58 protein-coding genes and 1 tRNA gene (2 of these 59 cut by a window edge) are annotated in these 57,236 nt (G+C 42.1%); 22 read left to right on the top strand and 37 right to left on the bottom strand.

Annotated elements, in window-relative coordinates:
* From MD536_RS13325 to MD536_RS13295, 7 genes are all read right to left on the bottom strand, one after another.
* Positions 1-150, bottom strand: the 5' portion of a protein-coding gene (locus MD536_RS13325) for a hypothetical protein (protein ID WP_239600841.1). 42 nt of this gene lie to the left of the window's left edge; the window shows 150 of its 192 coding nt (coding positions 1-150); the start codon lies at positions 148-150; its stop codon lies beyond the left edge, outside the window.
* 20 nt (positions 151-170) lie between these two features.
* Complete coding sequence (locus tag MD536_RS13320; RefSeq protein ID WP_239600839.1) at positions 171-1,157, bottom strand: sterol desaturase family protein; 987 nt, start codon at positions 1,155-1,157, stop codon at positions 171-173.
* Positions 1,158-1,217: 60 nt separating this feature from the next.
* Positions 1,218-1,433, bottom strand: coding sequence for a hypothetical protein (locus MD536_RS13315; RefSeq protein WP_239600831.1), 216 nt, complete (start codon positions 1,431-1,433; stop codon positions 1,218-1,220).
* Positions 1,434-1,606: 173 nt separating this feature from the next.
* Complete coding sequence (locus MD536_RS13310) at positions 1,607-2,371, bottom strand: glycerophosphodiester phosphodiesterase (RefSeq protein ID WP_239600824.1); 765 nt, start codon at positions 2,369-2,371, stop codon at positions 1,607-1,609.
* Between the two features lie 29 nt (positions 2,372-2,400).
* A complete protein-coding gene (locus MD536_RS13305) occupies positions 2,401-4,554 on the bottom strand; it encodes a cation:proton antiporter (protein WP_239600823.1) in 2,154 nt (717 codons plus the stop codon).
* A gap of 12 nt (positions 4,555-4,566) precedes the next feature.
* The gene (locus MD536_RS13300) at positions 4,567-5,259 is read right to left on the bottom strand and encodes a response regulator transcription factor (RefSeq protein WP_239600821.1); all 693 of its coding nucleotides are present in this window, start codon (positions 5,257-5,259) and stop codon (positions 4,567-4,569) included.
* Positions 5,252-6,334: a sensor histidine kinase gene (locus MD536_RS13295; protein WP_239600819.1), complete on the bottom strand. Its 1,083-nt coding sequence runs from the start codon at positions 6,332-6,334 to the stop codon at positions 5,252-5,254. Before MD536_RS13295 ends, MD536_RS13300 begins: the two co-directional genes overlap by 8 nt.
* 109 nt (positions 6,335-6,443) lie before the next feature.
* Here MD536_RS13295 and MD536_RS13290 point away from each other — a divergent pair, with 109 nt between their 5' ends.
* On the top strand, positions 6,444-8,408 hold the full coding sequence (locus MD536_RS13290) for a KUP/HAK/KT family potassium transporter (RefSeq protein ID WP_239600817.1): 1,965 nt from the start codon (positions 6,444-6,446) through the stop codon (positions 8,406-8,408).
* 18 nt (positions 8,409-8,426) lie between these two features.
* Positions 8,427-9,503, top strand: a complete 1,077-nt coding sequence (locus MD536_RS13285) for a porin (RefSeq protein ID WP_239600808.1) — start codon at positions 8,427-8,429, stop codon at positions 9,501-9,503.
* A 4-nt stretch (positions 9,504-9,507) separates the two neighbouring features.
* Here the strand turns inward: MD536_RS13285 and MD536_RS13280 are convergent, their stop codons facing one another.
* The 7 genes from MD536_RS13280 to MD536_RS13250 all read right to left on the bottom strand — a co-directional run bounded on the left by MD536_RS13280 (position 9,508) and on the right by MD536_RS13250 (position 18,776).
* Positions 9,508-10,398, bottom strand: coding sequence for an NAD(P)/FAD-dependent oxidoreductase (locus tag MD536_RS13280; protein ID WP_239600799.1), 891 nt, complete (start codon positions 10,396-10,398; stop codon positions 9,508-9,510).
* 38 nt (positions 10,399-10,436) lie between these two features.
* A complete protein-coding gene (locus MD536_RS13275) occupies positions 10,437-11,630 on the bottom strand; it encodes a GTP-binding protein (RefSeq protein WP_239600795.1) in 1,194 nt (397 codons plus the stop codon).
* A 16-nt stretch (positions 11,631-11,646) separates the two neighbouring features.
* On the bottom strand, positions 11,647-12,990 hold the full coding sequence (locus MD536_RS13270; RefSeq protein WP_239600787.1) for a DUF3526 domain-containing protein: 1,344 nt from the start codon (positions 12,988-12,990) through the stop codon (positions 11,647-11,649).
* Between the two features lie 3 nt (positions 12,991-12,993).
* Positions 12,994-14,445 (bottom strand): ABC transporter permease, encoded by a 1,452-nt coding sequence (locus MD536_RS13265; protein WP_239600785.1) that lies wholly within the window; start codon positions 14,443-14,445, stop codon positions 12,994-12,996.
* 11 nt (positions 14,446-14,456) lie between these two features.
* Positions 14,457-16,937: a TonB-dependent receptor gene (locus MD536_RS13260; RefSeq protein WP_239600784.1), complete on the bottom strand. Its 2,481-nt coding sequence runs from the start codon at positions 16,935-16,937 to the stop codon at positions 14,457-14,459.
* Between the two features lie 11 nt (positions 16,938-16,948).
* Complete coding sequence (locus MD536_RS13255; protein ID WP_239600781.1) at positions 16,949-17,650, bottom strand: ABC transporter ATP-binding protein; 702 nt, start codon at positions 17,648-17,650, stop codon at positions 16,949-16,951.
* A gap of 418 nt (positions 17,651-18,068) precedes the next feature.
* Complete coding sequence (locus MD536_RS13250; RefSeq protein WP_239600773.1) at positions 18,069-18,776, bottom strand: M15 family metallopeptidase; 708 nt, start codon at positions 18,774-18,776, stop codon at positions 18,069-18,071.
* 235 nt (positions 18,777-19,011) lie between these two features.
* Here MD536_RS13250 and MD536_RS13245 point away from each other — a divergent pair, with 235 nt between their 5' ends.
* The gene (locus tag MD536_RS13245) at positions 19,012-20,193 is read left to right on the top strand and encodes an MFS transporter (protein ID WP_239600761.1); all 1,182 of its coding nucleotides are present in this window, start codon (positions 19,012-19,014) and stop codon (positions 20,191-20,193) included.
* Between the two features lie 5 nt (positions 20,194-20,198).
* Here MD536_RS13245 and MD536_RS13240 read toward each other — a convergent pair whose 3' ends face one another.
* Positions 20,199-21,215, bottom strand: coding sequence for a LacI family DNA-binding transcriptional regulator (locus MD536_RS13240; RefSeq protein WP_239600755.1), 1,017 nt, complete (start codon positions 21,213-21,215; stop codon positions 20,199-20,201).
* Between the two features lie 89 nt (positions 21,216-21,304).
* Here MD536_RS13240 and MD536_RS13235 point away from each other — a divergent pair, with 89 nt between their 5' ends.
* On the top strand, positions 21,305-21,715 hold the full coding sequence (locus MD536_RS13235; protein WP_239600753.1) for a hypothetical protein: 411 nt from the start codon (positions 21,305-21,307) through the stop codon (positions 21,713-21,715).
* Here MD536_RS13235 and MD536_RS13230 read toward each other — a convergent pair whose 3' ends face one another.
* Complete coding sequence (locus tag MD536_RS13230; protein ID WP_239600750.1) at positions 21,716-22,807, bottom strand: MBL fold metallo-hydrolase; 1,092 nt, start codon at positions 22,805-22,807, stop codon at positions 21,716-21,718.
* Positions 22,808-22,898: 91 nt separating this feature from the next.
* Between MD536_RS13230 and MD536_RS13225 the strand changes: the two genes are divergently transcribed.
* The 3 genes from MD536_RS13225 to MD536_RS13215 are packed head-to-tail and all read left to right on the top strand — an operon-like array spanning position 22,899 to position 24,890.
* Positions 22,899-24,335, top strand: coding sequence for an NADP-dependent isocitrate dehydrogenase (locus MD536_RS13225; RefSeq protein ID WP_239600741.1), 1,437 nt, complete (start codon positions 22,899-22,901; stop codon positions 24,333-24,335).
* A gap of 19 nt (positions 24,336-24,354) precedes the next feature.
* The gene (locus tag MD536_RS13220; RefSeq protein WP_234866775.1) at positions 24,355-24,600 is read left to right on the top strand and encodes a hypothetical protein; all 246 of its coding nucleotides are present in this window, start codon (positions 24,355-24,357) and stop codon (positions 24,598-24,600) included.
* Positions 24,601-24,602: 2 nt separating this feature from the next.
* On the top strand, positions 24,603-24,890 hold the full coding sequence (locus MD536_RS13215; protein ID WP_234866774.1) for a hypothetical protein: 288 nt from the start codon (positions 24,603-24,605) through the stop codon (positions 24,888-24,890).
* Here the strand turns inward: MD536_RS13215 and MD536_RS13210 are convergent.
* Together MD536_RS13210 and MD536_RS13205 are read right to left on the bottom strand one after the other, a co-directional pair.
* Positions 24,887-25,363 carry a hypothetical protein gene (locus tag MD536_RS13210; protein ID WP_239600738.1) on the bottom strand — a complete coding sequence of 159 codons (477 nt, stop codon included), beginning with the start codon at positions 25,361-25,363 and terminating at the stop codon, positions 24,887-24,889. The two genes, MD536_RS13215 and MD536_RS13210, sit on opposite strands and share 4 nt — an antisense overlap.
* A gap of 114 nt (positions 25,364-25,477) precedes the next feature.
* Positions 25,478-26,632, bottom strand: a complete 1,155-nt coding sequence (locus MD536_RS13205) for a glycoside hydrolase family 130 protein (RefSeq protein ID WP_239600726.1) — start codon at positions 26,630-26,632, stop codon at positions 25,478-25,480.
* A 110-nt stretch (positions 26,633-26,742) separates the two neighbouring features.
* On the opposite strand from MD536_RS13205, the gene MD536_RS13200 reads away from it, so the two are divergent.
* A complete protein-coding gene (locus MD536_RS13200) occupies positions 26,743-27,144 on the top strand; it encodes a DoxX family protein (protein ID WP_239600717.1) in 402 nt (133 codons plus the stop codon).
* On the opposite strand, the gene MD536_RS13195 is transcribed toward MD536_RS13200, so the two are convergent.
* Genes MD536_RS13195 through MD536_RS13180 form a run of 4 tightly spaced genes read right to left on the bottom strand, consistent with a single transcriptional unit; the run spans position 27,131 to position 29,439 of the window.
* Positions 27,131-27,589 (bottom strand): hypothetical protein, encoded by a 459-nt coding sequence (locus MD536_RS13195; protein WP_239600715.1) that lies wholly within the window; start codon positions 27,587-27,589, stop codon positions 27,131-27,133. The two genes, MD536_RS13200 and MD536_RS13195, sit on opposite strands and share 14 nt — an antisense overlap.
* Positions 27,582-28,004, bottom strand: coding sequence for a hypothetical protein (locus MD536_RS13190; protein ID WP_239600712.1), 423 nt, complete (start codon positions 28,002-28,004; stop codon positions 27,582-27,584). Before MD536_RS13190 ends, MD536_RS13195 begins: the two co-directional genes overlap by 8 nt.
* Positions 28,005-28,011: 7 nt before the next feature.
* Complete coding sequence (locus tag MD536_RS13185; protein WP_239600710.1) at positions 28,012-28,743, bottom strand: hypothetical protein; 732 nt, start codon at positions 28,741-28,743, stop codon at positions 28,012-28,014.
* Positions 28,744-28,761: 18 nt separating this feature from the next.
* On the bottom strand, positions 28,762-29,439 hold the full coding sequence (locus tag MD536_RS13180; RefSeq protein WP_239600707.1) for a cupin domain-containing protein: 678 nt from the start codon (positions 29,437-29,439) through the stop codon (positions 28,762-28,764).
* A 195-nt stretch (positions 29,440-29,634) separates the two neighbouring features.
* On the opposite strand from MD536_RS13180, the gene MD536_RS13175 reads away from it, so the two are divergent.
* The 3 genes from MD536_RS13175 to MD536_RS13165 all read left to right on the top strand — a co-directional run bounded on the left by MD536_RS13175 (position 29,635) and on the right by MD536_RS13165 (position 32,312).
* Positions 29,635-30,399 carry a carboxypeptidase-like regulatory domain-containing protein gene (locus MD536_RS13175; RefSeq protein WP_239600704.1) on the top strand — a complete coding sequence of 255 codons (765 nt, stop codon included), beginning with the start codon at positions 29,635-29,637 and terminating at the stop codon, positions 30,397-30,399.
* A gap of 107 nt (positions 30,400-30,506) precedes the next feature.
* Entirely contained in the window at positions 30,507-31,535 is a 1,029-nt protein-coding gene (locus MD536_RS13170) for a sensor histidine kinase (RefSeq protein WP_239600701.1), read from the top strand.
* Between the two features lie 12 nt (positions 31,536-31,547).
* A complete protein-coding gene (locus MD536_RS13165; protein ID WP_239600700.1) occupies positions 31,548-32,312 on the top strand; it encodes a LytR/AlgR family response regulator transcription factor in 765 nt (254 codons plus the stop codon).
* Here the strand turns inward: MD536_RS13165 and MD536_RS13160 are convergent.
* From MD536_RS13160 to MD536_RS13115, 10 genes are all read right to left on the bottom strand, one after another.
* Complete coding sequence (locus MD536_RS13160; RefSeq protein WP_239600697.1) at positions 32,290-33,201, bottom strand: AraC family transcriptional regulator; 912 nt, start codon at positions 33,199-33,201, stop codon at positions 32,290-32,292. The genes MD536_RS13165 and MD536_RS13160 overlap by 23 nt on opposite strands.
* Before the next feature lie 19 nt (positions 33,202-33,220).
* On the bottom strand, positions 33,221-33,934 hold the full coding sequence (locus tag MD536_RS13155; protein WP_239600694.1) for a pirin family protein: 714 nt from the start codon (positions 33,932-33,934) through the stop codon (positions 33,221-33,223).
* Entirely contained in the window at positions 33,921-34,556 is a 636-nt protein-coding gene (locus tag MD536_RS13150) for an alpha/beta hydrolase (RefSeq protein WP_239600682.1), read from the bottom strand. Before MD536_RS13150 ends, MD536_RS13155 begins: the two co-directional genes overlap by 14 nt.
* A gap of 2 nt (positions 34,557-34,558) precedes the next feature.
* Positions 34,559-35,509 (bottom strand): ring-cleaving dioxygenase, encoded by a 951-nt coding sequence (locus tag MD536_RS13145; protein WP_239600679.1) that lies wholly within the window; start codon positions 35,507-35,509, stop codon positions 34,559-34,561.
* A 116-nt stretch (positions 35,510-35,625) separates the two neighbouring features.
* Positions 35,626-37,599: a DUF3857 domain-containing protein gene (locus MD536_RS13140; RefSeq protein WP_239600677.1), complete on the bottom strand. Its 1,974-nt coding sequence runs from the start codon at positions 37,597-37,599 to the stop codon at positions 35,626-35,628.
* Between the two features lie 6 nt (positions 37,600-37,605).
* Positions 37,606-39,528 (bottom strand): transglutaminase-like domain-containing protein, encoded by a 1,923-nt coding sequence (locus MD536_RS13135; protein WP_239600673.1) that lies wholly within the window; start codon positions 39,526-39,528, stop codon positions 37,606-37,608.
* Positions 39,525-42,812: a toxin-antitoxin system YwqK family antitoxin gene (locus MD536_RS13130; protein ID WP_239600666.1), complete on the bottom strand. Its 3,288-nt coding sequence runs from the start codon at positions 42,810-42,812 to the stop codon at positions 39,525-39,527. The genes MD536_RS13135 and MD536_RS13130 overlap by 4 nt, the downstream gene beginning before the upstream one ends.
* A gap of 563 nt (positions 42,813-43,375) precedes the next feature.
* Positions 43,376-43,936, bottom strand: a complete 561-nt coding sequence (locus tag MD536_RS13125; protein ID WP_239600665.1) for a hypothetical protein — start codon at positions 43,934-43,936, stop codon at positions 43,376-43,378.
* Between the two features lie 46 nt (positions 43,937-43,982).
* Positions 43,983-44,357, bottom strand: a complete 375-nt coding sequence (locus MD536_RS13120) for a DMP12 family DNA mimic protein (protein WP_239600658.1) — start codon at positions 44,355-44,357, stop codon at positions 43,983-43,985.
* Positions 44,358-44,489: 132 nt separating this feature from the next.
* A tRNA-Arg gene (locus MD536_RS13115) sits at positions 44,490-44,564 on the bottom strand.
* A 94-nt stretch (positions 44,565-44,658) separates the two neighbouring features.
* Between MD536_RS13115 and MD536_RS13110 the strand changes: the two genes are divergently transcribed.
* Entirely contained in the window at positions 44,659-45,180 is a 522-nt protein-coding gene (locus MD536_RS13110; RefSeq protein WP_239600655.1) for a VOC family protein, read from the top strand.
* 78 nt (positions 45,181-45,258) lie between these two features.
* Positions 45,259-45,909: a tetratricopeptide repeat protein gene (locus MD536_RS13105; protein ID WP_239600636.1), complete on the top strand. Its 651-nt coding sequence runs from the start codon at positions 45,259-45,261 to the stop codon at positions 45,907-45,909.
* A 13-nt stretch (positions 45,910-45,922) separates the two neighbouring features.
* On the opposite strand, the gene MD536_RS13100 is transcribed toward MD536_RS13105, so the two are convergent.
* On the bottom strand, positions 45,923-46,390 hold the full coding sequence (locus tag MD536_RS13100) for an SRPBCC family protein (RefSeq protein WP_239600632.1): 468 nt from the start codon (positions 46,388-46,390) through the stop codon (positions 45,923-45,925).
* A gap of 81 nt (positions 46,391-46,471) precedes the next feature.
* Between MD536_RS13100 and MD536_RS13095 the strand changes: the two genes are divergently transcribed.
* The 5 genes from MD536_RS13095 to MD536_RS13075 all read left to right on the top strand — a co-directional run bounded on the left by MD536_RS13095 (position 46,472) and on the right by MD536_RS13075 (position 52,852).
* A complete protein-coding gene (locus MD536_RS13095) occupies positions 46,472-47,920 on the top strand; it encodes an Ig-like domain-containing domain (protein ID WP_239600624.1) in 1,449 nt (482 codons plus the stop codon).
* Positions 47,921-47,937: 17 nt separating this feature from the next.
* On the top strand, positions 47,938-48,552 hold the full coding sequence (gene recR, locus MD536_RS13090) for a recombination mediator RecR (protein WP_239600622.1): 615 nt from the start codon (positions 47,938-47,940) through the stop codon (positions 48,550-48,552).
* Positions 48,553-48,797: 245 nt separating this feature from the next.
* Positions 48,798-49,820: a homocysteine S-methyltransferase family protein gene (locus tag MD536_RS22270; RefSeq protein ID WP_239600620.1), complete on the top strand. Its 1,023-nt coding sequence runs from the start codon at positions 48,798-48,800 to the stop codon at positions 49,818-49,820.
* Positions 49,817-52,501, top strand: coding sequence for a methionine synthase (metH, locus tag MD536_RS13080; protein ID WP_239600617.1), 2,685 nt, complete (start codon positions 49,817-49,819; stop codon positions 52,499-52,501). Before MD536_RS22270 ends, metH begins: the two co-directional genes overlap by 4 nt.
* Before the next feature lie 21 nt (positions 52,502-52,522).
* The gene (locus tag MD536_RS13075; protein ID WP_239600594.1) at positions 52,523-52,852 is read left to right on the top strand and encodes a DMT family transporter; all 330 of its coding nucleotides are present in this window, start codon (positions 52,523-52,525) and stop codon (positions 52,850-52,852) included.
* Here MD536_RS13075 and MD536_RS13070 read toward each other — a convergent pair.
* Together MD536_RS13070 and MD536_RS13065 are read right to left on the bottom strand one after the other, a co-directional pair.
* Positions 52,844-53,608, bottom strand: coding sequence for a CPBP family intramembrane glutamic endopeptidase (locus tag MD536_RS13070; protein WP_239600592.1), 765 nt, complete (start codon positions 53,606-53,608; stop codon positions 52,844-52,846). The two genes, MD536_RS13075 and MD536_RS13070, sit on opposite strands and share 9 nt — an antisense overlap.
* A 4-nt stretch (positions 53,609-53,612) precedes the next feature.
* Positions 53,613-54,344 (bottom strand): LOG family protein, encoded by a 732-nt coding sequence (locus MD536_RS13065; RefSeq protein ID WP_239600590.1) that lies wholly within the window; start codon positions 54,342-54,344, stop codon positions 53,613-53,615.
* A 49-nt stretch (positions 54,345-54,393) separates the two neighbouring features.
* Between MD536_RS13065 and MD536_RS13060 the strand changes: the two genes are divergently transcribed.
* The 4 genes from MD536_RS13060 (at position 54,394) to MD536_RS13045 (ending at position 56,106) form a co-directional block, all read left to right on the top strand.
* Positions 54,394-55,161, top strand: a complete 768-nt coding sequence (locus tag MD536_RS13060; RefSeq protein ID WP_239600582.1) for an exodeoxyribonuclease III — start codon at positions 54,394-54,396, stop codon at positions 55,159-55,161.
* Positions 55,162-55,163: 2 nt separating this feature from the next.
* Positions 55,164-55,481: a DUF4286 family protein gene (locus MD536_RS13055; protein WP_239600571.1), complete on the top strand. Its 318-nt coding sequence runs from the start codon at positions 55,164-55,166 to the stop codon at positions 55,479-55,481.
* 94 nt (positions 55,482-55,575) lie between these two features.
* On the top strand, positions 55,576-55,881 hold the full coding sequence (locus MD536_RS13050) for an HU family DNA-binding protein (RefSeq protein WP_434801963.1): 306 nt from the start codon (positions 55,576-55,578) through the stop codon (positions 55,879-55,881).
* Between the two features lie 102 nt (positions 55,882-55,983).
* Positions 55,984-56,106, top strand: a complete 123-nt coding sequence (locus tag MD536_RS13045; RefSeq protein WP_239600569.1) for a 30S ribosomal protein THX — start codon at positions 55,984-55,986, stop codon at positions 56,104-56,106.
* Between the two features lie 21 nt (positions 56,107-56,127).
* On the opposite strand, the gene pdxH is transcribed toward MD536_RS13045, so the two are convergent.
* The gene (pdxH, locus tag MD536_RS13040; RefSeq protein WP_239600567.1) at positions 56,128-56,775 is read right to left on the bottom strand and encodes a pyridoxamine 5'-phosphate oxidase; all 648 of its coding nucleotides are present in this window, start codon (positions 56,773-56,775) and stop codon (positions 56,128-56,130) included.
* 64 nt (positions 56,776-56,839) lie between these two features.
* Positions 56,840-57,236 carry the 3' portion of a coiled-coil domain-containing protein gene (locus MD536_RS13035; RefSeq protein WP_239600565.1) on the bottom strand. Its footprint extends 668 nt past the window's final position, so only the last 397 of its 1,065 coding nucleotides appear in the window; the start codon falls outside the window, past its right edge — the gene reads right to left on this strand; the stop codon is at positions 56,840-56,842.

The raw sequence follows: 57,236 nt of genomic DNA, 5'->3' as shown, positions 1-57,236 counted from the left end.
TGCAATAGAAGTAAGGCCATACAAAAAGATACCATAGAATTCAGGAATGGGGTTGATCAGGCTCAATACACAACTGATGAAACCGGTGAATGCTCCAATGACCATAAGGAGAATTCCATTGAATTGGCGTTTGGCAAGATTGGCAGGCATAGCAATGGTATTTAGGTTGTTCACTTATTTTCCTGAAGTTGTTGTTTCATAACATGTGCAGTTTTATGTTCTCCGGTATGACTCCAGCCTGGTGGCATAACCAGGTATAAAAATTTATTCTTAATGCCTGGGGCATGATACACATCTTTTGCGAGTGCTATGATTTCACCAAAATAGGCATCCAGAAAATTATTGGGTTTGATATCACGTGTGATGCCATATTGAATAGCTATATTTTCTTTCTGTGGTTGATAGGTTTTAAATACCCTATCCCAGATATTAAGCAGGTTACAAAAATTGGTATCCATGTATTCAACATTTTTTGCATGGTGAACCCTGTGATGGGAAGGAGTTAGAATCCATTGACCTAGTTTTCCCATATCCCCTTTTTTCATTACTGACTCACCCACATGTATAAACGCACCCCAGGTGCCATCAATAAACATGATGACAAATAACATAGGAGGAGGAACACCTAATAAAATACAGATCGTTGTTCGAATCAGATCAGCATAGGGAGCTTCAAGGAAAAAATGCGCATGCGTTACTCCGAGATGCATGGTCTCAGGAGCATGGTGTGTGGAATGCAGGCACCAGAGCAGCCGTACTTTATGTCCCAGATAGTGATAGACAAAGTGCGCCAGTTCCCAGATAATATATCCATAAATAAACCAATACCATGTAAATGGAAGGGTGAACAGTGCTTTATCTTCCAGCCATCCGATCACCAGGAAGGTCATCCCTATGGCAATAAATCTTCCCAGGAAGGCATTCAATACATAAGAAAAGAAAGGAATTTTGTAAGATATGACACTGAACTTTTTGTAAAAAATTCCTCTTACTAATTCCAGGATCAGGATAATAGGAATGACAGGAGAGATAAAAGCAGCAATGCCTTCAAAGGTTCTGAGTTTGCTATAATCTCCCTCAGTAATCAGTTGAATCAGTGCATCAAAACCAAAAAAGGAACGAAATTGTTCCCAAACAGCAAGCAGGAAGTCCATCATGGAGTAAACAGGTTATTCCCCTAATTTACTCCAAGTTTTTGAACCTTCCTAGATCCGGGATTATTTAAAAAGTCGCGGATCAAAGAGGCAATGCGGGCCAGCGAAATAATTGCCTACAAAGGCTTTACGCTGAAATTCCGGAATGGAAACCGGTTCGTTTTCAACTGCTTCCGTTTCCTGAACAGCAGGATTAACAACTTCGGTTGTTTTTTTGGCAGCCGGATAGGCTACATACATTTTCTTCCAAGAGGGCATAGGTAATGACTGGTTCTTCATACACTTCATTTTCGTTACTAAATCGACCAGCGGGCACAAAAAATGCCTGCTAGATGCAGGCAATCGTATTATTTAATGAATACAAAGATACACAAGTAATTGAATCTTGCCAATTAGTACTACTAATTTAACAATTTGGCAAAATTCAAGATCTGAAAATCAATGAATTGCTTTTAGTTTACGAATTCCTTAAATGCCGAATCAAGCTGAAAGGTTTTAACGCCGGAGCTGAGCAGTGTTGCTGCCTGGACTTTCATTTTATCCTTTGCTTCGGCTGAATTGGGATTCCGATGATTTAATACACCCACCACCAGGATTCCCTGCTTTTCGGCCCATGTTACATCCGCTTTGGATATTTGAGAGGAGAACAGGTAATAATGTGCGGGATTGAAATCCGGTCGCTGTTGATACTCCTCCAGTTGTTTGCGTGTGCAACTCAGTTTGACCTTACCACGGAAAAATTCTGTTGATTCATCCGTGCCAATCATAAGAGCTGATTCCCGAAGCTTGTATTTGTCGAGCAGGGTTAATACCTGCTGAAAAACTGCTTCGTCAAATCCCTGGATTTTATTATCAATCATTACCTTCACCTTATCCTTACAATGCTGAAGTACTTCTTCGAATTGCAGCACACGGGTACCGGCGCTTGAACGAAGTTTTTGTATTGATGACCAATTCATGGAAGTCACCTGGCTGTCAACATCAAAATAACGTTTAAAATTCCTGTCGTGCTGTGTAATCAGGACACTGTCTGCAGTAATGCGCAGGTCAATTTCTACCATCCAATAGCCCTGGTCAATTGCTTTTTGTAAAGCCGGCAGGCTATTTTCAGGGGAGCTACCCTCGACTACCCCTCCCCTATGGGCAATCAGTCGATAGGATTGCGAATAAAGGTTGCTGCCCACAAAAAGGCTAATAGCTAATAACCAGAGTTTCATTTGAAGTTGCTTTACCTGAAGATATTACTTTAATCCCCCTTTCCGCCTTTAAAGATATTTCCAATTTCGCGACCGATTTTCTGGATCTTTTCAATCCCTTTATTGAGTGTTTCCGGATTAATGTCTTCGTATTCCTCAAATTTATGGTCGGTATCATACTGGCTTGGATATACCATCAGTTTAGAGTTGGCGCTAAAATATTTATCCAGTTTTATAAGTAAACTATCAAAAACAGGATCATACGATATAGATCCTTTTCTTCCTGAGAAAAAGACAATCATGTCCTCCGCCTGGATTGATCTGGATAAAACCAGAAAGTCTTCCCAGTCGTTAAACTGATTAAAATTCATCGTTCCTGTTTTGGATTTTTGCAGGTAGAGGTTGATATCCCGCTGAGACCGGGCATTGGAGTAACATAATACAGGAATAGATAATTCCTTGGACAGGCGCATAATGATATCAAGGCAGGTATAGAACCCTTTTTCCATTTCCACCAGCGGGGGACAAAATATCAAAACCCTTTTATGTGTGATCAGTACTTTTTGAATATTTGAAATCAGGATATTCCTATCCAGTCCTGATAGAATATTCTCTGTAGTCTCCCCAAAGAATTTTTCCAGCAGTGTATTTTTTTCCGGCCAGTTCAGGACTACAACACTTGCCATAATCTCTTTAGAAGTACGGATGATACCACTGTTTACATTGTGATCAATAGAGGCAATCACATTCAGATTCGTATCCGTAGCTGCAGCAATCTGGTAGGATTTTCCCAATTTTTTGCGTGCAATTGCCAGGTTGTTCTCTGCCTCTTCGTTGTTAGGCACAACAGACAAAACAGTTATGGGATGGGGTGATTTTTTATCCTTGAACAGAATTGCCAGTTCCAGCATGGATTCAATCTTATCAGGCTCTTCAATCGGAAGCAGGATATGTTCAGTATCAGCCAGGCTGTTCTTATCCATTCCCATTACCGCATCTTCGTCCATCACCAGTTTTTTGGCAGCATTTTCCGTTGCAAAGGAGGCAACCAAACAGGTAATAAGAATAAGGATAATAGTGCCGTTCAAAATATTTTCATCGAGAATTCCTTCTCTGAATCCAATGAGAATAATAGCGAGGGTGGCTGCAGCATGTGCAGAACTTAATCCAAAAATAAGCTGGCGCTCTGCAGTTTTGTACTTAAATAATACTTGTGAAATATAGGCTGCCAGCCATTTACCCAGCAATGCAGTAATCGTCAGAACCGCAGCAACAAAGAGTGCTGTATAGCCATTAAATACAACCCGTACATCCACCAGCATACCTACACTGATCAGGAAGAAGGGAATAAAGATGGCATTGCCGATGAATTCAATCCGGTTCATCAGTGCGGAAGAATGAGGTATCAGTTTGTTCAGTGCCAATCCGGCAACGAAGGCGCCAATAATGGGCTCCACTCCTGCTACTTCTGCCAGGAAAGCGGCAAAGAACACCACTGATAAAACAAAAATATAGTGGGATGTCTTTTCACTTTCCAGTTTGCGAAAAAACCAACGGGCGATTCTTGGAATCAGGAAGAACATGATGGCTGAGAAGATCGCCAGTGAAGTGCCAAGCCGGATCCAGAATTCCTGGTTAAGGTTTCCTTTGTTAGCACCCAAAATTACAGCCAGGATAATCAGCACTGCCGTATCCGTTAAGATTGTGCCACCAACAGCAATCGCAACTGCAGATTGTTTGGAAATTCCAAAACGTGTAACAATCGGATAGGCAACCAGGGTATGGGTTGCAAACATACTGGCAGTCAGAAAACTGGCATTGGCATCATACCCAAGTATATACAGACAAACAGGGTAACCGATTGAAAGAGGAATAAAAAACGTTAAGGCTCCAAAAATAAAACTCCGGTTTTTATGCTTTTTAAATTCGTTCAGATCAAGTTCCAGCCCGGCTATAAACATGATATACAATAACCCGATGGTAGAAAACAGATCGATGGCTGAATTTTTTTCGAGGATGTTTAACCCATACGGACCAATCACCACACCTGAAATAATCAATCCTATAATACCAGGTATATTGAGTTTACGAAGCAGAATGGGTGAAAGCAGGATGATAAGGAGAAGCAGTGAAAATATTAAAACAGGATTAGATAGTGGCCGATGAAATTCCGCCAACAACTCCCTCCAGAAAGCTTCCTGCATAGATAAGCACAATTATTCTTCAAACATACCTAAAAAACGGTAGCCAACACCCGACTCAGTATGGATGTAAACCGGTTCGTTTGGATTGGGTTCCAGTTTCTTTCTTAACTGGGCGATGAAAACCCTGAGGTATTGGGCCTGGTTGATAAAGCCGGGTCCCCATACGGTTCTAAGTAAAAAAGCATGCGTTAATACCTTTCCTTCATTTTTTGCCAGTAATAATAAAAGATTGTACTCCGTGGTGGTTAGTTTCACCAGTTCCCCGTCGCGTTTAACTGTTCGTTCATCCAGGTTGATTTCGATCCCGGAAAATCTCAGGATTGGCTGATAGTCTTCTGTTATAACTGAACGAAGCGCAGCCCTGATTCTTGCCAGCAATTCGCCGGTTCTGAAAGGCTTGGAAAGATAATCATTCGCCCCTGCATCCAATGCCCGGATGATTTCATCTTCGGCTTTTAACACACTAATGATAATAATTGGATTGGTGTACCAGGATCGTAATGCTGCAAGTACTTCCTGTCCAGCCATATCCGGTAAGCCAAGATCCAGCAGGATCAGATCCGGTGGATGATTTTCTGCCATTACCAATCCTTCTTTCCCCTTTTTAGCCAGCTGAACCAGGTAATTATTCGACTGTAAGGTAATTTCCAGCATCGTTCTCAATGCAGGCTCATCCTCTATAATAAGTATGCGAACCTTATTCATTTGACGACATTTTCGCTGCAGCAACAGCAGGTAACTTAATAATAAAAAGGGCACCCCCAAGGGTACTGTCTGTAAGTAAAACTTCACCCCCCATTGCCTCTGTAAATCCTTTTACTATTGAAAGTCCTAAGCCGGTTCCGGTTCCTTTGGTTCCGGTTATCTGGTAAAACCGGTCAAATACTTTTTGCTGCTCTTCCATCGGAAAGCCAGCACCACTATCTTCCACCCTGCATTCGAGCCAACCACTGTTATAGGTACACGATACAATCACGTTGGTTCGTTCTGGTGTGTGCACCAATGCATTGGACAGCAGGTTAAATAAAATCTGCTCCAGCATGCCCTTATCCAACTGAACAAAGGGTAAATCTTTTGCCAACCTCAATTCAATTCGTTTATTCGTTCCTGTTTCCTGCACTTTTTTAACCAAACCATAAAATAGCTCAAACAAATCGACCCAGTCCGGTTTTGGTTTTAATTGTCCGGATTGAATCCTCGACATATTCAACAGGTTTTCTACCTGTAGATTGAGTCGTTCCGCAGCATGACTGATCTCCTGCAACAGAGTTGATTTGTTTTCCGGACTCAGGGTATCCTTATTGTCCAAAAGGTTATCTGTAGCACCTATAATAGTAGCGATTGGTGTTCTTAATTCATGTGAAAGTGAGTTGAGGATAGTGTTATAGAGATGAATCTCTCTTGCTTTTTCAGCTCTTTGTCGTGCAAGTAATTCCACCTGCCGGATTCTGTACGTAAGTACGGCATTAATGAGAACGATGATGAAATACATCAGCAGCAACACCATGTCTTCCGGGTTGGTAACAGCATAGGTGAAGCGGGGAGGAATAAACAGCACATCCCATAATAAGGCAGAAAGTAATGCTGCCAGTAAAACAGGCTTGATATCAAAACTAACAGCAGCCAGTGAAACAGTTACCAACAGGAGAAATGCAACGATGTGATAATCGATCAGGCTGGAAAAAATAAAGCAGCTCCCTGCAACCATCAAAACAGCTCCAACACTATAGAGGTATTGATAGGTTCGATTAATCCGGTATAACTGGAACAGGGAGATCATGAGCAAAAGTACAGGCCTCGTATAAAGATTTTATAAAGATTTTTAAGAAGGTCTCTTTGAATCTTTGAAACCTTTTACTGCTAATTACTTTTACACCTTATTCTTAAATATGGGATCACACCAGAAACTCAGCGCAGCGGGTATTTTAATCGCCCTGGGTATTATTTACGGCGACATCGGAACATCTCCCTTATATGTATTAAACGCCATTACAAGCGGGAAGCAAATTACAGAAGAGTTGGTAGTAGGTGCGCTCTCGCTTATCATCTGGACCCTAACATTGCAAACCACTTTTAAATATGTAGTATTAACACTGCAGGCAGATAACCGGGGTGAAGGTGGTGTATTCTCCCTGTTTGCACTGGTAAGACGCAGACGAAAATGGTTGGTCATTCCGGCTATGATCGGAGGTGCTGCTCTGCTGGCAGATGGAATGATTACGCCTCCGATATCTGTAACTTCTGCTATAGAAGGATTAAAGCAGGTGCCTGCTTTCTCCAGTATTTCCCAAACCACCATCATTTATATTGTAATTGGCATTCTTACCGTCTTATTTTTTCTTCAGCAATTCGGAACTGCCTTTATTGGAAAATTCTTTGGACCTGTGATGTCTGTATGGTTTGTCATGCTCGCCATTTTAGGGATTCTTCATTTTACGGATGAGTGGGTAGTATTTAAAGCCTTCAATCCCTATTATGGTATTCATCTGTTGATGACCTATCCAAAAGGCTTTTATATTCTTGGAGGTGTATTTCTCTGTACAACCGGGGCAGAAGCTTTGTACTCAGATCTCGGGCATTGCGGCAAATGGAATATCCGGTATTCCTGGATCCTGGTGAAATCCTGCCTGATCCTTAATTACCTCGGCCAGGGCGCCTGGCTTTTATCCAATCATAAAGGATCGGTAATAACTACTGGCATGCTGGAAACTGGCTTTAATCCCTTTTATGGTGTTATGCCAGGATGGTTTCTCTATTTCGGAATTACCATTGCAACGGCGGCAGCCATCATTGCGAGCCAGGCCCTTATATCGGGATCATTTACCCTGATCAGTGAATCCATGCGATTGAATTTATGGCCAAAATTTAAAATTGTATATCCAACGGAAGCAAGGGGACAACTCTTTATCCCTGCCATCAATCTTTTACTGTTCGCCGGCTGTATCGGAATTGTGCTTTACTTTAAAAAAGCTTCCAATATGGAAGCTGCATATGGCCTGGCAATTACACTTTGTATGATTGCCACTTCCATTCTGTTTGCCAACTATCTTGTTCAGAAAAGGGTAAAGCCGGTGCTTATTTATTTATATCTCATAGTATACCTGAGCATTGAAGTTTCCTTTTTATGGGCCAATATGGAGAAGTTTACACATGGCGGATATGTAACACTTATTGTAGGGGGTGGCTTATTCTTCATCATGTACGACTGGTTTCGAGCTCGCAAGATTAAAAACAGGTATGTGGAATTTGTTCGCCTGGATCTATACGTACCACAAATTCAGGAGTTGAGCAATGATAAAACGGTTCCCAGGTATGCTACGCATCTCGTTTATATGACCAGCGCAGATAATGAAAAGGAAATCGAACATAAAATCATTTATTCCATCCTGTTTAAGAAACCCAAGCGGGCCGATATCTATTGGTTTGTACATGTGGATACGTTGGATGATCCTTATACATCCGAGTATAAGGTAACCCATATCATTCCAAATGATATAATTCGTATCGATTTTCGATTAGGCTTTCGCGTTGAACCCAGAATTGATCTATTCTTCCGGAAGGTTGTAGAAGACCTGGTCATAAATCATGAAGTAAATGTAACCAGTCGCTATGAAAGCCTGGGCAAAAACAATATAGTGGGTGATTTCCAGTTTATCGTAATGGAGAAATACCTGAGCCAGGATAATGAATTAAGTTTTTGGGAAAAGATCGTCATGAAATTTCATTTTCTCCTCAAAGAAATCAGCCTTTCGGAAGAAAAGGGATTCGGATTGGATCCCGGCAAAGTGGTAACTGAAAAGTTCCCCCTCATTGTGGCGCCGGTGGATATAAAAATCAAAAGGATACAGGAGTAAAGGGTGTAATTTAGATCTATGCTAAGCAGGTGTTTTCTTTATACCTTTTTTACATTAGCAGCTGGATCACTGTTTGCACAGAAAGATTCAGGAAAAATCAAATTTTCCGGCTACCTGGAAACTTATTATACCTATGATTTTAACCGGCCCCAAAACCATACCCGTCCAGATTTTCTCTATTCACACAACCGCCATAATGAGTTCAACCTGAATCTGGGTTTTCTAAAGGGCAGCTTTAGCAGTGAAAGGCTCAGGGCAAACCTCGCTTTTGCGGCTGGCACATACATGAATGCCAACCTGGCTTCGGAACCAGGAGTTTTGAAGAATATCTTTGAAGCCAATCTTGGAGTTAAATTATCAGCTCGAAAAAACTGGTGGCTGGATGCAGGTGTCCTGCCTTCTCACATTGGATTTGAGTCTGCAGTCAGTAAGGATTGCTGGACCTTAACCCGAAGTATGTTAGCAGATAACTCACCGTATTATGAAACCGGGGTCAAACTAAGTTATACAAGTCAAAACAATAAATGGACTGCTGCAATGCTGATTTTAAATGGCTGGCAGCGTATCCAGCGTTTGGAAGGCAATCAGTCTTTGGGATTCGGACATCAGTTGGTTTTCAAACCAACCGATAAAACAAGTATAAACAGCAGTTCTTTTATTGGAAATGATCAACCGGATTCCAATCGACAGATGCGCTACTTCCATAATTTATTTGGCCAGTTTGAGCTAACTGAAAAATGGGCATTCGTAGTTGGTTTTGATATGGGTGCTCAACAAAAATCCAAAGGCAGCAAACAATTTAATAGCTGGTATTCACCTGTTCTGATCAGCAGATTCCAGCTCCATCCAAAATGGAAACTTGCCGTAAGAGGCGAATATTATTCTGATAAAAATAAGGTAATCGTTGATACACAAACAGCAAATGGATTTTCGGCGATTGGATATTCCATGAATATTGATTACGCCCCATTCGAACAGGTGAGCTGTCGATTGGAAATCCGCCAACTTCGATCCAATGATTACTTATTCTATAATGGGAGAAAAAGCACAAGAGATAATGAGTTTTTAACTATTTCTACGGCTATTTCATTTTAATAGGTTACTCTATTAGGAATTTGTTGATTGCCGCACCTGCCATCGTACCCTGAGCCACTGCTGTTGAAACGGATCGCATCGCTGTCGTGCAATCTCCAGCTGCAAAAACATGTGCCAGCGAGGTTTGCTGAAAAGGATTAACCGTGATATATCCCTGTTCGTTTAATGAAAGTCCGAGTTGTTGAACCAATGGACTTTGATGAAACGGAACCCTTGCAAAGAGCGCTTTTAAAGGAATCAACGTACCATCCTCCAATTGAACCTGGTACAGGTGTCCATCGGTATGAAGAATTGATTGAACCGGCGAAGACCGAACCGGAATACAGGCTTTTTCCAATTGAGTCAGTTCCTGTTGTGTAAGCATAGGGTTTCCATTGGTAAGCAATTGAATCCTTGTTGACCATTGCCGGATCAGCTGTACAAAATCCATTGCCATTTCTCCATTGGATAACACAGCCAATGCTTCTTTCCTCACTTCATACCCATGGCAGTATGGGCAATGCAATACTGATATGCCCCAACATTCAGCAAAACCCGGAATGGGTAACAGTTCATCTTTTACTCCCGTTGCTAGTAGTAGTTTTTTGGTATGCACCTGCAAACCTTGAGAGGTATACACCAGGAGTCCATCTGCTGTTTCTTCCACCTTGCTTACAGTTTCATCCAACCACTGAACAGTAGGATATTCCAGTACCTGTTCTTTGGCAACGGATGCGATAAAGGCTGGGGTGGCGCCATCCCTGGTCAGGAAATTATGAGAATGCGGGGTTTGCCTGTTACATGGCTGACCATTATCGATAACCAATACTTCTCTTAATGAACGACCGAGTGCCATGGCCGCTGACATACCTGCGTAGGATCCCCCTATTATAACTACTTCAACTGCTTTATTCATATTCTATTCTTAAGATGATAAAATGTTTTAAGTTCCATTTATACCGGAAACCGGTCTTTAAACCGTTGTCCGTTTTTCATGGCAGCGATTTCATTTTCCGTACATAAACAAGATTGTAATTGCGCCTCCACTGCCTGCTTGTTCAACTCCTGTCCTATTATGACAAGTTCGTTGAACCGGTCCCCAAATTGTTTGTCCCATCTACGCTCAATGGTAGTCTGATTGTCAACAAAAGCGGCATACCGGATTCGTTCCCCATAGGGCATGGAACACCACCAGGCTCCGGCTTTATCCACCCGTAAACTTCCACCCGCCTGGTTCCAGTTCAGTGCTTCATCTGGGCGACTTGCGATCCAGAATACTCCTTTGCTCCGGATTATATTGATTGGCCATTGATCATTCAGGAAAGTCCAGAATCGTTCAGGATGAAAAGGAGCTTTTGCAGTGAATACGAAGGAACTGATTCCATACTCTTCCGTTTCAGGGATATGCTCTTTTTCTCTTTCTTCTTTCCAGCTTTCCATTTCGCTTGCTTTCTCAAAATCAAACAAACCGGTGTTCAATATTTCACCAAGTGGAATTTTCCCAAAACTGGATTCTATTACATGTGCGCCCGGGTTTAATTGTTTGAGAACAGCACGCAACACGCCAAGCTGCTCCGCTGATACCAAATCTGTCTTGTTTAGAATAATCACATTGGCAAATTCAACCTGGTCTGTGAGAAGATCTACTATGGTTCGCTGATCTTCTGCCAGTTCTGTTAACTTACGGTCTTGCAAGCTCTCCATCGTTGAATAATCCCTTATAAAATTAAAGGCATCCACTACGGTTACCAGGGTATCCAGCCGGGCAATGCGACCCAGATCAATTCCACTTTGTTCATCCTGGTAACTAAAGGTTTGGGCAACTGGCAAAGGTTCACTTATGCCTGTGCTTTCAATTAAGAGGTAGTCAAACCGCTTTTCCATGGCCAGCTTCTCCACTTCAACCAGTAAATCTTCTCGCAACGTGCAACAAATACAGCCGTTGCTCATTTCAACCAGCTTTTCTTCTGTTTTATGAAGTGTCTGTTCATTCTTTACCCATTGTGCGTCGATATTCACTTCACTCATATCATTAACAATAACAGCTACTTTAAGTCCTTCTTTGTTTTTGAGTACATGGTTCAATAAAGTAGTTTTTCCTGCACCGAGGAACCCGCTCAAAACAGTTACCGGTAATTTTTTATCCATAGTTAAAACTTTATTCTTATGCCATTGAATGCATTCGTTTCCAACTGACACCAAATAATCCCAGGATGAAAACCAGGAAAGGGAGGAAAACCGGTAACCAATCAGGCTGGTTATTTTGCTCAACCGTTCGAACTTCCAACGCCTGCCAATCCACTTCCTCTACCTGCTTATTTTCGAAAATCAGGGGATAAACCTTTTTTCTGACAGACTCATGAAAATTTGCAGTTTCCTTCAGAAATAATAGATGATTTTCCAGTCCGGCTTTAGCCAATGTATTAAACTGATGTTGCGTATGAAGCGTTGGAATAAACAAAGAAATGGATCGGGCTACAGCTTCTCGTTTTGCCAGCTTACTCATGAAAGATTCAGTGTGTGCTTTAGACTCCTCATCACCCATATGTTGCATAGCATAATACCAAAGCCAACTGAAACTTTCCTGCGGATATCCATACTTTTCATAGTCGGGATAAACTTTATAAAAAGCCTTCAAAGTGGGGGTCTTTTCCATATCCCATTTTTCATGATAGGCTTCCCGTTGTTCTACCATCGTAGATAACGCTTCTGGTACAGGATAGCGGTTAGTGAGGTAGTTATTAACGCCTGCAGGTAAAATGATGGCCAACAAAATCCAGCAGCCTAATAACAATATTGCATTGGTACTGGAATTTTTATTAAATGAAATTATGAATGCACAAAGGCCAAACCAAAACAACAAATAAGCTATACCTGTTCCTACAAACAGCAAAAACCTGTAGTTAATAGATAAGGGCAATAAAACAAACGCCAGGCCGATCAATACAAAAAACACGGAGAACACAAACCCCATGCGTATAACCAGGCTTTTCCAAAGTAAAACAGCTGGTTTTCGGGCTTGTACACGAGTCATATTCCAGGTGCCGGCTTCCTGGTCTGCAGACCAAACAGAATAACAGGATGCAATGATCAATAATGGGAACAGGTAGAGCAAAACAAAACTCAGGTCAAGATTCCCTGCATGTAATACAACAGGATTGTACAGATCAGTATCATACCGCTGGTTTTCCAGGTTCCGGATGGTAACAGACTGGATTGAAGGATTTACATCCCGCTGACCAATGCTTAGACCATTTATGGGATCCAACTCATTAACAAGACTGAACTTCAAATAATAAAAAAGCAATCCGAGTTCAGAGGAAAAAAACTCCTTGTTTCGCTTAATGTGCTCGTTTTGCGCTATCGTTGTTTGCTTTACTGCCTCCTGCTGTTTAACCAGGTGCTGTCTTCCAATTAACAAACTGATGATACCGGCAAGTAAAACGGCAGATATGCCTACCTGGGCTACAGAGGTCCGAACAAAGTTTTTTATACAAAGCTTCCACATCGTTTACAGGGCATTTAATTTTTGTGAACGAAAAATCAGCAACCAAACAGAAAACAGGAACCAGGCTATCAGCATCAGCAGCGAGTAGCCGGCTTCTTGAAGTCCTTGTTTCCAGTTGGTAGATGGATATGTGAAGGCAGGAAATGCTTTCCAGAAATCGCGACTGATAGCAGGCCCTTTTTCACCTGGCGCTGGCTTTTTATTTGAGATATACTGAATCTGCCAGTCATTCATCTGTTGCGCCAACCGGTAGCGATAGTTCTCAGCTTCTGTCTGGAACCTCGTATAAGAAGAGAAGTCAGTTCCGGAAAATGACATGGAGCACAATCGAATTGGCAAAAAGGGATTTACCCAACCAGCCAATCGGCTTAGGTTGTTTTGTTTTTTATATATATCCTGTAAAACAGCCATTTGTTGGTTGTACAATTCAGTGCTGATGCGTTCCCCTTCTTTCATTTGAAAACCACTGTAATTAAATGGCAACTCTTCTATTGAGCTAACATTGTGTGCGCGTAGTACAGAATCTTTTAAGGCTTTGTAATAAGGGTCATTGGGATCGTGACTATCTCCTTTTTTAATAAGTTCCTGCTCAACCATCGAGTCAAAATGAATTTTTGATGGTGCGGGAAATACCCAGGAAGCACCCGATTGTATGGCACGTGGCAAAATGATTCCCATCAATAACCAAATGCCAATCAATGAAACCAGTGCCAGCCTGGCAGATTTTGAAATAGCAGAAACCCAGGTTGCAATAGCTGCTATGATCCAAAAATATACACTGTATAAAAGCAGCAATCCTATACTACGTATCCACCAATCAGTATTCATTTCCAACTCAGGAATAGAAAGGGATGTGCCAACCAGCAAGAACATACCAACTAGCAAGAACACCATTGCAAGCAACCAGAGTCCCAAACATTTTCCCAGCAATAATTCTTTCCAGCTTGTACCCTGGCTAAACAGCATTTTCAACGTGCCGTTTTCCCGATCTGCAGCAATTGCACCAAAGCCTATAAAAAACAACAACAAGGGAACCAATAGCTGTAAAACCATGGATTGAGTGATTTCCCCAAAACGAAGCAAACCGGTACTCAAGCCTGCTTCTGAAAAGTTGACTGTGTTTTGTTTATGTGCTTCCAAAAAAATGGCATTCCCGGCATACGTATCAATACCCCTGTCAAACAAACTGAGGGGATCAATAGAACGAAAGGCGATATATCCATAATGCGCCATTCGATGCGGATGTTTGTCCGGCATTTCTTCCCAATGATTCCGAACCAGTTCACGGTAATAGTTTCGGGTTGTAATCTGCTGACAATACTGGGTATAGGAGCTTATGTTGGCATACAACAACAATAGTAAAATCAACCCCATCAACAGCTGAACCGGACGATTGCTAACAGCAGAAAAAAAAGAATGCTTTGCCAGCATCCAGCAAACAGATCTTCTAATCATACGAGTTTATTTCAAAATGAGTAGGATACATGAAATAGCAGATTTCTGGGTGCGCCAGGAAACAGGCGCAGATAATTTTGCGCTCCAATCCAATACGTTTCATCCAGGAGATTATTGACTTGTAAGGACAATTGCATATTACTGCCCGAGAGAGTATAATAAACCGCCATGTCCAGTAAGGTATAAGCAGGAACTTTAAATGATCGGTTGAACCAGGGAATGCGATCACCGTTGTATTGCAATCCTAGTCCTACTCCCAAATCCTTCAGGAAACTACCCCTGGCAAAATTGTAGCGGGTCCAGAGATTGCCGCTGTTATAGGGGGTATTTTGCTTTCTCGCCCCTTTTAATGATTCATCACTGTCGTTTACAATTATGGCGTCAATATAACTGTAAGAAAGATTGATTTGCCAATTGGGCAACAGGTAGCCGGCTGCATCCATTTCAAATCCCCTGCTTCTTTCTGCTCCCCTCGTAACCAGTAAATCAGGATTTACTGGATCATTGGCATTCATTAAAATATTACGCTGATTGATTTCATATATCGCAGTATTCAAAAAAAATCTCCCCTTCAAAAGAGTTGATTTTAGACCAATTTCCTTCAGATCGTTTTCCAGGGGTGCAAAGCTACTACCGGAGGGTGCTGCTACAGGAAGCAGCGTAACGGTATTTGCCTGTGGCTGAAATCCCTGCAAATAGGTAGCATATAGATTTAAATTTGGTAGAACGGAATAGGTTAATCCAATTCTTGGAAGTAAACGGGATTGGCGAACATCAATTTCATTGGAACTTTTGTAATTGGTTAAATCCCGAAACCACTCATTACGAAGACTAGCCAATAACGTAAACTTTCTCCATTGCAGTTGTTCCTGAATGAATACAGAATTGGTTGTTGTCAATGCTGCTGGTAATGATGTTCGTGAGAATTGATAATCGCTGATATTCCGGATCGTATATGCCGGATTCTGCAAATCAAAATGTGGCACATTAGGACTTGGTAGCGTAGTGCCACGTACTACTATTGTTTGGTAATTGTCAGCATTAGCCGGATTGAAACTATTGGAAATTGTACCATCCTTCAGGTAAAATCCGCGGGCTGCATTCTGTCCGCCTCCCTTTAGTTTTTGCCAGCTGTGCAGGTCATACCCAGCCAGCAATATATGCCTGATAGTACCTGTTGAAAAATCAAATTTCAGGTAGCTATTGATGTTGTCAATATTCCAGTTTTGTTGACGCTGCACCATTTGCATCGCTGCCAGGCTGGTAACAGGTTGATTTTGTAAATCAACAGCAAACGCGTTGGTAGTTCGATGTTCCAGTAAATCTTCATTCCAGGTTTGTTTCATATAGGAACCTACCACACTAATACCTTTGGTAAACTCGTGGGAAAGATTCCCCATTACCAGTAACTCTTTTGATTTAAAGTAATCATTGGGTGCACCCAAATTCAATTCAATAGGGGTGCTGTTTAATTTGGTCTGTCCTGCTATGGCACCAAATATGGGTTGGCCGCGATCCAGTTTTCCATCGTTGTTGGAATATATCAATTCCACATTGATGGCTGTTTTTTTAGAAGGTATATAACTGAAAGAAGGTGAAAGCAAGAGATTTTTCTGACCTACGAGATCCCTGAAACTTTTGGCTTCTTGGTAGGCCGCATTTAACCTGTATAAGAGTGTTTTGGAATCGTTAAGCGGACCTGTAAAATCCAATGTACCGCGAATGGTACTGAAACTTCCTGCACTTACACTGATATTCTTCCTGGAAACATTCAGCGGTTTTTTTGTAACAAGGTTTATACTACCACCTGGATCTACGCTCGAGAAACTGGCACTGGCCGGCCCTTTGATAACTTCTACCCGTTCAATATTAGTCGTAAGCGGTTGTAGGAAATAATACTGGCGGGTACGCATGCCATTGATAATCTGACCTTCTTCATTTTGGCTGATACCACGGATAGCATATTGATTGTAATAACTGGAAGGAATTACACCGCTTGCTATTTTCACTGCATCGGCAAGTTGAAAAGCCTGGCGATCCTCTATAAGCTCTTTCGTAATTGTGGAAATTCCGAGCGGAATATCTTTATTTAAGGTGGCGGTTTTGGTAGCACCGAAAGAATAATCGCTGGTGTATTTTCTGGATGTTCTTCCAGTTACTTCAACAGATTGCAGCAAAGCATTGGTTTGAATAAGCCGGATCTTAAGATTATTGGCGGCTGATCTCCCATCTACTATAATAGTTTCTACAAATTCTTCATACCCGATGGAAGATACTTTTAAACTGTATCGTCCATTTTGTATGTCCGCGAATAAAAAATCACCCTGCTCATTGCTGGAAGCCGAATATGTTTTTTGCTTTGATTGAAGTTGAACGGTGGCACCTGTTATTGGTTCCCTGGATTCCGATTCAATTTTCCCATTAATAGAATATTGAGAGATCCCGGGCAAGGATTGCATGCTTAACACGATAAACAGAAAAATAAATCTCATTAGACATTTGCTTAGATGGTTTCGAGGTAAACTTGTTGGAGGGCTTCTGCAGTAATGGCTGAAGTGGAAAGTTCGTGAACCAGTCTTCCCTCTTTCATAATTCCAATGCGTGTGCCCAAACTAACCGCATTGAAAATATCATGGGTCGCCATAAAAAGGGTCGTACCCTCAGCTGAGAGCTGTTTACATAATTGCGTGAATTCTGCTGTTGCTTTAGGATCCAGTCCACTGGTAGGTTCATCCATCACAATCAATTTTGCGTTTTTTGCCAGGGCGATGGCAATACCAACTTTCTGACGCATCCCTTTTGAATAGGTGGCTAACCGTTTTGTGTGGGCTTCTTTTTGCAAACCAGCTTTGGAAAGAAAAGCACTCAATTCTTGATTCGCGTATTTAGATCCCGCGAGCCGGCTAAAAAAATCAAGATTTTCCAGGCCTGATAATTGTCCGTATAACTGAACGATTTCAGGAATATAGGCTACTTCTTTTCGGCTATCCGTGCTGTTTACCTGAACAGGAATTCCATTTATGGAACAAGATCCTGAACTGGCTTCCAGGAAACCTAAAATAAGATGGATGGTAGTGGTTTTACCTGCTCCATTCTGACCAAGCAGGCAAAACACTTCTCCCTCCTGAATACTGAGGTTCAGGTCGGTAAGGGCAGGCACACCATTATAGTGCTTGCACAGTCCGACCATTTCGAGAACTGGCATGACATTAATTTTTTAATGAAAGAAGAAAACTCCGTTAGAGCTGAGATAGGAATATGCGCTTAAAGAGCAGGTGGCCCCCGATACAATCGATTCGAAAGCTCATATCGTCTTAGCTCATGAATCGTTGTTGGCGAGGTAGTTTCCCAGGAAACTACTGCAGAAAGAAATCGGAAACCATGTTCATCTGTATAGGTTGCATATTCATGATCACAAACAGAACAGGAATTTGACGAACCTTCAATTTGTTTGGATACCAATTTGGCAGCGTCCGACTTAAGACCCTTTTGGCGTTCAGAGTGAACATGATGGTGCCACAGTATTACAGGTAATGAAATAAAGCAATACAGTAGGAGCAGTAAACCTGCCACAAACTTTTTATATCGTAGGTATAATTTCAAAACTTAGCTGGCATTACTATTTAATATAGTTGTTCAAAGAGATCAGGATCGATATCCATCAATTCAAAATTCTTTCCGGCGCTATAATTATAATGCCACCATTCCACAGGATCAACTTCAAAGCCATGTTTCCGCATAATGCTTTTAAGAGTTTCCCGGTTTCGAATAACCCGTTCGGGTAATTGTGAAAATTCCGGATGAGCAGCATACACCAATGCATCAAAAGGAGTTGGCATTGCGAGTTCTTTACCCGTACTCAAATTGATTAAGGTAAGATCCAATGCAATTCCCCGGTTGTGTTTACTCCCGGTTCGTGGAAGTCCCATGTAAATCGTATCCGGTAAGCGCTCAAACATTCGGCAGGTAACTGAATAGGGTCTGTATGCATCATAAATTTTCAGGGCAAGTCCCATTTCCCGAAGATCCTGCTGAACAGCTGCCAAAGCTTTGGCTACCGGTAATCGTACAAAGGCATGAGGCCGGGAATACAATTGTTCATAAAAGATATTAGCAGTTCCGGCATACTTGATGTCCAGGTGTATGCCCGGAATAAAATCACTCAGCTTCACCATTGCTTTATTAGAGTCAGCTTGAATCGATTGACGCAACTCCTGCAAACTGGTTTGAATCGGGAGTCCATAGGGATAGGATTTCACTTGAGCAGCGATTGGCCAGTTTTCCAACAAGAGCAGTAGCAACAATATTTCAAGCCCTATTTTTTGCAACATCATTGCAAATATAGAAATTCCTTGTTCACCTCCAATTTTTTTTGAAACAAGATATGTTCGTCAAAAGAAATTACTACCCAATTGTAAATCAACGCTTCAGGGATTCAAAACAGAACCCAAACCCGCTCCCGTTTCGATTAACAAATTTTTTTCATACCCATTTGTGTACGATATACACAAAGTATTGTAAATTTGTTGAAACGTTTCAACATTTTGAACTACAAAGCGGCGTTATATGAATAAGTATATTTTCCCACTCACCCTTGGCGGACTTGGAATAGGCACCACCGAATTCGTGATCATGGGTCTGCTGCCTGAAGTAGCAGCCGCCATGGGTGTAAGTATTCCCAGCGCCGGTTACCTGATTTCTGCTTATGCACTGGGCGTAGTAATTGGCGCTCCTTTACTGGTTGCAATATCAACCAAGTACAATCCCAAAAAAACATTACTGGCCCTGATGGTCATATTTACACTATTCAATGGACTATCCGGACTCGCACCGAATTTCAATTCGCTGATCGTACTGCGCTTTTTATCCGGACTACCACACGGAGCTTTTTTTGGTATTGGAGCAGTTGTTGCCTCTCAACTGGCGAAAGATGGTAAACAGGCCCAGTCTATTGCCATGATGTTTTTAGGATTGACAGTTGCCAACCTGGCAATGGTACCACTGGTTACACTGGTGGGACAAGCACTTAGCTGGAGATTCGCATTCCTGTTTGTAGCATTGATCGGTGCTGTTACTGTTTTCTTCATCCACAAATGGTTACCCGATCAAGAAGTAGATTCTACGAGTTCCGTAAAATCAGAATTGCAGTTTTTTAAAACCGGTAAAGCCTGGCTGATCCTGCTCATCACTGCCATCGGTTTCGGCGGACTCTTTGCCTGGTTCAGTTATGTAGCTCCCTTGTCTATTCATATTTCCCGCTTCTCTCCTTCCTTTGTTCCATATATCATGTTACTCGCAGGAATTGGAATGGTAATCGGAAATATCCTGGGTGGCATACTCGCAGATAAGATGCGGGCGGATAAAGCTGCCATACTGCTTTTCCTACTGCAGGTTATCACATTGCTGGCGGTCTTCTTTTTTTCCGATAATCAATACTTTTCTTTGATACTGACCTTTCTTTGCGGATTACTGGCAATGGCGGTTTCCTCTCCCATTAATATGCTGATGATTACCACCGCAAAAGATTCCGCCCGAATGGGTGCTGCATTCATGCAGGCAGCATTTAATGTAGCCAATTCATTGGGTGCTTATTTTGGTGGACTCCCGCTTGCCTATGGATTAGGATTTAATTATCCTTCATTGGCTGGGGCGATTATGGCTTTAGGCGGATTGGTTTTAAGTGTAGTATTCATCCTGAAATACAAAACAGAAGAAAGTTCCCCTGCAGCCTATATGCCTGCCCATTAAGCTATTTATTCAGGAAGTCTTGACGGCTGCTTTACAATAAGCTCGGCCTGTAATTCCAGGAAAGCAGCTTTAGTTGTTCCATTTAGTTTGGAGAGTAAGCGCTGAATAGCCAGAGAGCCCATCTGCTGTATAGGCTGCCGTATATACGCATAGGGCGCATCAAATAATTCAAAATCATCCAGACTATCAAAGCCTACAAGGGCAATACGTTCCGGCACTTTTATTCGCTTCGCATGAATGTATTGCAGACAATACCCCGACATTAGATTGGATGCGCAAAAGATGGCATCGATCGATTTAGGTTGGTCGAGTAAGGCATCCATGGCTGCTTTTACCTCAGCATAACTAACAGAAGTACCCAACTGCTTAACCCTTGACTTTTCCAGCCGTATGCCTGCTGAGCGCAGGGCTTCTTCATACCCCCGAGTTCGCTCCTGAAGTGTATGCAATGGATTACTGAAGGCAAGCATACCAATCCGGGTTTTCTTTTGCGACAGTAATTGCCGGATTGCCAGTTGTGCGGCATCAAAATTATTCAGTCCCACGTAATCACAGGAAATACCCGGGAAATAGCGATCGATTAATAGGAATGGAACCTTTGATTTTTTTAAACTTCGGATGAATGACTCACTTCCCGCAGGTGCCGCAATGATCAGGCCATCTACCTGGCGGGTGGACATAAAATCAAGTACCCTTTTAAATTTAGCGGGATCTTCATCCGAACTGCCGAAAATGACGGCATAACCCTGGCGATCAGCTTCATCTTCAATACAACGTGCCAACTGCGCAAAAAAAGGATTAGCGATATCCGAAACAATCAGACCTATACTCTGGGTTTTATTGGTCTTCAGACTCCGCGCGACAATATTTTTCTGGTAATGAAGTGATTTAGCCACTTTCCGAATCTTATCCGCAGTTTCCTTTTTAATCCGGTTTTCATGCTGATTATTAAGCACGTAGGAAACCAGGGTGACCGAAACACCGGCCTTTTCAGCAATATCCTTGAGCGAAACAGTTGCCATGGGTTAAAACTACTATAAATACGGTAGGGATGCAACGCTAATGAAAAAGCTTTTGTCAAGCCTTACAAGAGAACCAAAATTTAATGTATATGCGAAAGCTTTGTCTTGCGTTATTAACATCTGCGTTATTTTTTACCGCCTGCCAGAAAGTAAATCAACAGCAGGAACTAACCGGAGAAACAATTGTTACCGTAAAAGCTATTGATGCCCTATGCGGTTCCGTTATCTTTGAAATCCAGGAAGAGTCACTTAAAAAATACGGAGAGCAGAATTTTACTTACAAGGGGAAAGAATACGATGGCCTGTTTTCAAGCCAGTTACTTTGCTCAGAATATTCAAATACCAATCTATATCCGAACAATGATGGGAGCTTTGAACCCAGTTCTTTCAAAGTACTGATTTCAAAAAACCCTCCCACCTATAATTGTGAAAATGCAACCTGTTTGGCTATTCTGACTAATATGCCAGAGACATTTTATTTTATTCATCCCATCCGGTGATCATTCACTCCACCAATTTGTGAAAGCATGTTCCTCACTGTTAAGATTCACCAGTTCACCAATTCTTGGAGTTAGGAGATTGACCTGGTAGGTTTCATTGAGGCGATGCAATTCTTTCAATGGCTCATCCCAACTGTGAAGCGCCAGCGAAAATTTGGAGCTATGAACCGGAAGCACTTTTTTCGCATTCAGGTCCTTTGCTGCTTTCAGCACTTCCTCTGGTAAACAGTGAATAGCCTGCCAGGCAAGGTTGTACTGGCCATTCTCTAAAATGGCCAGATCTATTTCGCCAAATCTTTTACCTATAGCTGCAAAATGGCTGTCATATCCACTATCACCACCCAGGTATAGTTTCTTTGATCCTACCTCCAGCAGAAATGCAAGCCAAAGGGTATTGTTTCGGGTGAAGGTTCTGCCACTGAAATGCCTGGCTGGCAAAGCATGAAGCAGGCTGCCATTGGAAAGTGTAATAGAATCCTCCCAATCCAACTCATTAAGCTGTTCGGGTGCATACCCCCAGTATTCCAGATGCGCACCAACTCCTAAGCCGGTAATCACTTTTTTCACGTTTGGCTGAAGTGCCACTACCGTTTTGTAATCCAGGTGATCGTAGTGATCATGACTGATCAACAGGTAATCCAACTCCGGAATATCCTTCACCTGGTATTCATTGGAGCCCGCAAAAGCCCTGGTAGTACCTGGAATTGGTGAGGCATTACCACTGAAAACCGGATCCACCAATATCCTTAAGCCATTGATCTGCAGATAATAGGAAGAATGACCAAACCAAACCAACAGGTTGCTGTCCAACGGTAATGCATGCAAATCCGTTTTGATAGAAGGAATGTTACCCGGTGGCATTTTATCCGGCACTTTTTTAAAGAAAAAATCATACAGTACACCAGCGAAGGAATACCCCTTCGTAAGATTGGGTGTATAGCTGAGGTTCTGAAATTTTCCGTCCCGGAAATTGCGCGACTGCCGGATGCGCTCCATTCGTTTGCCTTCGGGTGCTTTGCCAAAAATCGGTTGCTGCATATAAAACAGTCCGGTAATCAGCAGAATGGCCAGTATGGAAAAGAAGATTAGCATATAAACTATTTTTATATTTACTATTCCAACTATAAATATAACTATATGTATCTAAGTTATCAACTTTGCTGCCAACAAACAAAGTTGAACCATGACAAAAATTACAGTAGCAAAAGGAGATGGTATTGGTCCGGAGATCATGGATGCCACTCTGGAGATCATCTTAGCCGCAGGTGCGCAACTGGAAATCGAAGAAATAGAAGTCGGTGAAAAGGTATACCTGGCCGGAAATTCAGCAGGTATTGCGCCGAAAGCCTGGGATAGCATCCGTAAAAACAAAATCTTCCTGAAAGCTCCCATCACTACCCCTCAGGGTGGCGGCTACAAAAGCCTGAATGTAACAACCCGAAAATTCCTGGGACTCTATGCCAATGTAAGACCTTGTTTCAGCCTTCACCCCTATGTGAAGACCAAGCATCCTACCATGGATATCGTAATCATCCGGGAAAATGAAGAAGATCTCTATGCCGGTATTGAACACCAGCAAACTGATGAAGTAGTTCAGTGCCTGAAACTGATCAGTCGGCCCGGATGTGAAAAAATTGTACGATACGCTTTTGAATACGCCAAGCAGTACGGCCGGAAAAAAGTAACCTGCTTTACTAAGGACAATATCATGAAACAAACAGATGGATTGTTTCACCAGGTGTTTAACGAGATTGCAGCCGAATATCCGGAGATAGAAAATGAACATTGGATCATCGATATAGGTGCAGCCAAAATGGCCGATACCCCGGAAGCCTTTGATGTGATTGTGATGCCGAATTTATACGGTGATGTATTATCAGATGTAGCTGCCCAGATTACCGGTTCAGTAGGACTAGCTGGCTCTTCCAACATCGGGGAAAGCTGCGCTATGTTTGAAGCAATCCATGGATCAGCACCCAGAAGAGCCGGACAAAATGTGGCCAATCCATCCGGATTGCTCCAGGGCGCTATCCTGATGTTGAATCATATCGGCCAATCCGAAGTTGCGGAGAAAGTTCAAAACGCCTGGTTGAAGACGATGGAAGATGGTATTCACACCTATGACATCTATAAAGAAGGTACCAGTAAACAACTGGTAGGCACCAAAGAATTTGCCCAGGCAGTAATCGCCAACCTCGGACAACAGCCCGCAACTTTAAAACCGGTTCAATTCCCCAAGGGGTCAACGATGAACCTGCCCACGTACAAACGTAAGGAGCCAGCTAATAAAGAACTGGTAGGAGTGGATGTTTTTGTACACTGGTCAGGTACTAATCCAAATGAACTGGCGGAACAAGTTAAAAAAATTGGGGACAACGAGGTAACACTAAGCATGATTACCAACCGCGGTATTAAAGTATGGCCGGATGGATTTGAAGAAACATTTTGTACAGACCACTGGAGATGTCGCTTCAAACCGGTAAACGGTCATCCAATCAGCAAACAGCATATCATTCAATTGCTGAGTCGCGCAGAAGAACAGGGAATCGACAGTATCAAAACAGAGAATCTCTACAATTTCAACGGCAAACAGGGATACTCCCTGGGACAGGGCCAATAAACCAGTAAAACTGAAAATCATGAATCCATTACAACTCATCCAGGGTAGCTTTGAAAAGGAAGATGCACTGGATCTTATCACCGAACTCGTTCAGGTAAAAATTCGTTACCATGAAAACAAAATCGGTCGTTCTGAAAATGAAGAGGACATCGAAAGAAGAGAAGGAAGGATTCGTCAGCTTCAAATGGATTTAGCCAAACTAAGGGAGGAATTCAATCAGCAAAGCAACAGAATAGCTATTCAATCAAACATAGAAATTGCATAACCATGTCAGAAACAACAAAGAATATTACCCTGATAAAAGGAAATTTTTCAGCAGAAGAAGCAAAGGATATTTTAATCACCTTGTTAAACAATAAAATCAATTTCCATCAAATGAAAAACTTCAGTTTGATGGAAAGATTTGGAAAACCTGAATATGGATCCCAGAGCAGGATTGATGAATTAAAACAGAATCGGGATGAACTAAACAATCTCTTCAAAGCAGCAGAAGAAAACAATATAACATTCAGCATAGATTCGATCATTCAGATCCGGATGAACGAAACGAATTAGGTTGCTTTTTTTAATGTCAATTCTCTTGGTTTTAAAAGTATTACCGCAAGAACAATCAGAAAGGCGAGTCGTACAAGGCTGAGTGTTTCCCATAACCGGGAGCGACTGGTAAGTATAGGATCAACGTCAACCGAATATGCTGAGCCTGTAATTGAAAGAAGTTCAGGAACGAAATAAATAAAGGTAATTACTAAAACCAGGATATATCCTGATAAGGTAATCAGAAGGCCTTGCCTGAAAGATGTTTTCCAGAATAGTAGAAGGGAAAGTCCCATAAAAACAAGGGTAACCGGGTGAATCATCATCCAGAATGGGCCAGGACGAAGGCCATATTCACCTTGAAACATAGCAAGAGAAGCTGGTGCCGCCATACTCCATTGCGGCACCACTGCTATGTGTTCATAGATGGCTCCGCCTATTACAACTGAAAATCCAAGTCGTGCTAACGCAAATATTATACCTCTGATATCCATAAGAAAAGGGTTGTTTCAGACAATATTAAACCTGTAACAACCCTTTTAGAATAGTAACCGTTATGAAACGTTGAATTCAGTGAACGAAATAGATAAATTCCTGATTCAAATTGATTATTTCAATTCCTGGCTACTAATTGCTACTCCAATTTTTGAATCCGCTGTGCCGTAATACATAAACCATTTATTCTTAAATGGTACCAATCCCTCCAGGAATATTACATTGTTTACCTGTCCGGTGATTTCAAATGGCCGGTCTGGTTTTATGAAATAGTTGTCTGAACGCTCAACTACTTTCATTGGATCAGTTGCATCGGCCAAAATTTGCCCACCAGCATAAGTACCTTTTGGCAAGCTGGTGTCTCCGTTTTCCGGATCATTTCGACTGTTATAAAGGAAGAGAATTCCCTTTTCAGTGAAGATAGCAGGAGGACCAGGCTCAACCAGGTAACTATCAAATTTTCCTTTCCTCGGAGTAAAAACTACTTTAAAGGTTTCGTGCTTGCGCAAGGTATCATAGGAGCGTTTTGCCGGATCAGGTTCAGGCACCGGGGTCCAGTCGATCAGGTTATCAGAAGTTGCAGCATAAATATTTGACTCGCCCCAGTACATCCAGTATTTCCCATTGACACGGGTGGCAATCAATTTATCACCTTCCCTTTTGGCAATAATTGAACCGGATTTTGACCAGATATTTACATACTTGCCACCTTCCGCCCTATTAAACACCGAGCCATGTTTTGTCCAGTGTACCAGATCAGTTGAGCTGGCAACCATTAGTCTAGCTGTGGTACCATCATACGCAGTATAGGTTAGAATATACCGTCCGGATGAATCTTCCACAATACGCGGGTCTTCACAACCGCCTTCCCATTCAAAAGATTTAAACGCATCCTGCTGAGGAAACAATACCGGCTCTTTTCTTTTTATAAAATGAATGCCATCCTCACTTTCAGCGAGACCGATTCTAGAAGTTCCATTATAACGACCGATCGTATCTTCTGCTCTGTATAAAAGATATACTTTTCCATTACGAACCACTGCAGCTGGATTAAAGACATCCTTCTTTTCCCATTCCACCTCTTTATCCATAAGAGGATCCATAAAACTATTCAAACCAGGTGTAAGGCATGGATTAACAGAATCAATTTTTTCAAAACCGGTAAGCATCCAGGACTGATTCAAGTCTGTTTGCGCTGGCTGATTTTTACAACCCGCAAGTAAATAGAAGGAAGCTCCAAGGGAAAAGGCAAGTAATCTGTTTTTCATACCTAAATATGCAAAATATTCAGACAGGATAACAAATTTCCCCCTCAATTTGTCGTTTCAGCCACCCTTTAAACTTGTTGCCATACAACAACTTTGTAAAAATCAATCACATGAAAAAGAATACGATTATTTTCTGGGCGGCAACTATTATTATCTTTCTGATGGAAGGTATTATGCCGATCAGCACCCTGCTCTTTGCTCCTCAATACACCAATGCAGGCACAAAACCACTTGGATACCCCGACTATTTCGCAGTGGCATTGATTCTCTGTAAGTTCCTTGGATCTTTGGCCATACTGCTTCCGCAGGTACCAGCCAAACTAAAAGAATGGGCTTATGCCGGATTAACCTATAACCTGCTTTTTGCGATAGTAAGTCATGTAGTTGTGGACAAAAATATTGGCTATATCCTGATGCCGGTGGTAGTGCTGCTGGTACTGGCCATTTCCTATCGATACAAAGACAAACGAAAATCTACTGTAACACCTGCTACAGCCATCATTGCTTCCTGAACAGGCGATTAATCTCGCCTTTCTTAAGTTCGATCCTTCCTTTTTGAGTGGATAAGATGATTGCCTGCGCACCAATTGTTGGGGAACGATAAACCGAAAGTTGTTCAGTCCCCAATTGAAATCGGCGAATCTGCTGCTTATCATTTCTGTTTTCTTTTTCAAAAAATGACATCAGGACATCATACAATTGTTCTACCGTATTACCTCGACTGCTAAACCGAATGCTGAAATAATTTTTCAATTCAGGACGCTGATCCCAAAGCAGCAGCAAAAAGGTTGAATCCGTTTCATGCGGAATGAATTGAAGGCTGGCTTTCGCCGGACCAACATATTTCACCTGGCCATATAATATCCAGTCGGGACTATCGGTTTTGATTTCACTTAATTGCCCGCAAACAGAACCTGACAACAATGCCAATATAACGGTAATGTATAAACTACGCATTGAAACTAATTGTTGTTCCTTCCACCATTTCAAATAATTTAATGACCATAACCCAAATGAAAATGGCTATCAGTAAACCAAAACCAATAATCCAGAAAGAATAGGTAGGTCCGGGTACTGCACTCCTTCTGTAATTTACCCGATCCATCCGGATTTCAATTACATCATTTCGTTTGAATTTTCCCGGATTTGCAATAATGGTATTGCTGTATATTTTACCATCCAGTCCGTAGTAAGAATAATAAACAAGCTCATACCCCGATTTGATAGCACGCCGCTTTTCGAATACCCTTGCATTTGCCGGGATTCCTTCTTTCATCAGCTTAAGAAACCGGTGCCGTTTCCACAGGATCACGGCGAGTGGCAGCATACCAATGAAGCCGGTTGCAAGAAGTATCAGGTGGACTCCACTCATAATCCCCTTATCCTTTTATCATGGTTTGTAAAAATTGCTGAACTGCTGCCGAACGTCCAATAGGCTCCAGTAATAATGTAACGAGGTTGACTCCGAGCGCCAGCCAGGTAGCCGGATGCCTTAATTGCTGGTATTTCCAGGCACCTCCCAGCAACATCGCAATGATGATAAATTGGGTAAAATAAAGAGATGACATAATATCCACATTCGGCCATTGCTTGATTTGCATAGCAATATGTACATTCTGTATACCTCTGCCAAGGGCCGGCATCATAATAATAAACACGGTTGAAATCAGCCACCAGGCATGGCGATCCAACTGCTTACGTTCAATAATACTCATGATAACCGCGACCCCAAATGCCACCATCATAACAATTTCCAGCGCCGCCACACCAAAAAAGAACCAGCCTTCAAATGGACCGAACCTACCGGGAACTTCCCGAATCAATTGGGTAGTTTCAATATCGCGGTATAACATACTTAGTGCTGTGAGACAAACAGCTCCTCCCATGAACATACCAATAATACCCAGCGTTCTGTGTCTTGCCAACTGACCATGTGTAGCATAATAGGGTTGCAAAATGAGAAATAAATACCAGACCGTACCCGTCCAGTAATGCACATGCACCGACCAGGCATTCTCTTTAAAATCGCCCCAATAATCCTCAAAGATCCCAGCCTGCATGAAGATCATAGGCAGGAGCATCCACAGGTATAGTGACTTGTACTTAGCCATAATACCCGTTAATATATTCTAAAACAAGGGGTGAAAAAATACCCTAATCGGGTGATAACTTTTATAACCAGCCAATCGTAGTGCAGGTGTCAAAATAAACCCGGAGAGTTTCTGAATTCCAACCGGTGGGCCTTCTACCATATAAGCATCAAAACCATTTTGCTGAAATACCATCATCTGAAATGCCAAATCTGGAGAGGGTTTTAAATCAGCTCGTTTATCCATATTCATATATACCTGGGCCAGGTTAAAGGCAAATTTTTCCGGAAAGGCAATTGTGCCTTTAATGCGGATGGTGTTTGCAGTTTCATTGTACGGCTTATGCGCTGTTCCTTTTGGAATTCGTAATACTTCTCCTGGTCGCACTTTCTTAATCTCTCCTTCAACCCATACTGTAAGCTCACCATTAGCAACCTGAAATACTTCATCGAAATCTGTATGAATATGTTTAGGCGGACCTGGAGCAAATGGTTCAATTTCTGTTTTGCAATGGACAAAGCCATTTTCCTGACGAATTACAATTTGTCTGAAGCCCTCTTTTTTACTGTAGAAGACTTGCCCAGGTTTGAACCAGCCCTCTACTTCCGGCTTTTGTTCTGGAAAAATGACAAGGTGAAAAAAATAACCGAGCACCAGGTAACCTACTGTAAGATATAAAACCACCATAGCTGTTTTCTTGATAATTGTTGTTCGCATACCTATGTCTTTAAATTTTTAATGCAACCTACAATCAACAGGTAGCGGCAGCAATACATACAGTAATTAAACGGAAAAAAAGCTGTACGAAACGACAGCCATTATTTCATGCAGCTTTTTTAACACCTCATACCCAATATGCTTTTCAAAGGCAATCATGTCATTCAAATTTGCTGTCAATTAAACTTATCCAAAATGAACGTATTCAACATTAAAAAAGGACTCCTTCTTTTATTCATTGTACAAGGTATTGTTGCTATTGGTTGTACTAAATCCAATGAACCTGCTGCATCCCCAGGAACGCCCTCCAATACAGGAATCGAAAAAGGAGTAATTAAAGGACGTGTAACTGACAGTAAAGGGAATGGCATTGCCAATGTCAAACTGGTAATTGAGCATACCATTTACTATGGTACCTATGTTTTTGCTACTACAGATCAACAAGGATATTATAAAACCAAAGTACCAAATGGCAGCTGGCAGGTAACCGGACAAATAGAACGCGCACTGAATGACCAATCCTATAAATTCGATCTTCATCCGGATGAACCGGCAGCCTTTGCAGGATCAAATGGTGCTATAAGAAATTTCTCCTGGAAATTGAAGGGAGCAAAACCAGGAAATGGTTATTATGGAAGCAGTGTGGCTGTTTATGCTGAACCCGGCTCATCCCTTGACCTTTCAGCCCTGGAAATAACCTTAACCCCAGTAGGTTTATTGGCAGATGGAAATCCAGGATCTGTTATAACCGATACCCTTGAGGATATTGGAGGTGGAGAAGAGGGCATAAAGGATATCCCAATAGCAAAATACCGGGTATCCGCAAAAATTAAGAATACAAATGAAGCGGTCCAAATCAGGTTACGCAACACAGGAAATTATGGTACATCAGTGGAAGGAGTATTCAAATCCGGCTTTACAGGAAGCACCCAATACCAATTGGTAGTGGAGGTAAAATGATTCATCCGGGTAATTTCATGCGGCTGTTCTTCCGTTTCATGTAACCTATTTTCGGTTTGACTACCATAACAGCTGGTTTCAACCTAAATTCAGGGAACTTTGACAGCATGGAAAATAACTCCCAAAATAAAACAGCATTTCTGCTAATGGCGGTTTTACTTCCAGTTACCTTGGTAATCCTGAATTATTCCATGCTGGGTGAGGTTTACTTTGCCAGTCTGGCCAATTTCGGGAAAGCAAGTGCGGTAACCTTCCTGATTCTGACAGGCATCTGGATAGCCCAGGGAAAACTGGCAAGAAAACTCATGGAGATTTACCCTTCCCATCGGGATACGCTGAAAAGAGTACTCTCATTTACCAGCATCAATTTGTTAATTGTAACAGCAACGATAACAATAATTTGCTGGGTTTTTGATCGTTTTAGCATACTGAATTACGTTCTTACTACAGCAAGCTGGTCCCGTTGCCTTATTGCATCTCTGATCTGTACAATTGTAAATCAGGCCGTATATGAAACTGAAGCATCCTTTGGCAGAATCAGAGTTTCTCAATTGGAAGCAGAGCAACTGAAAAAAGCACAATTACAAACGCAGTTTGATTCGCTAAAGGAACAGGTTAACCCGCATTTTTTATTCAACAGTTTGAATTCCTTATCCTCCCTAATCGCTACCGACCCGGAGAAAGCAGAACAGTATGTGGAGGAGATGAGCAGGGTTTACAGGTATCTCTTACGAAGTAATGAAGAGCAACTTACCAGCCTGCAAAAGGAAATTGAATTTATTGAATCCTATAATCTCTTATTGAAAACCCGCTTTGGAGATGGCTTTCGTCCTGAAATTAATATTGAAAGAAGCAGAAAAGATTGTCAGCTTCCTCCTATGACGCTTCAGCTCCTGGTAGAAAATGCTGTAAAACATAATATAGTTGATCCGGACCAACCACTGATACTAAAACTTTATACAGAGGGAAATAAACTTATTGTATCCAATAATCTGCAAAAGAAAAATAAATCAGTGGTTTCGAATCAGATAGGTCTTAGTAATATTATTTCGAAATACAAATTATTGAATATGCCAGAAGTTGAGATACTGGAAACAGGATCAGAATTCAAAGTGATATTACCACTAATAAAATAAAATAACTGAATCATGGACATCCTGATCATAGAAGACGAACAATTAGGCGTTGAAAAACTGATGCGCCTGATCAAATCAATTGATGAATCGATTCAGATCGTAGGAAATACCAGAAGTATTAAATCATCTGTTGAATGGTTGATGCAACATGAGCATCCGGATATAATCTTAATGGACATTGAACTAACAGACGGACAAAGTTTTGAAATTTTCAGTCACCTGTCGATCAAAAGTATGGTCATCTTCACAACCTCCTATGATGAGTATGCCTTGCAAGCTTTTAAGGTGAACAGTGTTGACTATTTATTAAAACCAATCAAAAAGGAAGAGCTCAAAAACGCATTGGATAAATTTCAGGAATGGCAGTTAAAGTTCTCCTCGCCATCTGTGAATATAAAAGAACTCATCAATGGACTGAGACAGCAACAGCCAAAATCCTGGCGTTCCAGGTTCCTCGTAAAACAGGGACAAAAACTGGTAAGTATTGAAACCAGTGAAATTGCCTATTTATATGCGGAAGGAAGACTGAGTTATTTTATCACCTGGGACAAGCAGAAATTTGTGCTCGATTATACGATTGAAGAATTGGAAGAGATGCTGGATCCCCAACAGTTTTACCGGGCCAACCGGGCATTCATCATTCATATTAAAACCGTATCACAAATACACAATTATTTTAATGGAAAATTGAAATTGGAACTGCAACCCGCAACAGACAAAGAAGTACTGATCAGCAGGGAAAAGGCTGCTGAATTCAAGGATTGGATGGGGAAATAGTAAGGCCTTTATCCTGTTCCTTTACCAATTGCCGGTAACCGGAAAAAGTAACGCCCGCATTGTTTTTAAAGTATTTACTGAAATGAGCTTCATCATCAAACCCTAAAGTCCGGGCAATTTCCTTTGCACTTAAATTTTCTACCACTGCCAGCCGTTTGGCTTCCAGAATAACTCTTTTTTTGATGTGCTCACTTACCGGAAACCCCGTTGTTTTTTTTATGGTTTCATTTAAATGGTTAGGCGTTACTACTAACTTACTGGCATAATCGCTCACTTTTGCGTGCGTTCGATAATCTGTTTCCAATAGGCTCAGGAAACGCCGGGTCAGCCAGGCCGGGCGGGAAGTAATTGAACTGGCTGACTCTGAGTGCCCCCAGAATCGGGAACATTGAATCAGGAATAATTGCAACAGGCTGCGCAAACTTTCATACTGCATGTACTCCTGCTGTTTCATTTCATCCTGCATTAAGGCAATCAGATTTTCGAGTATACTTGCCTGTTCAGCTGAAACGCTATGAGGGCGAAACTGGCTACAGTTATAAAACAGACCGGTATTAAGTAGTAACTCCCGCTGGCTTTCAGAGGTACAAAAAAAGTCGTTGTGAAAAGAAAGCACATAGCCATCGGGGTGAGGACCTGTTTGTAACTGGTGTACCTGTCCGGGCGTTAGAAAAAATACAGACGGTTGCTTAACATCAAATTCCTGGAAGTCAACCATGTGTTTTCCTTCCGCGGATTTCATCCAGATAATTACAAAATAATCATGTTTATGCGGATGATCAATCCGGTTATGCCGGTGTTCATCAATATATTCCATAGTCTGCAACTCAAACTGCAGACTATGGTTTTTTGAATCAACCATCTCAATAACCGGTATGCTGTCATTCATACCCTAAATTAAGCAATCCTTATTTCTGATTGATGGGTGTTTCAATTAACAGGAACTGAGCGTTGGTGAGACAGTTAACGTCCACCTTACCAGTCTCCCACAATCCGATGGCATCCCGTTCATTCAAAATGGTTTCACCAATCTGTACAGATCCCTCTATCACAAACAGGTAGAGACATTTATTTACCGGATTAAACTGATAAGGAACCAGACTTCCCTTTTCAAAGTAGCCCAGTGATAAAACTGCATTCTGGTTGATCCAGCAATGTGCCTGACCCTCTTCAGATGAAATAATGGTTTGTAATTTATTTTTCCTTTGCTCTAACGGAAAATGACGCATCTGGTACCTGGGGCGGATATCCTGCAGTTTGGGTTGGATCCAGATTTGAAGAAAATTTACTTCCTCGTCTCCGATATTATATTCTTCGTGAAAAAGCCCGGATCCTGCACTCATGATTTGTACTCCACCAGCATTGATTTCCGTACTGTATCCCATGCTGTCTTTATGATTCATTTTACCCTTGAGTAAAATTGAAATGATTTCCATATTCGCATGCGGATGCGTTCCAAATCCCTTTCCCACTTCCATCTGATCATCATTGAAGGCTACTAACGTACCAAAAGCCGATTTGGTCGGATCTGTGTAATCACTAAAACTGAAGCAGAATTTGGATTTTAACCAGCCAATATCTTTTGTACCGCGTTCGTTTGCGGGAAATTTATGTTGTTTCATGTAGTATACTATTTACAATTGAAATCTCATCTTCATTAATGGTATGACCCAAACCCGGATATATTTTTTCAGTTACCCTTGCCCCCATTTCAGTTAGTATATTAGTAGAGGCATATACTCTTTCAACCGGAACATGCATATCACGATCACTGCATCCGATAAAAATGGGTGTTTCGTTGAAAGCACCTGAATAGTTATCGCGAATGATTTTTTCACCTATCAGTCCGCCAGTAAAGGCGGTTACAGATCCAAATCGTGCAGCATTACGAGCCGCAAATTCGAGTGTCAGGCAGGCTCCCTGTGAGAATCCCAGCAGATGGATTTGAGACTCTTCTATGCCGGCTGCTTTACAGTCTGCAACCAAGCCGGCAACCAATTCAAGAGCACTGCTCAACCAGGGTTCATTCTGTTCAACCGGCGCCAGGAAGCTATACGGATACCAGGTATGGTTGGTAGCTTCAGGAGCCAGTAAGGCAAAACCTTCCAGGTGCAGATAGTCCTGCAAACTCAGGATGGAAGCAGCAGAAGCTCCTCTTCCATGCAACAGTATCATGGCCTTTTTAGCTGATGCAAGTGGTACTCCCTGGAATACCACCTGCTTTGCATGTGCTGTAGCTGTCATGTTTAAACGAATTTTTTCCAGTTTAATTCAATAGGTTCAAGTCCGCTTTCAATACGACTGCGATTTCTTTCTTCCCAGGGTGGCAGTTTCAAGTCGGTCCCCAGCTGATCCAAGGGTTCATCATAGGTGAAGCCAATATCAGAGGTAGCCACTTCAAATAATACGCCACCCGGCTCGCGGAAATAAATACTGTGAAAATACTGGCGGTCCAGTACAGTAGTTACATTCATTCCTTTACGCGCCAGGTTTTCCTGTACCTGTTGTATTGTGGCATCGTTTTCTGTAGCAAATGCCACATGGTGAACGGTTCCACTTCCACCTAAACCACGCAGCCTTTCTGGTTCACAAACCACATCTACGATATCGCCTACTTTACCAGAAGCACTATACCGGAATCGGTTACCGCTTTCAGCAATTGACTTGTGGTTCAGGTAGGTGGTCAGAAAGCCGCCGGTTTTTTCATATCCATCCTCACTTAGGGTAACACTATGAAAGCCTTTTACGGCATGTTCTAAGGGTATTTGTCCATAGGTAAATCCGGGCCGGGTATCCCTGTCATTGGCAACGAGTTCAATTCCCAGTCCATCCTGGTCTTCAAAATAAATAAAGCCTTCATCAAACCGCTCTTGTGGGGCGGTATGTGTAATGCCGAATTTTTTTAACCGTTCGGTCCAGTACCCAAGACTATTGGCTGGAATGGAAAAAGAGGTGGTAGTCAATTGTCCCTTTCCCTGGCGCCCGCGTTGAATGCCTTTGTAGGGGAAGAAGGTCAAAATTGTTCCCGGCTTGCCATCTTCATCGCCATAGTAGAGGTGGTAAACTTCCGGCGCGTCAAAGTTGATGGTTTTTTTCACCAACCGAAGCCCAAGAATACCGGCATAAAAATCAAGGTTTTTTTGAGGATCATCCGCAAACGCTGTAACGTGGTGTAATCCTTTTATTAATTGTTCCATAGTTGATTTGTTTAGCAGACACAAAAGTACTACCCCAAATTTAGCCCAACCATGCAGGAAGGATGGATAAACTTGTACAAATCATGGATTGCTGGCACCAAAGACTATAAGCCCGCTTATTGCGACTCCAAAACCAATATCACTTTGTTGAAGTCAGCTGCGGCATTAATGATTTTCTGAAATTCTTCGTATTGTGATAACGGATACTGTAGTTGACAGTACAGCTCCCGGATCGAAATTTTCAAAACATTGCCTTCCAATTTGTATGACGACTCGAATCCCATGGTTTCCTGGCCATTTTCACGTACTACCTTGCTGATATTGATGTCCTCCAGGTTTTTGATTTTATAACCCTGGGGAATGACAAATTCAATATTCCTGATGAGGGCATGCGGATAGTTTACATCAATATCAAACTGACGTGGTTTTTCCTGGTACATTTCGGCTTGCGGACCAATGATATCCCCTACCTTAACAAGGATCTTATTACCTGCGCGTTCAACCAATTCACTTGCATGCACAACAAGATCAAGAGCAAACGGTTTATTCTCGGTAAAATATTCCATTTCCCTGTTTTCGATTTTTGAATTTATAACCCGCTCAGAATTGGTTCCGAATTTTGACATTTCCTTAATCAGGAACTGCTGGTGTTCATCCGATCCATAATTAAAGCTGGCTCTGTAAAAAATAGATGAATAACCCGTAAAGGATTGCCGGGTATTTACTAAAAGCGTATCAAGGGTAGGATTTAGTTTAATTTTTGCATTTATATCACTACTTGACCAGTTATAATCCTCCCCGTTAATGCGACGGATATCAGCAATGGCAGTGGTGAAATTACCAATAGTAGTGCCTTTGCAGAATACACCATTGGTGCCAATCCAATCAGGATTAATCAACGGATAGCGCATTTCAAGTAAAGTAGGCGCAATGTATTTTTTTAGTTTTGGGAAATAGATCAATTGGTTCTCACAATTGTTCCAATTCTCAAAAGACTTGTCTACACCATACTCCTTCCTCGAACCGCAAAGGACAAAATCGTGTTCAATATTCAACTGTTTGAAGATTGCTCCATATAATCGAAGAATACCCCGGTGACTGGAAATCTTTTTCTTAATAATCATTTCAATATCCTCAGCACCAGGATCATCAATATTTTCTGAAGTTCCAATATTTTTCTTAAGATAGTTTTCTACAGCAGTAACAAGAACTGCTTCATTACCATCCGTTTTTTTCCAATCATTTTTCTTAACAAGATCGGCAACTCGTTTCAGGTCCTTTTCCGAATAAGTCGCGTAAATACTATAGGCCCGTTTGGCCAGCTCATTCCATGTAAATAATCGTTCGGTTTTGGTTCTTGCAGTATTGTAGGAAAGCTTATACTCCACTCGTTTAAGATTAGCATTATAAGCTGCATACTTTTCATTATCCGCAGCCTTAATTTCCTGCTGCCTAATAAGAAGGATTCGCTTGGAATTCTGAATAGTGTCTTTTGCTGCATTTACCTGGTTATATCCTTTAGTTTCAAAGATCAATCGCTCGGGTGATACAATGGTTACTTCAGCCTCCAGGACAGGAAAACCGGTTTGAATAACTTCGCGTCCAAAAAAAGACCCATTGGTCTTATAGGTATAATAGAACTCCACATCACATCCCTTTTCAAGCCCTTCCATAGCGAATATCTTGTAGTACTGATCATCTTCCTGCAGGTCACGGATATTCTTATTATCAACCGTGATAATTTTCCCGCTGGGAAGAATAGTGCGAGCCATAATATCCACGATCTCATTGGTTGAGCTAACGGGCAGATATATTTTATTGAATTGTTCAATTCCTTTGTCGTCAATGATATGGATACGTCTGTGTAAGGTCCTGTAGGCATTCACTTCATCACCCTCATCAATAAATTCTATCCGGCGCTTGTCCAAAAAGATAACAGCAGATTCGGCTTTGTATTTGGCACCTGGTTCTTGAACGGTTGTACTACCGGCCCATTTTTCCCGTTCGATAGCCGGAGTAGTTTGGGTATAAGCAGTCAACTGGCTGATCACCAGTACGATGGTTAGTAGTTTCTTCAGTGGTGCTAACATTGATTACTATATTTTTGAAATGCTGATAGATTCTTTGTATTGTGGAAAGAGATTTTCCAATACTTCATTCCATTCCTTAAAATGTTCAGGCTGCAGCAGCAGGTGTTCGTTATAAAACTCCTGGGTCATTATAATCTGGTTATTTTTCTGTTCGTATTGAATATCAAAACCCCAAATATAATTCCTGAATGATTTGCCTTTGGGCAAGTAGGAAACTTTATATCCTTCTGGAATGTCCAGAATGGTTATATAGCGCTTAATGAACCGAAAATCAAATTCCACTGGAATAGTACGCTTTGGGAAATCAATTTCCTCGTGTTCATACAATTTGAGCAGGTTGAGATTGATATACCATTCATCGCCTAATTTCCGGGCATAATTTTGGAGTTCGAAATTGGCTGAGAGGGTCACATTTTCTTTTCCTGCTTTACCCGCTATCTGAAAATTGGCGAGTTGAAATTTATTCGAGCCCCGCTTGAAGCGGTTTTTTACATATTCCTCTTTTTCCTTCTCACTATAATAATTTAAAACACCACGTGTGTTCATCGTAAAATAACCACTCGTATGCTGCGTAATGGATCCTGTTATGCCTTTATCCGTGAACTGCAGAAAACAAGTATCTGTCAAAACACTGACTGATTTAGGGGAAGAAGGAACAGTTACGATTTTATATTGTTCGGGACCAAGGCCAATCATCGCTTCTTTTCCCTGGATATGAGAAGAGGGAATACCAAAAAAACAAGTAGCATCCGTACCGTCTAAAAAAATAAACTCATCTTTTTTTAGCTGGATAGCACAGATCATGTGATTGGCAACAATTGGCAAAGGAATTTCGCTGTACGCATAAGGAAGTGAGCGGGTGCCGATCCACGTATAATAAGCTGGTATACCAGCGGTTTTGAGCATTACTGTAAGGATGCTGCTCATATCCTTGCAATCTCCATACCGGCGGGAACAAACAAGGTTGGCATCACGGGGAACAAAACCCTCCATACCTGCTTCAAAAGCAATGTATTTGATTTTTTCCTGCACCCACTGATAGATTCTTCTCGCTTTTTCTTCCTGGGAAACAACACCCTGAGTAAGAGAATCCACGATCCTTTTTAGTTCAGGACCAACTTCTTTATTGATATCTTTTACAAAGCTGTAATTAAGTTTATAAAGTGCATTGGTATCAGCCAAATAAGCTATTTCGTCACCTTGTGTGTTCTTATATTTTTCAATGTAGAATAATACATGTGGTGCATAATATGCGCTACCGGGTGCATCCCCATAATTTTGGAGCGGACTCATGTCCTTCACTTGGAATTTGTAGGTAATCTCTTTCCCGCGCTTTGACTCTGTAAAGATGATCTTATCCGTATTCAGCCCTTTCAGGATATACTTTACTGACATGCTTTGCGGAAAACTAATGGTCATTTCATTATTCACCACCGGAATTCTGCGACCGAAATAATGAGGAGGAAGCAGGTTCGGCTTTGTATGGATAATTTTTTGATTTAAAACACCAATAGCTCCTTCACCAATTGCTGGAAAATCGAATGTGGTTTCCTTTACATCATCATAAAAAACGCTGCTGGATCGTTGGTCTCCTGTTTTGAAGTTGGTGACTTTTATCTTTTTATTATTTGGCGTTTGAGTGTATGCCTCATACTCCGTTACCTGATGAAATCCGCTTTGAGTGAAACCATACCGGCTCAAATAGGTAGCGGCGTTAGAAGACAGGTACATCATCTGCTCAGTTTCCCTGCTCTCTACATAAGGCTCGTTATCCTTCATCGTAATCCTGTATTGAGTGCTGCTATTGAGCAGTACTGCATCGTGGCCCGGATATTTATTTTTCAATTCCGCTGCCTTTTGAGCCGAACTCCAGGTTGGGGAAGCCAAAAGGACTACCCATATTATTATGGAAAATATTGATTGTTTCATTTCTTATCTAGTAATAGTCCGAAATAGTAAAATCTCACCTGCTTTAGTTTCCCGTTATCATCATAGTAACGTTGTTCACCATGCGGGCTGTCTTCGTAATAATTACCTTCTTCTGTTAAAATTCCTTTCGCATTGTATTCTTTATAAGGGCCGTGCATACTGTCATGCACATAGGTGTAGGTAGTACGCACTTTTCCATCCATATAGTATTGCGTACTAACGCCTTCATAATTGTCATATACAACCTGCTGCGTTAATGATGTTTTGCCATTGGGATGATACAAGGTATAAGCCCCATGCAAGACGCCATCAATATATTCCATGGAAGCTGAAGGATTACCATTTGGATAAAATGCCTTCAACTTTCCATTACCGCCCGGGAGTGGAATTTCAGGAACCAGTTCGCTATTCTTGTTGAGGTACGTATAACCAACTTCCATGCCTTCATCATACCGGATCTGATACATTAAGGTGCCATCTTCAGCATACCGCTTATACAGTCCATGACGCTCATTATCCTTGTATTCAATTTCTGTATCTACTTTGCCATTCGGATGATAGAATATTCTTTTACCCTGTAATTTATCTGATTTGTAGTCTTCTGTAATATACAACACACCATCCTTGGTATAATACTTCCAGGTGCCTACCTTTTCATTCATATTATACCGGCCTTCTATCCTGATCTTGCCACCGTAGCTATACGTGGTATAGGTACTGTCAGCCAACCCATGTACATAATGTTCTAAAGCCATCAATGAACCATCAGGATAATAAGTCTTCTTTGCTCCCACGATATCATTGTTTACGTAGGTAAATTCCATGTATAATTTACCGTTCGGATAACGGGAGATAAATTTTCCATTTCCATTATTCAGCTTAACAGTGTTGATGACGTTTCCGATTGTATCGTATTCAGTAAACGATACCAAATTCCCCATTTGATGAACATACGCACTATTTGTTTTGCCATTGGGCCAGTATTCAATCTTAGTGCCATTGCGGGCATTATTCAAATACGAGGACTTTGCGGTCAGCGTTCCAAATTTGTCATAGCTCAACCATTCACCCTGCAAATTATTATCGCTGTACCATCCCTCCTCATTTAATCCCCCAAATGAGTACCAGGAAGTGTAATAACCATTTTTTTGATCATCCACATAGTCAACGGAATAGCTTTTTTTTCCACTCTCGTGAAAACCGACAATTGTGCCATTCAGGTTTCCATTGGTATAGTTTTCCTTCAGGCGTTCTCTACCGGATCCGAAATAATAAATTTTGGTACCATGCACTTCCCCCTTTTCACCGTAGGGGGTGAGTGTTTGCTTTATTCCCTTTGCGTTGTAGGATACCAGGTCCAGTTTGCCATTTTTTAATTCAGAAACGCTGATCTGTTTCCCTGTTTTATCAAAATAGCGACCTGATTTCAACCTGTCATTTTCAAATGAAAGTGTCGAAAAAAGTATTCCATCCTCGTCATAATAATTTACATCGCCCGATGTTTTCCCTTTCTTATTTATATAGCGATAGGCAACTTTGCCATTTTCATGATATAACACATATTCACCTTCCAGTTCGCCATTTACATAGGTCTCCGTAGACTGAGGGTTGCCATTATCATAATATCGTTTTATAATCCCTGTAATTTTCCCTTTTGTATAAGTACCTTCAACAACCAGGCCGCCCTCCTTGTTCCATCCTTTGAAGTTGCCATGCAATTCATCATCAGCATAACCACCTTCCGTTTCCGTCTGGCCATTCATATAATAGGTTTTTGCAGGTCCCTGGCGTTTACCATTTACATAAGTTTCTTCCATTTGAAGTTTACCTGTTTTGTAAAATGATTTTTTCACACCATTCAGTTGGCCTTTTGTGTAAGGTTCCAGGGTTTTGATAACACCATTTTCATAATAACTTGTATACTGCCCATCGGGTTGTCCATCCTTATGAGGTGCGCTGGATTGAAGTGCTCCCTGCTCAGAATAATAAGTGTTTACGCCATTTTCCTTACCGTTACGATAAGTTTCCTTAGCTTTTAATTGCCCACTGAAATAGTAGTAGGAGAACGTTCCTTCCTGTTCGCCTTTATCATTGAAAACGCCCTCTGCTTTTTTATTTCCGGCACCATAATAAAATGTCCAGGGGCCTTTTGGAGTTTTATCCTTGATAACACCCTTGCCATATAGTCCATCCTCGGCAAACTGGAAGGTTGGACCATTGTAATTGCGTTTAACATAGTATAATTCACGGGTATCCCGAACCAGGTGGAAATATTCCAGGATATTCGTTTTCAATGCATCAATATCCTTTTTCTTCTTTTTATTGTAGTCCTGAATAGCCGGAATGTTTACTCCAGAGAATACATAATTGACAAAGTATTCGAATTTTTTTTCCCTGTAAATTTTCTTAAACAGTGGAACATAGTATTGCATGTAGTAATCCTTATCATTCTCATCAAACTCAAGTTTCTCAAATACCACCTGCATTTGTCGGGATATATTATCGTCAAGATCGATAATGATCTTATATCCTTTATCCAGTGCTATTTTCGACAATACAATTTGTTCAACCAGTCTGAAATTTTCAGAGGGATCCTCCTCACGACTATTGAAAAGTTCCATTACCGCATCTGTACTTTTAGATATCTCGCTCAGAACATTGATGGCATTTGAAGAAAAGTCGCTTGTAGGATTTACAGTCAGGCTGGTGAGCATGCATAAAAAGCCGGGCACGATTTTACCCTGATTCAGCGCACTGATACCCAATTTATATTGCACACTGGCTGAATAAGGATTTACAAGCGCCGCCTGTTGTAATACTTTTTCTGCATCTTTGAAATTTTTCATCCTGATAAGGGTAGTTCCCTTATTGATGTAAAGGTTGGTGTAGGCAGGATAAATTGCTATGGCCGAATCAAAAATACGCAGCGCGCGTTCCTGTTCACTGTTGTAATCTAACAGTGACCCATACAGGACAAGCAGTTCCGGGTCACGCTCCGGGTCTGATCGGTCGGCTAATGCTTTTTCACAATACGCGATCCCCCTGGCATACTGACTGTCTGCGGAACAGGTTAATGCGCTTTCATACAACGCCAAAATATAATTGGTATCCCCAATCGGAACTTTATCAAATTCCTTGAGTGCATCGGCATATTTGCCATCATCATACAGTTGGATACCTGTTTTGATAAGCTCACCTGAATTAATACGCTGGGCTTTTTCTTGAGCAACAGATAGGAGGAAACACGTACATAGTACGGTGGATAAGGTTAATCGAAGAATCATTACTACTAAGGTCTTTGTTAGAAAAAATAACAGTAGCTCGTTTAAAACGAACCTTGTATATGAATTAGTATGGGCGGTTGTTTACAATCGTTAGGAAATCTACTTACGCGACAAATATATCCGCCAGTCTGAGAAATGCAAGTTTTTATCCGTTTTTTTAAAAAATTCCTTCAATGGTGCCGGACTACCGTTGTGTCGCTGATCATTTTAAGGCACCTGCATAAATAGCAAATGACCATTAGTTGAAATTAAAAATAAAATTCTTGGAGCAATTTCAGAATATTCGTAATATTAAAATTGTTAGTTCTCTTCTTTACTGGTTATAAAAATTTCTACTCCATTCTAAATAGTTACGAACGGTTCCAGAACGGTTCATGAACGGTTGCAGAACGGTTGCAGAACGATGCAGGAACGATCAAACAACGATGGGTGAACGATCAAATAACGATGAGTGAACGGTTGTCGGATCCTAATATAACTTTACAGTATTGATTACTAAAACTGTTATACCAATTCACATTCCGTTTTCAAAAAAAGTATCTGTCAGTAGATTAACAGAAATCTTAAAATAAGTAGGAATTAGGAATAAGCATTTGCTCCTTTACCTCTTGATACGATAAGCCAAGATATTTTACCCGCTCATATAAAGTATTCCAAAGAGCGTCAAAGCTCTTTTCTCTATAAAAATCATAATCGTTAGATGAAAAGGCTGAGATAAAGGCAGGTGCGAATTCATTTTTACACCACCCAATAAAAATATCTCGGTCATTATCAAAATATAAGCACCAACGGAATTGATCGTCAATAAAGTAAGTTGGAACTATTCTAAAAATATCATCATCGTCATTCAAAAATGAAATTTTATAATCAAATTCATTACTTTTTATGATGATTCTATTTTCAAAGTTAAATGTAGAAATATAAAACTTTCCCAATGAGTCTATAGAGTGAGTGAATTCAGACAAAGCTTTACGGAAATCGTAATTATCGCACAAATAATGACCATTGTTTACATAAATTATATACTCTCCCGCAGATAAATTTTTATTTTGGAAAATGACATTAAATATATCATGTCCTGTAAAAGTGTAATTGAATTTATCCTTTATTTCATTTGATGTCATCTGTTAGTTGAATTTTTGATTTACAATTACTTTTACTTAGAATAAATTAAAACAAGAAGTATACATGTTTTTTATAAGCAATTGCATACTGAAATAACTGAATCAACTTCATCAAAAATTCGCTGACTAAACTATCAAATGTATTTTTTGAATATAAAATCAACTTATTGTAAATAGCGCTAACGATGCTGGCATCACAAATTGTGTCATCTTCCCAAGGTCCTATCATCGATTTATTTTCTTCATTTATTATATCAAAAATCGACGTCTTATTTATAATTGCTATTAATTCTTCTTCAGTTAAGGAAATTACATTCTTCGAATTAATATTACTATAGGACCAGGAAATAACATCATGATATTCAATATCATCATCTTGCATTTCTTCAAGGAGAACAGAAATTAGAAACACCCTATTCATTAATCAGTGTATTTTTCTATCTTGGATAACCCTTTAACTTTTCGAGATAGTTTGGATGAAGGCCCTATTAAATAAAAATACCCTCCGAAGAGGGCTAATTCATAATTCTTAATTCACACTTCTAACTTCCTCTGGTAGTCCCGACAGGAATCGAACCTGTATCTAGAGTTTAGGAAACTCCTATTCTATCCATTGAACTACGGGACCAGCGGAATATTTTTATTCCGGGCTGGCAAAAATAATGGTTTTGACCGGTTGAACAACTGATTTATTGGCTAGCTTTCGGGTTGAAAACCGGCATATGAAACCGTCAACAACCAACCCTCCAACTGCCTGCAACAGCAGGATGCTGATCGCTCTGGCGATAGGATTTCTATGTTTGAGCCTGACCAACGAAACGCAGGCGCAAAAAAAACGTAAGCCTTCCAAAACCAACTCCGCTATGCAGATTCGCATCAATCACATCGCCCTCTATGTTACCAACCTGGAAACCAGCACCAATTTTTATAGGGATATAATCGGCCTTGATACCATTCCCGAACCTTTCCATGATGGCCGACACACCTGGTTCAGTGTTAGCGAAAACGCCCACCTGCACCTGATCTCGGGCCGCGCTAACCCTCCCGAGGCAGAGAAAAACACCCATCTCTGCTTTTCCACCGGCAAAATGGACGAACTGCTTGAAAAACTCAAAGCCAGGGGCATCCACTATGAAGACTGGCCAGGTAAAGCCTTTACGGTTACCAAAAGAGTGGATGGCATCCGGCAGATCTATCTGAAAGATCCGGATGGATATTGGATTGAAATCAATGATGATTTTTAACCTGCTAACTTACCGGGCGGGAAAACCCGACCGGACGTCCAACTTGATTTCCTTAACTTTGCGGTCCATTTCTGAACTATGAAGTTTTACAATTTTGTCATTCGCTATAGATTGTTGCTGGGTTTTCTTTTCCTGGCCATCGCCATCGTTACCAATATTTATGCAGGTTTCTGGCCAGCTTTTATCGCCTACCTGGTTGGCGTAGTGCTGATTTTCGGGCATTTTTTCTTCGGCCCCATGCGTTTGATCCAGGAATATATGGAAACAGGTGATATGGAAGGTGCCGAGCGCATCCTCAACCAGATCAAATACCCCAACCTGCTCTATAAACCCATCCGCTCCGTGTATTATACCCTCAAGGGTAATATCGCGATGATGAAACAGGACTATGACGGGGCTGAAAAAATGATGAAAAAAGGCCTCGATCTCGGTATGCCGATGAAAGAAGCTGAGGGCGCCTCTCTCCTGCAAATGGGCATGATCGCATTACAGAAAAACGACATGAAAACCGGCGAAAGTTATATCCGTTCCGCCCTGCGCAAAGGACTGCCTGATAAGGAAAATGAAGCCGCCGCCTACCTTCAGTTGTGCTCCATCATGATGACCAAAAGAGAATTTCGCGCTGCCAAGGATTTCTTCCGCAAGGCCAAAGCGCTGAAGCCTACCACACCGCAGATCGCGGATCAGATTAAGCAGATTGAGAAGTATATCGCGAGAATGCCGGGGTGATGGTCACAATTGCTTAAGTACCCGACGGGAAAAGTTCATTTACCTTCTTGAACCGGTAATCAAATATGCCTTGTAGCTGCTTGCGCACAAAAAGCGCATTCGCGATGTCTCCCAGGATCCAAAGAGGTATTTTGTAATGCACGATATCCGTCATCTCCACTCCACCCGGCACTTCGCGGAAATGGTGCTGGTGATGCCAGAGGCTATAAGGACCAAATCGTTGCTCATCCACAAAATATTTCCCTTCCTCCACATGTGTGATTTCCGTCATCCAGTATAAAGGAATCCCAAATAAAGGCTTCACCGTGTACTCAATGATTTGCCCGGGGTACATTTTTGCCCCATGATGTTTGGAAATGATGTTAAACCCCATATGTGGCGGGGTAATAGTAGCCAGGTTAGCGGGACTTGAAAAAAAGTCCCAGGCCTTCTCAAGGGTTACGGGTAGAACCTGAACGGTTTTTAAAGAGTATACAGCCATGATTTGAAATTGCTGCTTTAACAACCCCATTACAGGAAAATGGTTCGGGATGCCCGCAAATCGGTTAAGTTTGCACCTTCAATGGAAGCGAATTTCACCCGATCACCTAAAAAGATTCCACAAAAAGCCGCCGGCAGCCTCCTGCTGTTCCTGGCCCTGCTTTTCCTGATTATCCTGGCAGAAAGCTGCGCGAATATTATTCCACCGCTGGGCGGACCAAAAGACACGATTCCCCCAATTCCCGTTTTGCTTCAGCCGAAGGATTCTACCCTCAATTTCAAAGGGAACCGGATCGTGTTCACCTTCAATGAATATGTAAACCTCGATCAGATCCAGGAAAACCTGCTGGTGAGCCCAACTCCCAAGATAAACCCTACTGTTGAATCGAGACTGCGTACGGTTAGCGTTCGCCTGCGTGATACCCTGGAGCCCAATACTACGTATACCCTCAATTTCGGCAAAGCGATCCGCGATGTCAATGAAAACAATCCGCTGACCAATTTCACCTATACCTTTTCAACCGGCAGTTATATTGATTCACTGGAGCTTAGAGGGAATGTGATCCTGGCGCAAACCGGCAAGCACGATTCTACCATGATTGTGTTGTTGCATCGCAACCTGGATGATTCCGCGGTGGTAAAAGAACGTCCGAGGTATTATACCAAAGTTGACAGCGCCGGTAATTTCCATTTCCATAACCTGGCACCCGGCTCATACAATCTCTTTGCATTAAAAAATGAAGGTGTGCCGCAGTATGGTGATCCTACCCAGTTGTTTGCCTTTTATGGACAAACGCTTGTCTTGAATGAGCAGCAGCGCGAGCCTATCCAACTCTATGCCTATGCAGAGCCGGCTCCACCACAAAAACCTAAAAAACCGGCTGCACCCGCCAACAGAAGAAAAGAAAAAGAAGAAGAGCAGGATCGCCGGTTGCGATTTGGTCTCAACCTGGAAAACAGTACCCTTGATGTACTTAAGACCCTGGTATTGAACTTCCCGGATTCCCTGAAAAGCTTCGACAGCACCAAACTGATACTGACGGATGAACAGTTCAAACCCCTGGCCTACCGCCTGGAAGTGGATAGCACTGGTAAACTTTACTCTCTGTTTTACAACTGGCCAATCGACCAGGGTTTCAAATTGATTGCACAGGAAGGGATGGCAGAAGACAGCCTGGGCAAATCTAACTTAAAAACCGATACCATTTCATTCCGCACAATGAAGGACAGTGATTATGGCAGCATCCGGTTCCGCTTCCCCAATATTGATACCAGTTTACACCCCGTATTACAACTGGTGCAGAATGATAAAGTCGCCTTCAGCTATCCCATCCCTGGTAAGGAATTACGCATTGCACGGTTCCGTCCGGCTGAATTTGAAATCCGCATTCTCTTTGATGAAAACCAGAATGGCAAATGGGATTATGGTAGTTTCTTCGGTGAAAAAAGACAGCCCGAAAAAGTGAAGGCCGTTGGTAAGAAAATAACCATCAAAGGCAACTGGGATAACGAGATCGATATCACCCTGTAGATGCTTAATTTTGCAGGATGCAATTACCCTCTGCCTTATTGGAACAAGCGGTGAACGAGTTCAGCAAATTACCCGGAATCGGAAAGAAAACCGCCCTTCGATTGGTATTGCACCTGCTGAAACAGGAACCGGAGAAAGTGGAGGCGTTTGGTACTGCGCTGTTACGTATGCGAAAGGATACCCATATCTGCCAGCGTTGCTACAATATCTCCGACAGCCTGCTTTGTTCCATTTGCTCCAACCCGATGCGCAAGCAGGAAATCATATGTGTAGTGGAATCCATCCGGGATGTGATTGCAATTGAAAGCACCCAGCAATACAACGGAACCTATCATGTACTTGGAGGCATCATCTCTCCGCTGGATGGGGTGGGTCCTGATCAGCTCTATATTGAGCCACTTGTTAAACGGGTACAAGAAGACGGCATCCAGGAACTGATATTCGCACTGAACCCAACCATCCAGGGCGATACTACTATCTACTACATTCAAAAGAAAATACAACCCTCCACGGTAAAGGTAACCACAATAGCCCGCGGCATCGCATTTGGTGGTGAACTTGAATACGCCGATGAAATGACCCTCGCCCGCAGCCTGCAGCACCGGATGCCGGTGGAGAATCTGAAGGCCTAGGCATGGAAGAGGGAGGAATGGAAGACCGCTGTTCCCTTCTCCTTTCTTCCTTTCCCCCTTTTTTCCTTTCTCCCCGTTTTCCCTATCTTTGCTCCGCCAGGGGGATTTGTTTATTGTTCGACCTGGCAACGCCAACAGCGCTTAACTGAACTAATAAACGCCTCCCGAAACTCCCTCATTCTGTTTCCCCCGCGTTTATAGTGCATGCCAACTGTAGGTTACAACAACTGTTGATTAAAGAGATTATGAAAGACATTCGCAAAGCACTGGAGCAACGCATCCTGATCATTGATGGCGCCATGGGTACCATGATCCAACGGCATCGCCTAACCGAAGCAGATTACCGCGGTGAACGTTTCAAAGACTGGCCCTCCGATCTGAAAGGTAACAACGACCTGCTCTGCCTCACACAACCTGCTATCATCGAAGGCATCCACCGTGAATACCTGGATGCCGGCGCCGATATTATTGAAACCAATACCTTCAACTCACAACAAGTAAGCCTGGCAGATTATAATATGCAGGCCTTGGCACATGAGATCAATGTAGCAGCCGCCCGCATTGCCCGAAAAGCGGCAGATGATTATACTGCGAAGGATCCTTCCAAACCCCGTTTTGTTGCTGGCGCGATTGGCCCACTGAATAAAACACTGAGCCTATCACCGGATGTTAACAATCCCGGTTACCGCGGGCTCCTATGGGATGAAGCAGTGGAAGCGTATTACGAGCAAATCGACGGACTGGTAAAAGGTGGGGTTGACATCCTATTGATTGAAACCATCTTTGATACCCTCAATGCGAAAGCAGCCATCTTCGCAGCTAAGAAATATTTCCAGGACCATTCGTATCAACCTGAGTTGCCTATTATGATAAGTGGCACTATTACGGATGCTTCTGGTCGCACTTTATCCGGACAAACACTGGAAGCTTTTTATATTTCGGTTATGCATGCCAATCCGCTGAGTGTGGGTCTGAACTGTGCGTTGGGTGCAGCTGATATGCGCAGCCATATTGAAGAGTTGAGCCAGCTCGCAGCCTGTTATACTTCTGCTTATCCGAATGCAGGTTTACCCAATGCCATGGGTGAATACGATGAGCAGCCTGAACAAACCGCGCATTTCCTGGAAGACTGGGCCCGTGAAGGTTTTGTCAATATCGTAGGAGGATGTTGTGGTACTACACCCGATCACATCCGCCATATCGCGGAGCATGTAAAAAAATTCAAACCTCGTTCCTTACCTGTCATCGCAACTGAAACTGAAGCATGAGTACGATTTATCCCTTTCTGCGCCTCGCTGGTTTAGAACCACTGGTTGTTCGTCCGGAAACCAATTTTGTAAATATTGGAGAGCGCACCAACGTAACCGGATCTAAAAAATTTGCGCGACTCATTCGCGAGAACCAATACGAAGAAGCACTCTCTGTTGCCCGCCAACAGGTGGAAAATGGTGCACAGATTCTGGATGTAAATATGGATGATGCACTGCTGGATGGTGTGCAGGCCATGACTAAATTCCTGAACCTCCTGCAAAGTGAACCGGATATCGCCCGCATCCCCATCATGATTGACTCTTCCAAATTCGAGATCATAGAAGCGGGCTTAAAATGCGTGCAGGGTAAATGCATCGTGAACTCCATCTCAATGAAAGAAGGAGTTGAAAAATTCAAACGGGAAGCAACGATCTGTAAACTCTTCGGAGCCGCGGTAGTGGTAATGGCTTTTGATGAACAGGGACAGGCAGATACGCTGCAGCGCCGGGTAGATATCTGCACCCGCGCTTATGATATATTGGTGAAGGAAGTGGGATTTGATCCGCAGGATATCATTTTTGATCCGAATGTTTTTGCAGTAGCTACCGGACTGGAAGAACATAATAACTATGCTGTTGATTTCATTGAAGCAACCCGAATCATCAAACAAAGAATGCCTCTAACGAAGATAAGTGGAGGCGTGAGTAACCTCTCTTTCTCTTTCCGCGGGAATGACCATGTGCGTGAAGCCATGCACAGTGTATTTCTGTTTCATGCCATTAAAGCTGGCATGGATATGGGGATTGTGAATGCAGGTCAGCTGGTAGTGTATGATGAAATCGAACCGGAACTACGTCGGTTGTGCGAAGACGTTATCCTGAATCGGAATAACGATAATAACGAGGCTACAGAAAAACTGATCGCTTTTGCAGAATCAGTGAAAGCCAAAGGCAAGGTAACCGTGAAGGACGAAGCCTGGAGAAAAGAACCGGTGGAAACAAGACTTACCCACTCGCTCATCAATGGAATTACCGATTATATTGAAATTGATACAGAAGAAGCAAGACAGAAATACCCCCGGCCACTGGATGTAATTGAAGGTCCCTTAATGGATGGCATGAACGTGGTTGGAGATCTTTTTGGTGCCGGTAAAATGTTCCTGCCACAGGTAGTGAAAAGTGCCCGTGTGATGAAAAAAAGCGTGGCCTGGCTCACGCCCTTTATTGAAGAGGAAAAGAAAAACAATCCGGCTGCCCAGCAGGGTTCCGTTGCCAAAGTATTACTCGCCACTGTAAAAGGCGATGTACACGATATCGGCAAAAATATTGTGGGTGTGGTATTGGGATGTAATGGGTACGATATCATTGACCTGGGTGTAATGGTGCCGGCAGATAAAATCCTGGATACGGCCATCAAAGAAAATGTAGACATCATCGGCCTTAGTGGATTGATCACGCCATCTTTGGATGAAATGGTACACGTAGCGCATGAAATGAAACGAAGAGGTATGAAGCAACCCCTCCTGATTGGTGGCGCTACCACCAGCCGGATGCATACTGCCGTTAAAATCGCACCGCAATATGACAATGGCGTGATTCATGTACTGGATGCCTCAAGAAGTGTTACAGTGGCAAGTTCCCTGTTAAGTAATGAACAGCGGGATAAATTATTAAATGATACAGTTTCAGAGTACCAACAACTTAGAGAAGATTTCGAGAAGAAAAAAACCATCAAAACCTACCTGGATTTTGAAAAAGCTTCGGCTAACAAAACTGCCATCGACTGGTCGGCTTACGAACCTGTAAAACCTCAGTTCACGGGTACAAGAGTATTACAACAGGTACCCTTAAACGAACTTGTGCCATTTATTGACTGGGGTCCCTTTTTCATTGCCTGGGAACTGGGTGGCCGCTTCCCGCAACTGCTGGAAGATGAAGTGATTGGTAAGGAAGCGACCAAACTTTACAATGACGCACTGGCCCTGCTGCAGAAAATAGTAGATGAAAAATGGTTGAATGCAAGAGCTGTAGCCGGTTTTTGGCCGGCCGTGTCAACCGGTAACAGCATCCGCCTGCACACGGATGAAAGTTATTATAACCTGGAGTGCTTAAGGCAGCAGATTAAAAAAGCACCCGGACAACCGAATTTCTCCCTGGCCGATTTTATTGCCCCTGAAACTGCCGGTAAAGAAGATTATATCGGAGCCTTTTCTGTAACGATTGAAGGCATCGAACCGCATCTGCAACATTTCATGGAGCAGCACGATGATTACAATAAAATCATGTTGCAGGCATTGGCAGACCGGCTGGCGGAAGCTTTGGCGGAATGGCTGCATGCCAAAGTGCGGACCGACTGGTGGGGTTATGCAAAAGACGAACAACTCACTAATGAAGAATTGATCAAAGAGAAATATGTTGGTATTCGTCCGGCGCCAGGTTATCCTGCTTGTCCGGATCATACAGAAAAATACAAACTATTCCATTTATTGGGAGGAGAGCAAACTACCGGAATCACACTTACCGAATCATTGGCAATGTATCCGGCAGCTTCCGTATGTGGCTGGTATTTTGCACATCCGCAAAGCCAGTATTTTGGTGTTGGAAAAATCAAAGAGGATCAGCTCGAAGATTATGCCAATAGAAAAGGGCTTTCGATAGAAGAAATCACCCGATGGCTGCGACCCATCCTGGAAGATTAATCATGAAAAACTTCGCCAACCATGAACTGGATTTTACTGATCATTGCCGGATTTTTTGAAGTGGGATTTGCAACCTGCCTTGGTAAGGCAAAGGAAACAAGCGGCCTCACTTCCACTTACTGGATGATAGGTTTCTTTGTATGCCTCTCCATCAGTATGTTCCTGTTGTATAAAGCAACCCAAACACTTCCGATTGGTACAGCATATGCAGTTTGGACTGGTATAGGTGCAGTGGGGACTGTGTTGGTTGGCATCTTTTATTTCCGGGAGCCGGCAGAGTTCTGGAGATTGTTTTTCCTGGCAACCTTAATCGCTTCCATCATCGGGCTAAAATTCGTTTCCTCACAGTAAGCCCAGTTCCAATAATTCCATCAGGCAGGTAGTTGCATTGAAACAAAAGTGAATGACAACACCATACCAGAGCGTATTCATGCGTTGCCTTAGCCAGCCAAGAAATAAGGCGAATGGAAGCAACCAGACAAAGGAGATCAGGCTCATATGAATGATGGCAAACAGCAGTGCAGTAAGTACCACTGCCTGTCTTCCATGCATTATTTTTAATAAACCTGCCTGGATAATTCCGCGATAGGCCAGTTCTTCTGAAAAAGCCGGAACCAATGCAATCAGCAGGAACATGGTTGTTTTAGGATACGAAAGATGACGAAAAGAAGAATAGTAATAGAGTTCTCGTTCAAAAATTTTTTCATTAATCCATTTCACACCATAGTTAACCACCAATGCTGCCCCAACTGCCATTACTATCAGCAGTATGAGTCGCCACCATGCAAAATGATTCCATTTCAAAAGCGGTTTAATGTCCGGCCATAACAGGTAAGCGAAAAAAAGTCCGCAGCTCAATAAAAAACCATCTATCAACACCAAACCTGTTATCGTTTCTCCCGCCGGGGGCCAGAAATTAAACAACAGGCACACGAAAAGATTGATACTGAAAAAAATAACCACCATCAAACGGTACCGCTCATACGCGCCATCCCACTCTTCAACAGGAATGGTTGGTTGTCCGCATTGATGACAGATCACTTCCTCTGGTTGTAAACCAGCACCACAGGAACTGCATTCATATTCAGCATCATCTACTATTTCCATCCGTCTATTTTTTTTCGAATAACCACCACAAGCTCTTACGTGGTTTCTTTTGATAATTGGTACCAATGTATTTATTGATATGATCCATTGCTTCTCCTATATCGTCTGTTAATAATACCAGATCAAGATCATGTTCCCCAATGGTCTTTTGTTCTTTCATAAATTCAAGGTAATCCATCAACGGCTGATAAAATGCCTTACCTACCAACACGATTGGAAACTGAATAATTGTTTTGGTTTGTACCAGCGTCAACGTTTCAAAAAATTCGTCCATGGTTCCAACGCCACCCGGCATAATGATGAAGGCATACGAGTATTTTACCAGCAATACCTTACGCACAAAAAAATGTTCAAAGGTGATGGATTTATTCAGATAGGGGTTTGCCTTTTGTTCAAAAGGAAGCCTGATATTACAACCTACTGAATAGCCACCCACTTCAAATGCTCCCCGGTTGGCAGCTTCCATAACACCCGGCCCACCGCCTGTCATGGTGGTAAAACCGAGGCCCGCGATTCTTCGCCCGCATTCTCTTGCAAGTTCATAATAGGGATGATCTTCCTGAAAACGAGCAGACCCAAATACGGTGATGCAGGGGCCAACAAAGTGCAGGGTTCGGAATCCTTTTATAAATTGCCTGAAAACTTTAAAAGCGAAGCCCAATTCATAACTACGGGGCTTGGGTCCATCGAGGTAAAAAAGTTCTTTTGGAGGAATTATAGGTTGTTGAGGCGCCATTTCAATAAATTTGAACAATCTGAAACCAATATAATAAATGAAACGGGTTATGCGAATTATATCTTATAATGTCAATGGGTTGAGAGCCGCTATGAATAAGGGATTTGTCGATTGGCTGAAAACAGATCCCGCTGATATTATCTGTATACAGGAAACAAAAGCTCACAAGGATAATGTAAATCATGCAGCCATTACAGCGCTTGGCTTTCATGATTACTGGTACTCTGCAGAGAAGAAAGGGTACAGCGGCGTAGCGATCTTTTCCAAAATCAAACCAGACCTGGTTCAAATGGGTAATGGTTTTATGCAAAGTGATGCAGAGGGTCGTGTTATCCGTGCTGATTATGGAGACATTACTCTCATTAATGCCTACTTCCCTTCCGGCACATCCGGTGATGAAAGACAATTATATAAATATCAATGGCTCGAAGAGTTTTTCGGTTATACAGAACAGTTACGAAAAGAAAGACCGAAGCTGATTGTATGTGGCGACTGGAATATTGCACACAAAGAGATTGATATTCATGATCCCAAAGGCAATAAAAAATCATCCGGATTTCTACCCGAGGAACGTACCTGGATGGATAAATTCTTTGAAGCCGGATGGGTGGACAGTTTCCGTGAATTTCATCCTGAACCGCATCGCTATAGCTGGTGGAGCCAGCGTTTCCCCAGTGTACGCTTGAATAATAAAGGCTGGCGTATTGATTACATTAATGTAACCAAAGAGTTGAAGAAACAATTACTCGATGCTGAAATCTATCCGGATGTAAAACACAGTGATCACTGTCCTGTATATCTAAAAATCAACTATTAACTATGTTTATCTACAATGTAACCATCCAGCTAACCTGGGGCATACATGAAGAATGGCTCAATTGGATGACAGCAGAACATATGCCTGAAGTTGTGGCCACCGGCTGTTTTGAGAGCAGTCGTTTATTGCGACTTGTGGAAGTAGATGAAACAGATGGTCCAACATATGCGGCACAATACATGTCGCCATCAAAAGCCATGTACAATCAATATATCAGTAATCATGCTGAAGCATTGAGAAAAAAAAGTTTCGATCGTTGGGGTGATCAGTTTATTGCATTTCGTTCGGTAATGCAGCAGGTTTTCCCTGACAAATCCTGAATTTTCGCTACAATGCAGCCTAGATGCGGGTTCCAGCGATCTAAAAGAGGATAAATAAATTTGAAAAAAGATTTGCTGGATGTAAAAACCGTATATATTTGTTCTGCTTAAAATTCTAAAATTTCACACTATGAACAAAGCTGAATTAATCGCGAAACTTGCTGAGGATGCAGAAATTACCAAGACACAGGCGAATGCTGCCCTGGACTCTTTCATCGAGGCAGTTACCAAAACGCTGAAAGGTGGTGGTAAAGTTACCCTGGTAGGTTTCGGTACCTTCTCTGTTAGTAAAAGAGCCGCCCGTAATGGTCGTAACCCTCAAACTGGGGCAGTTATCAAGATTAAGGCTAAAAAAGTTGCCCGCTTTAAGGCTGGTAAAGAACTGTCTTCTAAATTATAATCGGAGGCATCTCCTTCAGATGCCGCTTTCCGCGGAAGGGGAATGGGTTTTACCTGTTCCCTTTCTATTTTTTATGTACCTTCGCCGTCTAAATTTTTTATTATGGGTAGAGGAGATAAAAAAACCAAGAAAGGTAAAATCTTCAAAGGTTCTTTTGGCAAAAGCCGTCCGGCTCGTCCAGCTCAGGCTAAAAAAGCCGCTGCAGCTGCTGAGAAGAAAGCGTAAAGAGGTTGAATGGTTGGATGGTTATGGTGCCAGGCGTTCTATCTTCCATCCACCATTATCTTCCATTGTATATTGAATCCGGTCGTGCAATCGACTCGGTCTGCCCTGCCAGAATTCTACGATTAGTGGCTTCACGCGATAGCCACCCCAATGCAGCGGTCTTGGAATTTCCTTTCCTTCAAAGGCTATTTTCAATTCTTTCTCCTTTTCTTCCAGTTGTTCCCGGTTTTCGATTACCTGGCTCTGCGGTGATGTCCAGGCTCCAATGCGGCTACTTTCCGGTCGACTGTGAAAATATTCATCACTCTCTTCACTGCTAACTTTGTGAATAAGACCGGTGATACGTACCTGGCGCTCCAATTCCTTCCAGAAAAAAACCAGGCATGCCCTGGGGTTTTCTTCCAGTTGCTGTCCTTTGAAACTATGATAGTTGGTATAAAAAACAAATCCATTTGTATCGTATCCCTTCAGCAATACAATCCGTGCGGATGGAAACCCATCTGCTGAAGCCGTAGCGAGGGTCATTGCATTCACTTCATCAATTTCACTTTTCAGTGCTTCCTGCCACCAGTTGGTGAACTGTGTAATAGGATCTTTCGCAACATCCGCTTCAGTTAAACGATGTTGCATATAATCTTTCCGGATGGAAGCAATGGAGTGGTGCGACATACAAAAATTTGGCAGCAAAGTTATTCAACCTGCTGCCAAATTCCATGTTGTTTTTAGCTGTTTATCAGATAGCCGGATCTTCTCTGTCTGTGGATCCGGATAATTGCGTGGCTTTGGCCAGCAGTTGCTCGATTTCTGCAATTCGACGCATCTGGCTGTGTAATTTGTTGTGTTGCTCGGCAACCTGCTGCAGGTCCTGGTTTAATTCTTCCAGGTAACTTGCTTTTTTCTGTAGTTGCTGCCGCTGGAAATTGGCTTCCCGGTTTTTGTCTTCCAGGTCAGCAACAGAACGCGTAAGGCGCTGGTTTTCCTCCAGCAGGTGCAGGTATTTTAATTTGAATTCATCCAGTTCCTTGGTCACTTTAAAATAGGAATCCTGCAACTCGGCGTAACTGGTACCCTCTTTCTGTGAATGAGAAACATGTGATTCCAGTTTATGCATTTTTTCCAGCAGGCTATTA

Source organism: Flavihumibacter cheonanensis (genome assembly GCF_022352215.1).
GTDB classification, from domain to species: domain Bacteria; phylum Bacteroidota; class Bacteroidia; order Chitinophagales; family Chitinophagaceae; genus Flavihumibacter; species Flavihumibacter cheonanensis.
The sequence above is the reverse complement of the archived record's forward strand: the minus strand, read 5'-3'. Positions and strand labels throughout refer to the sequence as shown.

Excerpts from the sequence above, each read along its gene's own strand:
- MD536_RS13320 (WP_239600839.1), bottom strand. The coding sequence starts at position 1,157 with ATGATGGACTTCCTGCTTGCTGTTTGGGAACAATTTCGTTCCTTTTTT.
- MD536_RS13315 (WP_239600831.1), bottom strand. The coding sequence starts at position 1,433 with ATGAAGAACCAGTCATTACCTATGCCCTCTTGGAAGAAAATGTATGTA.
- MD536_RS13310 (WP_239600824.1), bottom strand. The coding sequence starts at position 2,371 with ATGAAACTCTGGTTATTAGCTATTAGCCTTTTTGTGGGCAGCAACCTT.
- MD536_RS13305 (WP_239600823.1), bottom strand. The coding sequence starts at position 4,554 with ATGCAGGAAGCTTTCTGGAGGGAGTTGTTGGCGGAATTTCATCGGCCA.
- MD536_RS13300 (WP_239600821.1), bottom strand. The coding sequence starts at position 5,259 with ATGAATAAGGTTCGCATACTTATTATAGAGGATGAGCCTGCATTGAGA.
- MD536_RS13295 (WP_239600819.1), bottom strand. The coding sequence starts at position 6,334 with ATGATCTCCCTGTTCCAGTTATACCGGATTAATCGAACCTATCAATAC.
- MD536_RS13290 (WP_239600817.1), top strand. The coding sequence starts at position 6,444 with ATGGGATCACACCAGAAACTCAGCGCAGCGGGTATTTTAATCGCCCTG.
- MD536_RS13285 (WP_239600808.1), top strand. The coding sequence starts at position 8,427 with ATGCTAAGCAGGTGTTTTCTTTATACCTTTTTTACATTAGCAGCTGGA.
- MD536_RS13280 (WP_239600799.1), bottom strand. The coding sequence starts at position 10,398 with ATGAATAAAGCAGTTGAAGTAGTTATAATAGGGGGATCCTACGCAGGT.
- MD536_RS13275 (WP_239600795.1), bottom strand. The coding sequence starts at position 11,630 with ATGGATAAAAAATTACCGGTAACTGTTTTGAGCGGGTTCCTCGGTGCA.
- MD536_RS13270 (WP_239600787.1), bottom strand. The coding sequence starts at position 12,990 with ATGTGGAAGCTTTGTATAAAAAACTTTGTTCGGACCTCTGTAGCCCAG.
- MD536_RS13265 (WP_239600785.1), bottom strand. The coding sequence starts at position 14,445 with ATGATTAGAAGATCTGTTTGCTGGATGCTGGCAAAGCATTCTTTTTTT.
- MD536_RS13260 (WP_239600784.1), bottom strand. The coding sequence starts at position 16,937 with ATGAGATTTATTTTTCTGTTTATCGTGTTAAGCATGCAATCCTTGCCC.
- MD536_RS13255 (WP_239600781.1), bottom strand. The coding sequence starts at position 17,650 with ATGCCAGTTCTCGAAATGGTCGGACTGTGCAAGCACTATAATGGTGTG.
- MD536_RS13250 (WP_239600773.1), bottom strand. The coding sequence starts at position 18,776 with ATGTTGCAAAAAATAGGGCTTGAAATATTGTTGCTACTGCTCTTGTTG.
- MD536_RS13245 (WP_239600761.1), top strand. The coding sequence starts at position 19,012 with ATGAATAAGTATATTTTCCCACTCACCCTTGGCGGACTTGGAATAGGC.
- MD536_RS13240 (WP_239600755.1), bottom strand. The coding sequence starts at position 21,215 with ATGGCAACTGTTTCGCTCAAGGATATTGCTGAAAAGGCCGGTGTTTCG.
- MD536_RS13235 (WP_239600753.1), top strand. The coding sequence starts at position 21,305 with ATGCGAAAGCTTTGTCTTGCGTTATTAACATCTGCGTTATTTTTTACC.
- MD536_RS13230 (WP_239600750.1), bottom strand. The coding sequence starts at position 22,807 with ATGCTAATCTTCTTTTCCATACTGGCCATTCTGCTGATTACCGGACTG.
- MD536_RS13225 (WP_239600741.1), top strand. The coding sequence starts at position 22,899 with ATGACAAAAATTACAGTAGCAAAAGGAGATGGTATTGGTCCGGAGATC.
- MD536_RS13220 (WP_234866775.1), top strand. The coding sequence starts at position 24,355 with ATGAATCCATTACAACTCATCCAGGGTAGCTTTGAAAAGGAAGATGCA.
- MD536_RS13215 (WP_234866774.1), top strand. The coding sequence starts at position 24,603 with ATGTCAGAAACAACAAAGAATATTACCCTGATAAAAGGAAATTTTTCA.
- MD536_RS13210 (WP_239600738.1), bottom strand. The coding sequence starts at position 25,363 with ATGGATATCAGAGGTATAATATTTGCGTTAGCACGACTTGGATTTTCA.
- MD536_RS13205 (WP_239600726.1), bottom strand. The coding sequence starts at position 26,632 with ATGAAAAACAGATTACTTGCCTTTTCCCTTGGAGCTTCCTTCTATTTA.
- MD536_RS13200 (WP_239600717.1), top strand. The coding sequence starts at position 26,743 with ATGAAAAAGAATACGATTATTTTCTGGGCGGCAACTATTATTATCTTT.
- MD536_RS13195 (WP_239600715.1), bottom strand. The coding sequence starts at position 27,589 with ATGCGTAGTTTATACATTACCGTTATATTGGCATTGTTGTCAGGTTCT.
- MD536_RS13190 (WP_239600712.1), bottom strand. The coding sequence starts at position 28,004 with ATGAGTGGAGTCCACCTGATACTTCTTGCAACCGGCTTCATTGGTATG.
- MD536_RS13185 (WP_239600710.1), bottom strand. The coding sequence starts at position 28,743 with ATGGCTAAGTACAAGTCACTATACCTGTGGATGCTCCTGCCTATGATC.
- MD536_RS13180 (WP_239600707.1), bottom strand. The coding sequence starts at position 29,439 with ATGCGAACAACAATTATCAAGAAAACAGCTATGGTGGTTTTATATCTT.
- MD536_RS13175 (WP_239600704.1), top strand. The coding sequence starts at position 29,635 with ATGAACGTATTCAACATTAAAAAAGGACTCCTTCTTTTATTCATTGTA.
- MD536_RS13170 (WP_239600701.1), top strand. The coding sequence starts at position 30,507 with ATGGAAAATAACTCCCAAAATAAAACAGCATTTCTGCTAATGGCGGTT.
- MD536_RS13165 (WP_239600700.1), top strand. The coding sequence starts at position 31,548 with ATGGACATCCTGATCATAGAAGACGAACAATTAGGCGTTGAAAAACTG.
- MD536_RS13160 (WP_239600697.1), bottom strand. The coding sequence starts at position 33,201 with ATGAATGACAGCATACCGGTTATTGAGATGGTTGATTCAAAAAACCAT.
- MD536_RS13155 (WP_239600694.1), bottom strand. The coding sequence starts at position 33,934 with ATGAAACAACATAAATTTCCCGCAAACGAACGCGGTACAAAAGATATT.
- MD536_RS13150 (WP_239600682.1), bottom strand. The coding sequence starts at position 34,556 with ATGACAGCTACAGCACATGCAAAGCAGGTGGTATTCCAGGGAGTACCA.
- MD536_RS13145 (WP_239600679.1), bottom strand. The coding sequence starts at position 35,509 with ATGGAACAATTAATAAAAGGATTACACCACGTTACAGCGTTTGCGGAT.
- MD536_RS13140 (WP_239600677.1), bottom strand. The coding sequence starts at position 37,599 with ATGTTAGCACCACTGAAGAAACTACTAACCATCGTACTGGTGATCAGC.
- MD536_RS13135 (WP_239600673.1), bottom strand. The coding sequence starts at position 39,528 with ATGAAACAATCAATATTTTCCATAATAATATGGGTAGTCCTTTTGGCT.
- MD536_RS13130 (WP_239600666.1), bottom strand. The coding sequence starts at position 42,812 with ATGATTCTTCGATTAACCTTATCCACCGTACTATGTACGTGTTTCCTC.
- MD536_RS13125 (WP_239600665.1), bottom strand. The coding sequence starts at position 43,936 with ATGACATCAAATGAAATAAAGGATAAATTCAATTACACTTTTACAGGA.
- MD536_RS13120 (WP_239600658.1), bottom strand. The coding sequence starts at position 44,357 with ATGAATAGGGTGTTTCTAATTTCTGTTCTCCTTGAAGAAATGCAAGAT.
- MD536_RS13110 (WP_239600655.1), top strand. The coding sequence starts at position 44,659 with ATGAAACCGTCAACAACCAACCCTCCAACTGCCTGCAACAGCAGGATG.
- MD536_RS13105 (WP_239600636.1), top strand. The coding sequence starts at position 45,259 with ATGAAGTTTTACAATTTTGTCATTCGCTATAGATTGTTGCTGGGTTTT.
- MD536_RS13100 (WP_239600632.1), bottom strand. The coding sequence starts at position 46,390 with ATGGCTGTATACTCTTTAAAAACCGTTCAGGTTCTACCCGTAACCCTT.
- MD536_RS13095 (WP_239600624.1), top strand. The coding sequence starts at position 46,472 with ATGGAAGCGAATTTCACCCGATCACCTAAAAAGATTCCACAAAAAGCC.
- recR (WP_239600622.1), top strand. The coding sequence starts at position 47,938 with ATGCAATTACCCTCTGCCTTATTGGAACAAGCGGTGAACGAGTTCAGC.
- MD536_RS22270 (WP_239600620.1), top strand. The coding sequence starts at position 48,798 with ATGAAAGACATTCGCAAAGCACTGGAGCAACGCATCCTGATCATTGAT.
- metH (WP_239600617.1), top strand. The coding sequence starts at position 49,817 with ATGAGTACGATTTATCCCTTTCTGCGCCTCGCTGGTTTAGAACCACTG.
- MD536_RS13075 (WP_239600594.1), top strand. The coding sequence starts at position 52,523 with ATGAACTGGATTTTACTGATCATTGCCGGATTTTTTGAAGTGGGATTT.
- MD536_RS13070 (WP_239600592.1), bottom strand. The coding sequence starts at position 53,608 with ATGGAAATAGTAGATGATGCTGAATATGAATGCAGTTCCTGTGGTGCT.
- MD536_RS13065 (WP_239600590.1), bottom strand. The coding sequence starts at position 54,344 with ATGGCGCCTCAACAACCTATAATTCCTCCAAAAGAACTTTTTTACCTC.
- MD536_RS13060 (WP_239600582.1), top strand. The coding sequence starts at position 54,394 with ATGCGAATTATATCTTATAATGTCAATGGGTTGAGAGCCGCTATGAAT.
- MD536_RS13055 (WP_239600571.1), top strand. The coding sequence starts at position 55,164 with ATGTTTATCTACAATGTAACCATCCAGCTAACCTGGGGCATACATGAA.
- MD536_RS13045 (WP_239600569.1), top strand. The coding sequence starts at position 55,984 with ATGGGTAGAGGAGATAAAAAAACCAAGAAAGGTAAAATCTTCAAAGGT.
- pdxH (WP_239600567.1), bottom strand. The coding sequence starts at position 56,775 with ATGTCGCACCACTCCATTGCTTCCATCCGGAAAGATTATATGCAACAT.